This is a genomic window from Dokdonia genika, assembly GCF_042652845.1.
Lineage (GTDB): Bacteria > Bacteroidota > Bacteroidia > Flavobacteriales > Flavobacteriaceae > Dokdonia > Dokdonia donghaensis.
The window spans coordinates 172,212-229,882 of record NZ_JBHSHB010000014.1 but is presented as its reverse complement, the minus strand read 5'-3'; the positions used below and the strand labels follow the sequence as shown (position 1 = coordinate 229,882).

General features: G+C 38.6%; 45 protein-coding genes (2 of these 45 cut by a window edge). 7 read left to right on the top strand and 38 right to left on the bottom strand.

The features are described from left to right. From ACFO5T_RS09395 to ACFO5T_RS09385, 3 genes are all read left to right on the top strand, one after another. Positions 1–1,834: the 3' portion of a thioredoxin domain-containing protein gene (locus ACFO5T_RS09395; RefSeq protein ID WP_417323387.1), read on the top strand. The gene continues 206 nt to the left of window position 1, outside the view; the window shows 1,834 of its 2,040 coding nt (coding positions 207–2,040); its start codon lies beyond the left edge, outside the window; its stop codon occupies positions 1,832–1,834. 68 nt (positions 1,835–1,902) lie between these two features. Then, on the top strand, positions 1,903–2,748 hold the full coding sequence (locus ACFO5T_RS09390; protein ID WP_038599180.1) for a mechanosensitive ion channel family protein: 846 nt from the start codon (positions 1,903–1,905) through the stop codon (positions 2,746–2,748). Between the two features lie 138 nt (positions 2,749–2,886). Then, positions 2,887–3,705 carry a mechanosensitive ion channel family protein gene (locus tag ACFO5T_RS09385; protein ID WP_380033846.1) on the top strand — a complete coding sequence of 273 codons (819 nt, stop codon included), beginning with the start codon at positions 2,887–2,889 and terminating at the stop codon, positions 3,703–3,705. A gap of 71 nt (positions 3,706–3,776) precedes the next feature. On the opposite strand, the gene tsaB is transcribed toward ACFO5T_RS09385, so the two are convergent. The 7 genes from tsaB to ACFO5T_RS09350 all read right to left on the bottom strand — a co-directional run bounded on the left by tsaB (position 3,777) and on the right by ACFO5T_RS09350 (position 11,770). Next, positions 3,777–4,454 carry a tRNA (adenosine(37)-N6)-threonylcarbamoyltransferase complex dimerization subunit type 1 TsaB gene (gene tsaB / locus ACFO5T_RS09380; RefSeq protein WP_380033844.1) on the bottom strand — a complete coding sequence of 226 codons (678 nt, stop codon included), beginning with the start codon at positions 4,452–4,454 and terminating at the stop codon, positions 3,777–3,779. A 4-nt stretch (positions 4,455–4,458) separates the two neighbouring features. Then, positions 4,459–5,739 (bottom strand): efflux RND transporter periplasmic adaptor subunit, encoded by a 1,281-nt coding sequence (locus ACFO5T_RS09375; protein WP_380033842.1) that lies wholly within the window; start codon positions 5,737–5,739, stop codon positions 4,459–4,461. 5 nt (positions 5,740–5,744) lie between these two features. After that, the gene (locus tag ACFO5T_RS09370) at positions 5,745–7,202 is read right to left on the bottom strand and encodes a TolC family protein (RefSeq protein ID WP_380033840.1); all 1,458 of its coding nucleotides are present in this window, start codon (positions 7,200–7,202) and stop codon (positions 5,745–5,747) included. A 136-nt stretch (positions 7,203–7,338) separates the two neighbouring features. Further along, positions 7,339–8,505, bottom strand: a complete 1,167-nt coding sequence (locus ACFO5T_RS09365) for an efflux RND transporter periplasmic adaptor subunit (protein ID WP_380033838.1) — start codon at positions 8,503–8,505, stop codon at positions 7,339–7,341. 22 nt (positions 8,506–8,527) lie between these two features. Further along, positions 8,528–9,787 (bottom strand): ABC transporter permease, encoded by a 1,260-nt coding sequence (locus ACFO5T_RS09360; RefSeq protein WP_380033836.1) that lies wholly within the window; start codon positions 9,785–9,787, stop codon positions 8,528–8,530. Positions 9,788–9,831: 44 nt separating this feature from the next. Further along, on the bottom strand, positions 9,832–11,076 hold the full coding sequence (locus ACFO5T_RS09355; RefSeq protein ID WP_035327234.1) for an ABC transporter permease: 1,245 nt from the start codon (positions 11,074–11,076) through the stop codon (positions 9,832–9,834). Continuing rightward, positions 11,069–11,770, bottom strand: coding sequence for an ABC transporter ATP-binding protein (locus tag ACFO5T_RS09350; protein ID WP_380033834.1), 702 nt, complete (start codon positions 11,768–11,770; stop codon positions 11,069–11,071). Before ACFO5T_RS09350 ends, ACFO5T_RS09355 begins: the two co-directional genes overlap by 8 nt. A gap of 274 nt (positions 11,771–12,044) precedes the next feature. Between ACFO5T_RS09350 and ACFO5T_RS09345 the strand changes: the two genes are divergently transcribed. Together ACFO5T_RS09345 and ACFO5T_RS09340 are read left to right on the top strand one after the other, a co-directional pair. Continuing rightward, positions 12,045–12,407, top strand: coding sequence for a hypothetical protein (locus tag ACFO5T_RS09345; RefSeq protein ID WP_380033832.1), 363 nt, complete (start codon positions 12,045–12,047; stop codon positions 12,405–12,407). An 89-nt stretch (positions 12,408–12,496) separates the two neighbouring features. Then, positions 12,497–14,716, top strand: a complete 2,220-nt coding sequence (locus ACFO5T_RS09340; RefSeq protein ID WP_380033830.1) for a TonB-dependent receptor — start codon at positions 12,497–12,499, stop codon at positions 14,714–14,716. A 145-nt stretch (positions 14,717–14,861) separates the two neighbouring features. Here ACFO5T_RS09340 and ACFO5T_RS09335 read toward each other — a convergent pair whose 3' ends face one another. The 9 genes from ACFO5T_RS09335 to cyoE all read right to left on the bottom strand — a co-directional run bounded on the left by ACFO5T_RS09335 (position 14,862) and on the right by cyoE (position 22,832). Continuing rightward, entirely contained in the window at positions 14,862–17,327 is a 2,466-nt protein-coding gene (locus tag ACFO5T_RS09335) for a TonB-dependent receptor (protein WP_380033828.1), read from the bottom strand. Positions 17,328–17,455: 128 nt separating this feature from the next. Continuing rightward, positions 17,456–17,725, bottom strand: a complete 270-nt coding sequence (locus ACFO5T_RS09330; RefSeq protein WP_380033826.1) for a hypothetical protein — start codon at positions 17,723–17,725, stop codon at positions 17,456–17,458. After that, positions 17,726–18,271, bottom strand: coding sequence for a DUF420 domain-containing protein (locus tag ACFO5T_RS09325; protein WP_380033824.1), 546 nt, complete (start codon positions 18,269–18,271; stop codon positions 17,726–17,728). Between the two features lies 1 nt (position 18,272). Then, on the bottom strand, positions 18,273–19,007 hold the full coding sequence (locus ACFO5T_RS09320) for an SCO family protein (protein ID WP_299147583.1): 735 nt from the start codon (positions 19,005–19,007) through the stop codon (positions 18,273–18,275). Between the two features lie 26 nt (positions 19,008–19,033). Beyond that, positions 19,034–19,711 (bottom strand): hypothetical protein, encoded by a 678-nt coding sequence (locus ACFO5T_RS09315; protein WP_380033821.1) that lies wholly within the window; start codon positions 19,709–19,711, stop codon positions 19,034–19,036. Positions 19,712–19,849: 138 nt separating this feature from the next. Next, positions 19,850–20,233, bottom strand: coding sequence for a cytochrome C oxidase subunit IV family protein (locus ACFO5T_RS09310; protein ID WP_035327215.1), 384 nt, complete (start codon positions 20,231–20,233; stop codon positions 19,850–19,852). A 25-nt stretch (positions 20,234–20,258) separates the two neighbouring features. Further along, complete coding sequence (locus ACFO5T_RS09305) at positions 20,259–21,236, bottom strand: cytochrome c oxidase subunit 3 (protein ID WP_375253281.1); 978 nt, start codon at positions 21,234–21,236, stop codon at positions 20,259–20,261. A 120-nt stretch (positions 21,237–21,356) separates the two neighbouring features. Next, positions 21,357–21,938, bottom strand: coding sequence for a cytochrome c oxidase subunit 3 (locus tag ACFO5T_RS09300; protein ID WP_375253282.1), 582 nt, complete (start codon positions 21,936–21,938; stop codon positions 21,357–21,359). Continuing rightward, positions 21,939–22,832: a heme o synthase gene (cyoE, locus tag ACFO5T_RS09295; RefSeq protein ID WP_380033818.1), complete on the bottom strand. Its 894-nt coding sequence runs from the start codon at positions 22,830–22,832 to the stop codon at positions 21,939–21,941. It abuts the gene before it with no gap. Positions 22,833–22,997: 165 nt separating this feature from the next. Here cyoE and ACFO5T_RS09290 point away from each other — a divergent pair, with 165 nt between their 5' ends. Next, a complete protein-coding gene (locus tag ACFO5T_RS09290; protein WP_380033816.1) occupies positions 22,998–23,885 on the top strand; it encodes an MBL fold metallo-hydrolase in 888 nt (295 codons plus the stop codon). A gap of 6 nt (positions 23,886–23,891) precedes the next feature. Further along, positions 23,892–24,260 (top strand): VOC family protein, encoded by a 369-nt coding sequence (locus tag ACFO5T_RS09285; RefSeq protein ID WP_380033814.1) that lies wholly within the window; start codon positions 23,892–23,894, stop codon positions 24,258–24,260. A 2-nt stretch (positions 24,261–24,262) separates the two neighbouring features. On the opposite strand, the gene ACFO5T_RS09280 is transcribed toward ACFO5T_RS09285, so the two are convergent. From ACFO5T_RS09280 to ACFO5T_RS09175, 22 genes are all read right to left on the bottom strand, one after another. Further along, positions 24,263–24,682 carry a hypothetical protein gene (locus ACFO5T_RS09280; RefSeq protein ID WP_380033812.1) on the bottom strand — a complete coding sequence of 140 codons (420 nt, stop codon included), beginning with the start codon at positions 24,680–24,682 and terminating at the stop codon, positions 24,263–24,265. 82 nt (positions 24,683–24,764) lie between these two features. Beyond that, on the bottom strand, positions 24,765–26,888 hold the full coding sequence (locus ACFO5T_RS09275) for a gliding motility protein RemB (RefSeq protein WP_380033810.1): 2,124 nt from the start codon (positions 26,886–26,888) through the stop codon (positions 24,765–24,767). A 95-nt stretch (positions 26,889–26,983) separates the two neighbouring features. Beyond that, the gene (locus tag ACFO5T_RS09270; RefSeq protein ID WP_380033808.1) at positions 26,984–27,775 is read right to left on the bottom strand and encodes an energy transducer TonB; all 792 of its coding nucleotides are present in this window, start codon (positions 27,773–27,775) and stop codon (positions 26,984–26,986) included. 151 nt (positions 27,776–27,926) lie between these two features. Beyond that, a complete protein-coding gene (locus ACFO5T_RS09265; RefSeq protein WP_035327197.1) occupies positions 27,927–28,655 on the bottom strand; it encodes an energy transducer TonB in 729 nt (242 codons plus the stop codon). Positions 28,656–28,709: 54 nt separating this feature from the next. Further along, positions 28,710–29,120 (bottom strand): VanZ family protein, encoded by a 411-nt coding sequence (locus tag ACFO5T_RS09260; RefSeq protein ID WP_380033805.1) that lies wholly within the window; start codon positions 29,118–29,120, stop codon positions 28,710–28,712. Next, complete coding sequence (gcvH, locus tag ACFO5T_RS09255) at positions 29,098–29,478, bottom strand: glycine cleavage system protein GcvH (protein WP_038599116.1); 381 nt, start codon at positions 29,476–29,478, stop codon at positions 29,098–29,100. The genes ACFO5T_RS09260 and gcvH overlap by 23 nt, the downstream gene beginning before the upstream one ends. A 110-nt stretch (positions 29,479–29,588) precedes the next feature. Then, positions 29,589–37,058, bottom strand: a complete 7,470-nt coding sequence (sov, locus tag ACFO5T_RS09250; RefSeq protein ID WP_380033803.1) for a T9SS outer membrane translocon Sov/SprA — start codon at positions 37,056–37,058, stop codon at positions 29,589–29,591. A 7-nt stretch (positions 37,059–37,065) separates the two neighbouring features. After that, complete coding sequence (gene ruvA / locus ACFO5T_RS09245; RefSeq protein ID WP_375253327.1) at positions 37,066–37,647, bottom strand: Holliday junction branch migration protein RuvA; 582 nt, start codon at positions 37,645–37,647, stop codon at positions 37,066–37,068. 224 nt (positions 37,648–37,871) lie between these two features. Further along, complete coding sequence (locus ACFO5T_RS09240) at positions 37,872–40,166, bottom strand: NADP-dependent malic enzyme (protein ID WP_380033800.1); 2,295 nt, start codon at positions 40,164–40,166, stop codon at positions 37,872–37,874. 88 nt (positions 40,167–40,254) lie between these two features. Next, on the bottom strand, positions 40,255–41,208 hold the full coding sequence (locus ACFO5T_RS09235) for a carbohydrate kinase family protein (protein WP_380033798.1): 954 nt from the start codon (positions 41,206–41,208) through the stop codon (positions 40,255–40,257). Between the two features lie 299 nt (positions 41,209–41,507). Then, positions 41,508–42,860 carry an MFS transporter gene (locus ACFO5T_RS09230; protein ID WP_380033796.1) on the bottom strand — a complete coding sequence of 451 codons (1,353 nt, stop codon included), beginning with the start codon at positions 42,858–42,860 and terminating at the stop codon, positions 41,508–41,510. A 106-nt stretch (positions 42,861–42,966) separates the two neighbouring features. Beyond that, a complete protein-coding gene (queG, locus tag ACFO5T_RS09225) occupies positions 42,967–43,896 on the bottom strand; it encodes a tRNA epoxyqueuosine(34) reductase QueG (protein WP_380033936.1) in 930 nt (309 codons plus the stop codon). Between the two features lie 4 nt (positions 43,897–43,900). Further along, positions 43,901–45,226, bottom strand: a complete 1,326-nt coding sequence (locus ACFO5T_RS09220) for a cytochrome P450 (RefSeq protein ID WP_380033794.1) — start codon at positions 45,224–45,226, stop codon at positions 43,901–43,903. 36 nt (positions 45,227–45,262) lie between these two features. Beyond that, a complete protein-coding gene (gene ruvB / locus ACFO5T_RS09215) occupies positions 45,263–46,285 on the bottom strand; it encodes a Holliday junction branch migration DNA helicase RuvB (RefSeq protein WP_380033792.1) in 1,023 nt (340 codons plus the stop codon). A 180-nt stretch (positions 46,286–46,465) separates the two neighbouring features. After that, complete coding sequence (locus tag ACFO5T_RS09210; RefSeq protein ID WP_035327171.1) at positions 46,466–48,289, bottom strand: cytochrome c oxidase subunit I; 1,824 nt, start codon at positions 48,287–48,289, stop codon at positions 46,466–46,468. Positions 48,290–48,326: 37 nt separating this feature from the next. Then, positions 48,327–49,409 carry a cytochrome c oxidase subunit II gene (locus ACFO5T_RS09205; protein WP_380033789.1) on the bottom strand — a complete coding sequence of 361 codons (1,083 nt, stop codon included), beginning with the start codon at positions 49,407–49,409 and terminating at the stop codon, positions 48,327–48,329. Positions 49,410–49,436: 27 nt separating this feature from the next. Continuing rightward, positions 49,437–50,801, bottom strand: a complete 1,365-nt coding sequence (locus ACFO5T_RS09200) for a quinol:cytochrome C oxidoreductase (RefSeq protein WP_380033787.1) — start codon at positions 50,799–50,801, stop codon at positions 49,437–49,439. A gap of 29 nt (positions 50,802–50,830) precedes the next feature. After that, on the bottom strand, positions 50,831–51,529 hold the full coding sequence (locus ACFO5T_RS09195; RefSeq protein WP_380033785.1) for a c-type cytochrome: 699 nt from the start codon (positions 51,527–51,529) through the stop codon (positions 50,831–50,833). A gap of 9 nt (positions 51,530–51,538) precedes the next feature. Next, positions 51,539–52,069, bottom strand: coding sequence for a DUF3341 domain-containing protein (locus ACFO5T_RS09190; protein WP_035327164.1), 531 nt, complete (start codon positions 52,067–52,069; stop codon positions 51,539–51,541). 6 nt (positions 52,070–52,075) lie between these two features. After that, positions 52,076–53,839: an NrfD/PsrC family molybdoenzyme membrane anchor subunit gene (gene nrfD / locus ACFO5T_RS09185; RefSeq protein WP_081965007.1), complete on the bottom strand. Its 1,764-nt coding sequence runs from the start codon at positions 53,837–53,839 to the stop codon at positions 52,076–52,078. Positions 53,840–53,869: 30 nt separating this feature from the next. Further along, positions 53,870–56,941: a TAT-variant-translocated molybdopterin oxidoreductase gene (locus ACFO5T_RS09180; RefSeq protein WP_380033783.1), complete on the bottom strand. Its 3,072-nt coding sequence runs from the start codon at positions 56,939–56,941 to the stop codon at positions 53,870–53,872. An 81-nt stretch (positions 56,942–57,022) separates the two neighbouring features. Next, positions 57,023–57,671: the final stretch of a c-type cytochrome gene (locus ACFO5T_RS09175; protein WP_380033781.1), read on the bottom strand. Its footprint extends 650 nt past the window's final position; the window shows 649 of its 1,299 coding nt (coding positions 651–1,299); its start codon lies beyond the right edge, outside the window — the gene reads right to left on this strand; the stop codon is at positions 57,023–57,025.

The window sequence follows — 57,671 nt, the reverse complement described above, 5'->3', positions numbered from 1 at the left end:
GGTCGCTCAATTTATGAATGAAAATTTTATAAATATAAAAGTAGACCGCGAGGAGAGACCAGATGTAGATAATGTATATATGAATGCTGTACAGCTTATGACAGGTCGCGGTGGCTGGCCTCTTAATGCTGTAGCATTGCCAGATGGAAGACCAGTATGGGGTGGCACTTATTTTCCAAAAGAAGACTGGCTCAACGCGCTAGGTCAAGTTGCAGACATCTACACATCAGACCCTAACAAGCTGGTGGAGTATGCAGATAAGCTAGGTACGGGGCTTGCTCAAATGGACCTTGTAACACCTAACCCTAATAAACCCAGCTTTGTTATAGATACACTCCAAACATCTATTGAGAAGTGGTCACGACAATGGGACACTCGTCAAGGTGGTCTCAACAGAGCGCCAAAGTTTATGATGCCTAATAATTATGAATTCTTACTGCGCTACGCACATCAAAATAATGATGACGAGATACTGGAATATGTAAATACCACATTAGAGCAAATCGCCTTTGGCGGGGTAAATGACCAAGTAGGCGGTGGCTTTGCGAGGTATAGTGTTGATACAAAATGGCATATCCCCCATTTTGAAAAAATGCTATATGATAACGCTCAGCTCGTGAGCCTTTATTCAAACGCTTACTTAAAGACTAAAAATCCGCTCTATAAAGAAACTGTATATGAGACACTCGAGTTTATAAAACGAGAAATGACCACTGCTCAGGGAGGTTTTTACAGCGCGCTAGATGCAGATAGCCTTACCCCAGACGGTGAACTAGAAGAAGGTGCTTATTATGTATGGACAGAAGAGGAGCTTAAGAACCTTGTAGGAGATGATTTTGAACTCTTTAGCGCTTATTACAACATCAATGATTACGGTAAGTGGGAGAATGATCTCTATGTGCTTATAAGACAAGATCTAGATACAAATTTTATAAAGGAGCACGAGATTTCGCTAGAAGAGCTTACCACTAAAAAGAGTAAGTGGCGTGAGGATTTATTACGCTTTCGCGAAAGCAAAAAAGAAAAACCGCGGCTAGATGACAAAATTCTCACCTCTTGGAATGGCTTAATGACCAAAGGATATGTAGACGCCTACCGCGTATTTGACGAAAAGGAATTTCTCGACGCAGCTCTCAAGAATGCAAATTTTGTGGTAGGCAATCTGCTTCGTAAAGATGGAGGTCTTAATAGAACCTATAAAGATGGCAAGAGCACTATAAATGCATACCTTGAAGATTATGCTGCAACTATAGATGCTTTTATTGCCCTTTTTGAGGTCACTATGGATGAGCAATGGCTAGAGAAGGCAAAAAGTCTAACAGACTATACGTTTACTCACTTTCAAAACGCAGAAAATAAACTCTTCTTTTTCACCTCAAACGAAGACCCTACGCTGTCTTCTAGAAACACTGAGTTTTATGATAACGTGATCCCGTCATCAAACTCGATAATGGCAAAAAACATTTTTACCCTATCGCACTATTATCTAGATAAAACATATACAGATACCGCAGCTGCTATGCTCAATAATATGCAGCCTAACTTCACACAAAGCCCTACTAGTTTTTCTAACTGGATGGACCTTATGCTCAACTACACAAAGCCTTATTATGAGCTTGTAGTGGTAGGGCCAGATGCTCAAAACATTCTCGCAGAATTAGAACAAGAATATTTGCCAAATAAATTAATTGCTGCCACTACTACCGCTAGTAAACAAGAAATTTTTGAAGGCAGATACCTAGAAGGTGAAACATTAATTTATGTATGCGTTAACAATGCGTGTAAACTACCAGTAAAAACAGTTAAGGAAGCCTTAAAACTCATAGAACTTTAACAGAAGTTTATCCCGACATTTTATAGAACCTTAGGGGTTATTTTCAACTTTGTAAAAAATACATTGTTATGAACGACCCCTTAAGTACACTAAGCCAGTACGAAGAATATATAAAACGCGCTGCAAACTGGATATGGGCTTTTATCCCAGGATTTATAAGTGCACTTATATTGTTATTTGTAGGTCTCTGGATTATACGCCTCATAAAACGTTTTACTCGCAAGTTTTTTGAGCATAGAGACTATGATCCTACTTTAGAAAAATTTGCTCAAGACCTTATAAACTGGACACTTAAAATTATACTTTTTGTTACAGTTATTACCCAACTGGGAGTAAAAACCACATCACTTGTGGCTATAATAGGTGCTGCAGGTCTTGCCATAGGTCTTGCGCTACAAGGGTCACTTGCAAACTTTGCTGGTGGTGTGCTCATACTATTACTTAGACCATTTAAAGTAGGAGATTTTATAAAAGCCCAAGGACAAGAGGGAACCGTAAAGGAAATTTCTATTTTCCAGACCAAGCTCAATACTTTTGGAAACCAACTTGCTATCATCCCTAATGGACAATTATCTAATGAAACCATTGTAAACTTTACAGAAGAGGGAATACGTAGAGAAGCCCTTACTTTTGGAATAGGTTATGACGACGATGTGAAGCTTGCAAAAAACATTCTACTAGATTTAGTAAATGAGCAAGAAACTGTGTTACAAATAGAAGGAAAAGAACCTATGATAGTGCTCGCAGAACTAGGCGATAGCAGCGTTAATCTCTCATTAAGGTATTGGGCACATATAGATGATTTTTGGAACTTACGATGGACCGTGCTTGAAGAAGGAAAAGAAAGACTAGAGGCTCAAGGCATCACAATACCTTACCCGCAGCGTGATGTGCATCTGTACAAACAAGAATAGTTATAGATGAAAGACACATAAGTATAGACCTATGCTTATTATTAAATAATTACAAGAATATAACGCGCTCATAATTTTTATTATGGGCGTTTTTTTTAGTTTTAAAGTATCAAAACAACTTAAACTAAAAACATTGTAATGGAAGACTATCAAAAATGGATTGATCTAGCTATCGAAAAAGGTTCAGAATACGGGCTTAAAATACTTATGGCCGTTGTCATATGGACTGTAGGTAAATGGGTTATTGGAAAACTTATGAAAGTTTTCAAAAAAATGCTCGAGAAGAATAAAAATATGGACAAGACCCTAGAAAAGTTCTTGTCTAACCTAGTAAGAACCATATTGCTAGTACTTCTTATCATTGCTATTTTAGGTCAATTAGGTATAGACACCGCTTCTTTTGCAGCGATACTTGCTGCTGCTGGTCTTGCGGTAGGCCTTGCTCTACAAGGATCATTATCTAACTTTGCTGGAGGTGTACTTTTAATACTTTTCAAACCTTTTAAAGTAGGAGATCTTATAGAAGCTCAAGGCGAAATAGGTGTTGTGACAGAGATTCAAATCTTTACTACAAAAATATCTACACCAGGTAATAAGCTAGTAATCTTACCTAACGGTGCACTATCTAATGGTAATATAAAGAACTATACAGAGCTAGGAGAACTACGTGTAGACCTTACAATAGGTGTATCATACGACGCAGATATTAAAGCTACCAAAGAAGCCCTAATGCGTGCTATGGAGTCTCAAGAAAATGTACTTAAAGTACCTGCTCCATCTGTAAATATGGGTGAACTTGCAGAGAGCTCTGTAAACTATGAGGTACGCCCGTGGGCAACACCAGAAAACTACTGGGATGTGTACTTCCAAACTATTGAAAACTGTAAAATCGAGCTTGACAAAGCTGGAATTGAAATACCTTACCCTCACGCTGTCGAGATACAGAAAGAGGCATAATATCAAGTCCCTCATAATGACAACGCCCTTAATATTTACATTAAGGGCGTTTGTCATTTATAAAGCTGTGCTTATTTTTTCTTAGGCTTGCCAGCAATAAAATCTTTGAGATAATAAGGTTCAAAATAAGCTACATCTTCAAACAATCCTTCTGTAAACTTTTGGTCTGAAATAGCTGCCATTTGCGCAGCGCTAGGCAATTCATTAGTTACAAATCTAGCATTAGGGTGTGTACACACTTCTTTAAATTTTTCAACTCCATTACCTATAAAGTGCACAATGTTCTTATCTAAATATTTGGTAAAAGAGGTTTCATCTAGTATTTGTGCTTCTGTACCTCTTATAACATTCCCCTCACTATCATAAATAGCGCTATACACTTCCATACGGCGGGCGTCTAGCATAGGTACTACAAGCTCATTATGAGTTAGGTTTTGCTTTCGCGAAAGCGATCTAAGCGTCTCTACAGCTATTAAAGGTATATCTAGTGCAGCACAGAGACCTTTTGCCGCCGAAACTCCTATACGCAGCCCCGTATAACTCCCTGGGCCTTTACTTACCGCTATGGCATCTAGTTTTTCTTGAGCAACACCTGCTTTATCTAAAACTTCTTTAATAAAAGTGTGCAGCCGCTCTGCGTGAGAATACTTCTTTGCATTATCCTCCTGCATCATCACGACTTCTCCATTAATAGACAAAGCCACCGAACAATTTGTGGTGGCTGTCTCTAGACATAATATGTGTGTCATTCTTTTATTCTTCTGTATTCTTTTCTTCTTGATTTTCTAGCTCTACCTTATCGCCTGTTTTGAGTGATTTTGCTACTAAGCTATAAGGCCCTGTAATGATCTCATCTCCTTCTTCAAGGCCCGAGAGAATTTCAATTTTTGAATCATCTTGTATACCTGTAGTTACAACTTTGAGCTTTGCGGTGTCGCCATCTTTTATAAATACACACTCAAACTTCTCATCTGAGGTAACATCACTTGCTTTTGCACTAGATCTCTTAGTCGCACTAGTATCACTTTTTACAACTATAGCGCTTATAGGAGCAGCTAGAATATCATTACGTTTTTTTGTTATAATATCTACCGTTGCCGTCATCCCTGGTCTAAACGGTGAGTAAGTATCTTTTTTACCCTCTAGAAGATCTTTATACGACTCCTCAAGGATACGTACTTTTACTTTAAAATTTGTAACCTGGTCTGCTGTGAGGGTTGCTTGAGCAGAGTTTGCAATCTCTGTAACTACTCCTGCAAATTTCTTTTTAAGATATGCATCTACCTCTACAATGGTAGAGTCACCTACTTGTATTTTTACGATATCATTTTCGTTTACATCTACCTCTACCTCCATATTTTGAAGGTTTGCAACGCGCACAATTTCTGTACCTGCCATTTGTGCTGTACCCACTACTCGCTCACCTAGCTCAACATTAAGCATTGAGATGGTACCATCACGTGGTGCAAAGATAGAGGTACGTCCTAAGTTATCTGTAGCTTGCTTTACTTGTGCAGCTACACTCTGTACATTATAAAAGGCACTCTGGCGATTAGCCTGTGCTATCTGGTAGTCAGACTCTGCACGCTCAAAATCTGCCTTTGAAATAACCCCTTTATCAAAAAGTGGTTTGTTACGTTCAAAAGTAAGTTTTGCCTGGTTGAGCGTGGCCTCTGCTTGTGATAAACCAGCACGACTATTTTGTAAAGCTGCTTGAGACTGGCTCACTTGTGCTTGTACTAAGTCTGGGTTGATTTTAACCAGCAGGTCACCCTTCTTAACATCTTGCCCCTCTTTAATAGGTAAATCTATTATCTCTCCAGATACTTCAGAAGAGAGCTTTACTTCTATTTCTGGTTGTATTTTACCTGTGGCTGCAACTGTTTCAATAATCGTTGCTCTCTCAATTTTTTGAGTCTCGACAGCCTTAAAGTTTCCGGTTTTACCGAACGCCCCAGATTTCTTGCCGGCTATTAATGCTACAATTACAATGGCAACAATACCTAGTAAGATGAAAAGTGTTTTTTTACTCATTTTGGTTAGAATTTTAGTTCGGTAACTGGCACTCCAAAATAGAGCTCCAATACCTTTATGCGGAAAATATAATCATATTTAGAACGTGCAAGTTCTATCTGTGCGTTATCATAACGTAATTTACTCTGGCTAAAATCAAAAGCGTTAGTAAGCCCTACATCATACCTGTCTTTTGCATATTGATAAGCTAGCTCTTGTGACTCTACAGCAAGTTTTGCTGCTTCATAACTTTCTTTTGCAGCTTTTGCATCTGTATACGCTTGGTAAACTGCTGTTCTTAAGTTTTGCTCGGCAAGCTCTTTCTGATACTCTGCACGCATCACATTTACCTTGCTACGCTTTATTTGATTTTTTGTACTCCATCCATTAAAAACAGGCACTCGCAAAGATAAACCATAAGAAATACCATCATTAAGATATAACTGCTCTATAAATGGTAGAGGACCTATCTCATTGCCTCCTATAATATTAGGCGTTAAGCTGGTTACCACATCTCCTGTAGCACCTACTACTCCTATAGGGTTACCAGAATCTATAACTGGATTATCTGGATCAAGAATCGTATTAAAACCACTTGCTCTGTTAGACTCTCTAGTATTATAATTAAAAAATGCATCTAGTGTGGGGTATAGCCCAGTCTTGCTTATCTCAAGATCTTTTTGTGCAATCGCCTCATTTTGTTCGGCGATTTTTACGTCGTATCTATTGTCTTTTGCAGAACTTATAAGTACTTCTGGTTGTGTCTCAAGTATACTCTCGCCTTGAACAGTATAATTACCATCTGCGATATCAAAATTTTCAAAATCTGAAATATTAAGTAGCTGTGCAAGATTTACAAGTCCTATCGCTATTGAATTTTCGGCAGCAACGATACGTTGTCTTTCGCTTGCATTTGTAGCTCTTATCTCAAGTAAGTCTCCTCTAGGTAATACACCTCCGTCTACCAGCTCTTGAGTGCGATCTATTTGCTCTTGTGTAACCGCGTTTTGTGTAATTATCACCTTTGCACTTTCCTTTGCAAGTAATACTTGTAGGTAAGCTACGGCAACATTAAGTGCTACATCATCTTTGAGCTTTGCAACATTATAGTCTGCCGCTATTTTACTAAGCTCTGCTCTATCTAGTACTTTATGGTTTCTAAAACCATTAATTAATCGTACTCCTGAGCTTACTCCAAAAGACGAGTTACGTGTTTGTTGTGATTCTAGTACCCCGGTAAGAACGTTTTGCGTTAGACCTGTCTGCCAGCTGTTACTAGCAGTACCATTAAGTGTAGGTAAAAATGCTCCTACGGCATCAGATTTATCTATAGCTGCTGATTCAAGGTCTAGCGTAGTTTGCTGTATGTTGATATTATTCTCTATCGCATACTGTACACATTCTTGAAGAGTCCACTTTCTCTCCTGCCCGAAGGTGGTAAGAGCTAGTAAGGCTGTGATACAAAATAAAATGGCTTTTTTCATAATCTAGATTGATGTCCAATATGACTATTGAAACGGTTATATGTTACAAAAACTGTTAATTATTTTTTTTCGGTATAGGTGTACGCTTTCGCGAAAGCGTAAAAAAGAAACTCCTACCCGCTCTTAATCAAGGGGTTTATCCCCTTCCACCAAATCCTGCTGGTGCTTTAAGTTGATTCCAAACTTTGATATTATCATCTGCTGTGATACCGCTCTTTACCTCTACAAAGATGCCATCGCTTACTCCTACTTCTATATCACGTCTCTCAAACTCTTGATCTCCCGTAGCCACCTCAACATAAGGTGTTTTTGTTTTTGGGTCGTATTGTACAAGCGCTTCTTTTATAGAGAGTACATCTTCTGCCTTTTCTAAAATAATACTTGCATTTGCACTAAGGCCTGCACGTATGAAGGTATCGTCATCCTTCTTTGCTAGGGTTCCTTTTATTTCAAATTGTATGGCGCCATTTTCGGCAACGCCCTTTGGAGCGATGTAATCTAGGGTAGCATCAAAAACTTTATTTTCTATAGCTCCTACCGTAATCTCAAGTGGTAAATCTTCTTTTATTTTACCCACTTCGCTCTCGTCTACCTTACCTTCAAAGATCATCTTTTCAACATCTGCTAGCGTAGCAACGGTGGTACCATCATTAAAGTTATTTGCCTCTATTACCTGGTTACCGGCTTTTACTGGCACGTCCAGAATCATACCTGTAATAGTAGATCGTATTTGAGTAGTTGCTGCGTTACCTAAGCCACTGGTGGTTCCCGTTTTTATAATGTCATAATTTTGAGAAGCGCTACGCAGGTTTACCTGCTCTTGCTTGAGTCTTTGCTCTGCAGCGTTATAGGTATTTCTAATATTATCAAAATCATTTGCAGAGATTACACCTTTATCAAAAAGCGCTTTCTGCCTATCATAAATGCTCTTTTGGTTTGCAAGTGCTAGTCTCGCTGTCTCTACAGTAGTTTTTGCTCCTGCAATATTATTTTTTGCATTAGTAAGTGATGATACATTAGGCACTACATCTATCTGGGCAATAAGGTCACCAGCTTTAATATTATCACCCGCTTCTACATACACCTCTTTGATAATACCAGAAATGTTAGGTTTTATGAGCACTTCTTCTTTTGGGACAATACTTCCCGTCGCAACTGTTTTCTTTACAATTGTACGATTAGTCGCTTGCTCTGTGGTGTATACCACTGGGTCTTGCTTATCTTTTGTATAGATATACCAGATACCTATGGTGAAAAATACAGCGATTAGTACGAGCGTGATTATGGTTCCTGTGCGTTTCATTCTATTATATGATTGGATTGTATTATTCTATTCTTAATGCGTCTATTGGTTTCATTTGTATAGCTCTTGTCGCAGGTATAAAACCAGCGAGCAAACCAGAGATAATGAGTATAGCTAGGGCGATAAAAATTACTGTAATATTTACAGAAGGATTTGCAAAGTTATCTACCTTACCTACTTGATCTAGTATACTATTCATTACCCATATAAATCCAGCAGCAACTGCAATACCAGCCATACCAGAAATTATAGTGAGTACTAGTGATTCTTGTAATATTTGAGATTTAATCTCCCAAGGTGTTGCACCTAGAGCGCGACGTACTCCTATCTCTTTGGTACGTTCTTTTACTACTATGAGCATAATGTTACTTATCCCGATCACTCCAGAAAGTAGTACAAGAGACCCCACGAAGTATCCTACAAAAGTGAGTATTGAGAATAGCCCCATCACTCTCCCAAACTCTTCGGCAAGGTCAAAATGTCCTATGGCTCTTTTATCATCTGGATGAATAGAGCGCTGCTCTCTCATTGTCGTAAAAACTTGTTCTTTTATACTGGTGATACTTGTACCATCGTGAGCCGTTATAGCCATCCACCCTACATTATCTGCACGATTAAAAGCCTGCGAAAATGTAGTAAAAGGAACAAAAATTGTATTTGCAGACTCCTCTGCATCTCCACTACTCTTAGGGTCTCTAAAAGTTCCAACCACCAGAAAGTTGACGCCGTTTATTTTAATATAGGTGTTAAGCGGTTCTTCACCTTTGTCATACAGCCCCTTAACCACATCTTCACCTATGACGCATATTTTTCTTTTCTCTTCTATATCAGAATAAGAGATGTAGCGACCAGAAGTAATATCTTGTGGTTGCTGTTTTATAAATTCTGGGTAATCACCATACACACTAAAAGCGCCTGTCTTCTCTTTATAGGTGACATTATTTGCTCCATTATAACCTCCTAACTGATTTCTAGGTGATATATATTTTAACTGTGGGTACTTCTCCCGTAAAACCTCTACATCTTCTAATTTGAAATTGAAATAACGTCCCTTAGGCAAACCCTTATATGACATCGAGGTTCCTTGTGACCACATAAACATCGAGTTTGTGGCAAAGTCACCAAAATCTGCCGAAACGCCATTCTTCAACCCGTTAGTAAGTGCAAGTAGTAAAACCAAAATGAGTATTCCCCAAAACACACCAAATGCCGTAAGCAGGGTTCTAAACCTGTTTGCGTTAAGTGCTTCTAGTATTTCGTTCCAACGATCTTTACTAAACATTATATTCTTTTTTTGCTTTCGCGAAAGCGGTATAGCTCTCCATACTACTCATCTCTTAATGCTTCTATAGGTCTAATATTTGCCGCTCTTCTTGCTGGTATGTAACCTGCAAGGGCCCCCGCTACAATAAGAATAATTACTGTTGACATCGCAGTCACAAAATCTACCTGAGGAAACTTGATGAAATCACTATCAATCTGTGGGCCTATTAACTCTAATAACCCAACACCTAAAAACAGCCCTAAAAAGCCAGCTATTGCAGTTATAAAAATAGACTCTTGCAATATCATCCCGATTATAGAGCTTGGTAATGCTCCTAGTGCTTTGCGCACACCTATCTCCTTAGTACGTTCTTTTACAATGATGAGCATTATGTTACTTACACCTACCACGCCTGCTATAATTGTACCTATGCCTACAAACCAGAACACCATACGTATGGTATCTATGAGGCTATAAATTTTTTGTGCTTCTTCCAGATTATAACGCACGCGTACGGCGCTACGATCATCTGGTGAGATTTGATATCTAGACTTAATCTCATCTTCTATACCTTGACTCACTGCTGCCGAAAGTGCTACGGCTTCGTCAAAATTATCAGACATTTTTACTGTAAATGCCATAGACCTTAACTTGTCTCCTGCATTAAAAACGCGTTGTGCCGTGCTGAGTGGTATAAAAATACGAGACTCCTCACGCTCTCCTCCAGGGTCTGTAAATACTCCCGCTACTAGAAAGTTTATACCCATAATTTTAATAGTTGCTCCTACTGCTTGCTCTGTTTTAAAAAGGTCGTTTTTTACCTTCTGGCCTATGATGGCAACTTTAACACCTTCTTCTTCATCCTTCTGAGTCAAGAATCTACCTGCAGATAGCCCAGCATTCTCAATAAACTGCTGTCCGTAGTTTGCGCCTTCTATTCTATAATTACCTGTTTCGTTGCCGTAGTTAACAAGTCCTCCCCAGATATTGTATAAACCAGTTTGATGTTCTATTGCTTCACCAAATTTTTGATCTACATTTTCTAAATCACTATTGTGCATCTGGATACGACGTCCAGGATTGAGACCTGCGTACTCTTTTGTAGTAACACCTGTCCATACATTTACTCGGCTCTCTGCATCTTGAGCAAATTGTGTTTTTACCCCTTTCTGAATACCCGTACTAAAACCTAGAAGAATGACTAATATGAAAATACCCGAAGCTACAGATAGCCCAGTGAGAAAGGTGCGAAGCTTGTTCTTACCTATAGTTTCAAATATTTCTTGCCAGCGCTCTACATCAAACATGTAAACTTGCTTTTACTTGATTTACAACAGAGTCATCTATGATGCGACCGTCCTTTAGATTTACAATGCGCTTAGTCATCTCTGCAATATCTGGTTCGTGTGTTACCACAAGTATGGTCTTACCCTCATCATTTATACCTTGTATGAGATCCATTACTTCGTAAGAAGTTTTTGTATCGAGTGCTCCTGTAGGCTCATCTGCCAGTAGTACTTTTGGGTCACTTGCTAGTGCTCTCGCGATGGCAACTCTTTGTTTTTGACCTCCAGACATTTCACTAGGCAGGTGTGTTGCCCATTGTGCAAGGCCTACCTTTTCTAAGTAATGCATAGCTCTATCTGTTCGCTCTGCGCGCTTCATACCTTGGTAATAAAGCGGCATAGAGACATTATCTAACGCATTTTTATAATTGATAAGATTAAATGACTGAAAAATGAAACCTAGAAATTTGTTTCTATACTGTGCGGCAACCTTTTCATTAAGATTTTTTATAGGAACATTATCTAGATTATACGTTCCCTTATCTGCCTCATCTAGCATACCTAGAATATTAAGCAAAGTTGATTTACCAGATCCTGAAGACCCCATTATAGAAACCAGCTCTCCCTCTTTTACAGAAAAATTTATTCCCTTTAGAACGTGAAGCGAGTTGCTCCCCATTTGATATGATTTATGTAAATCTTTTATTTCAATCATAGTCAGCACTTTATAACAATATAGACAGATAATCTGTTACATATTGCAAAATTCTTGTTAAGACTACTTCGGGTTGTTTTTGGTTAGTCGTCGGTAGTGTATAGTATTATAGACTATTAAGGTGATTATGTGTTACAGTTGAAATTGTTAGGGTTTTGTTAAAATGAAACCCTACCTAAGAAATAAACGTAGATTCTATAATTAACAACCAAACATTCTGAAACAAAAGCAACACATATCAAATTCATTAAGCTCAATAACCTTGTGCATTGCAGTGATATGTTTTGTCTCTTCAACAAAGGAGGCTATTATAGAACTGGCCCACACTATTGAGCACGCTATAGCACAAAGCGCACATCACGGTGCTCACCATCATAACGAGCACTCTAATCTGACAGTAAATAATCCTCAACACAGCCACCAAAGCATAGACTTACTCGTCAAGCTATTTAACACAGATTTAGATAAGGAAGTTCCTCAAAAAAAAGAAAATTATAATACAGATAAGAGATTATCTATCTCTAGATACACAACGCCTTCAAATCTACAAGCTCATACCAAAAAGGACAATTACTACTATCTTTTAAAACTATATACCTCTATAAGATGGTTGCCTTTTGAGCCCCCACAAGCATAAATTACCTTTTATCAAGCTTATCTCTAAACCCACTCGGGACTAGGGAAGCTATATGCCATTCTCAAAATTCAATTATCAAATTATATTATATGAAATTCCTTATTGGAGTATTTGCTATGCTCTTTATTATCCCGTTATATGGGCAATCTATAACAGGTGTCGTATTAGACACTAACTCGTCTCCACTAGAAGACGTAAACATTTTTAATAAAACCTCTGGACAACATAGTCATACTAACACTACAGGTTATTTTGCCATACCTAATACAAAAAAAGGCGACTCGTTATACTTCTCACGCATAGGTCACGAGACCCTGCTTGAAGTAATTACAGATCAACAAACGTCGTTGCAAGTAATACTAACACCATCATCAGTCTCTCTAGATCAAATTGTGATAGTTTCTGAAGTAGATCAACTAAGTCGCATTGTTGATATAGATGTAAAAAACAACCCTGTTAAGTCCTCACAAGAGATTTTAAGGAAAGTGCCTGGCCTCATTATAGGTCAACACGCCGGTGGTGGTAAGGCAGAACAGATATTTTTACGAGGTTTTGATATAGATCACGGTACAGATCTCGCGCTTAGCGTAGATGGACTGCCCGTAAATATGGTATCTCACGCTCACGGCCAAGGGTACTCAGATCTACACTTTGTCATACCAGAAACTATAAATAATATAGAATTTGGCAAAGGACCTTTTACTGCAAGTCAAGGTAATTTTGCAACAGCTGGATATATTGATTTAAAGCTAAAAGATGTTTTAGAAAAAAACCAAGTCACGCTAGAAGTTGGCCAGTTTAACACGCAACGCTTTACAGGCTTATTTCCTGTTATCAATAGTGATTATAATTCGCTATACCTAGCTTCTGAAGTTTATCTTACAGATGGACCTGTAAACTCACCTCAAAATTTCAACCGTATTAACCTTATGAGTAAGTACGTTTATGACCGCCCTGGTGAAGAAAAGCTTGACCTCACTGTATCGCACTTCCAAAGTAAATGGGACGCTTCTGGACAAATACCACAGCGCGCTGTAGACGCAGGGTTAATAGATCGTTTTGGGGCTATAGATGACACAGAGGGCGGCAACACAAGCCGTAGTAATGTGTCTCTAAGCTACACCAAGAACTTAAATGAAAACGACTCGTTTACCACAAATGCTTTTCTATCTAAATACAACTTTGAGTTGTTCTCAAATTTCACCTTCTTTTTAGAAGATCCTATAAACGGAGATCAGATAAAGCAATATGAAGATCGTTTACTAATGGGAGTGAATAGCACCTTTGAGAGAAAAGGGAAAGAACTTGCTAGCTTTGATCTAGATTATCAAGCTGGTGCTGGCTTTAGATATAATGACGTAAATGACGTTGAATTGTCGCGCACAAAAAATCGTCGTGAGACGCTTGAAAGACTTTCTTATGGTGATGTAGATGAGCTTAATGCGTTTGCATTTTTTAATGCCGAGTTTAAAAAAGGTAACTGGAATATTAATCCTTCGCTACGTCTTGATTATTTTAAATTTGATTACAACAACAAGCTTAGCGCGGTTTATGACAACCCTAGCGAGAACAAAGTTGCTGTAAGTCCTAAGCTTAATGTAATTTATACACCCTCTACTACCTTTCAATATTTCTTAAAAACAGGTGTAGGTTTCCACTCTAATGACACGCGTGTCGTTGTGGCAAATGAAGGGGAAGATATTTTACCCGCTGCCTATGGTATTGACATAGGTACAATTATAAAACCTGCAAGCAGGCTAGTGGTAAATGCAGCGCTATGGAGTCTTTTTCTAGATCAAGAATTTGTGTATGTAGGTGATGCAGGTATTGTAGAACCTAGCGGTCGCTCCCGTAGAGTGGGTGTTGAGCTTGGGGCTCGCTACCAGTTTAACGACTGGCTATATGCTTACTCAGATGTAAATTACACCTATGCTAGGAGTACAGATGAGCCAGACGGAGCAGATTTAATTCCTCTCGCACCAGATTTTACAGCTGTAGGGGGTATTAATGTAGATAACCTAGGAGCCTTTTCGGGTTCTCTTGCGTATAGATATATAGATGACAGAGCTGCAAATGAAGACAATTCTATTATTGCAGAGGGTTACTTTATTACAGATATGAACCTTAATTATAAAGTAAACAACTGGACTTATGGAATCATTATAGAAAACCTATTTGACACGGAGTGGAATGAAACACAATTTGCAACAGAAAGCAGACTTTTTAACGAGCCGGCTCCTGTAGAAGAGATTCATTTTACACCGGGTACTCCTTTCTTTATAAGAGGAAAAATAGCTGTGACTTTTTAGAATCACTAACTCACATTTTTTAAGGGCGATTTATATAATCGCCCTTTTTTTGTGGGTTTTATATACGCTTTCGCGAAAGCGTAACAAAAAAAATCTCCCGATAAACACGGGAGATTTTTCTAACATCTTAATCTATTAATAACAATTATCCTTCAAAATCACCGTCATCATCACCGCCACCGCGGTTACCTCTTGATCGTTGTTTTTTCTGATTAAAACGGTATGTAAATGCTAGGTTAAACGAACGCACTCGAAACTGAAACTCACTATCACTCACAAAAGAGTCTGTTTGAGTAAGTGACTGCCTTTTACTTGAGTTAAAGACGTCACTTACGTTAAAAGCTATCGTAGCATTATCATTAAGAATGTCTTTACTAAAAGCGAGGTTGGTAAACAAGAATCCTTTTGTTTCCGTTTGAGCATTGTTACGTGGCCCTCTATAAAACACATTAGTTTGCCAGTCTATTTTGTACGGCAATGTCACTTTTGCACTACCCCTTGTAAAGAAACTAAAGTTACTTGCCCCATAATCTACACCATTAAACTCACCCTCCGTTTCAAATAAAAATGCATTTGCACTAAAGTTAAGACGTAACCATTTTTTTGGGTTATAAAGAACGCCCATCTCTGCTCCATATCGCTGGTTTGTGCTCAAGTTAATAGGCAGGGTTCTAATAATAGGAATTCCGTTTGCCGTGGCTAGTCCTGTATCTTCTTGTATACGCTCAAAAGAGTCTGTCTCATACTGATAATAGATAGATGAAGTAAGTGTCACTTTATCCCATCTTTTTAAATACCCTATGTCATATGCACTTGCAAATGATGGTACGAGATCTGGATTACCTTGAAAAATGTTTGCCTCACTAGAACGTGACGGGAAAGGGTTTATAAAACGCCCTCTAGGTCTGTTTATCCTTCTATTATAACCTAGTGTAAGGTTCTCACGATCGTTAAACTCATAGGTTAAGTTAAGTGTAGGAAATAAACCATCTGTTTTATTATCAAAATCAAGATTAGTACCCAGATCGCTATCTTCTACAACAGCATCTACAGCTCCTTGCTGTCTTGTGTTCTCATAACGCAGACCAGCTAAAAATGAAAAGTCTCCAAATTTATTACCATACTGTGTGTATATAGCGTGTACATCTTCTTTATAGGTAAAGATATTAGAAAGACCATCATCACGTATAAAAGCGCCGCCGGCTTCTTCTTGTTCTAGTAGTGTATAATCTGTAACTGTTTCTTCAAAATTACCTCTGTAACCAAACTCAAACTGAGCATTCTCACCTATAGGTCTTACATAGTCTACTTGTGCAAGGTACTCTGTTTGATCTTCTATTTGAGTAATATCTTCTGCAGGAAGGGTTACATCCATTGGGAAGGTATTAAACTCCGTAATGGTAGAAAGTTCTGTTTCTTCATTTACTGCATATTGAAATGCAGAGGTAAGCTCGTGACCGCTCTCATCAAACTTTGTAATAGAGTTTAAAGATAACTGGTAGGTTTTATCATCTTCTACCTCGCGCTCTAGACGTGTTCTAGAGATAGCAAGGTCACCGTTTGTATCAAACTCATCTGTAAAGTTATCTGTTCCAGAAGAGTTATCGCTTAGTCTTAAAAATCCGCTAGCGGTAACAGAAGTCTTTTCTGTCAAGAAGTATTCTATCCCTAGGTTAGTGTTGAAACCACCACGGTTTCTATCAAATTCTCTTGTTTCTTCTATAAGAGGATTTGTCACATCATCAGAAAGGAATCTGTTTTCAAAAAATGCATTACCCGGCGATGTACGTTTACTATAGCCCGTTGTATTAAAGATATTAAACTTGTCTGTACGTAAGTTTATATTACCCGTGATACCATAACGTTCTGGATCACCCACGTTAGTTTGTATAGATCCATTAAGACCTAGTGTTTTCTCTTTTCTTAGTATAATATTAAGAATACCTGCCGTACCCTCTGCATCATAACGTGCAGATGGTGATGTGATTACTTCTACACGCTCAATAGCATCTGCCGGGAGCTGGCTCAAGGCATCTACAGAGCCAAAACCTGCAATAGCAGATGGGCGACCATTTATAAGGATACGCACGTTTTCATTACCACGTAACGCGATTGCCCCATCTACATCTACCGTCACAGAAGGTACATTACTCAAAGCGTCACTTACCGTGGCACCACTTGTAGTAAGATCCTTACCTATGTTATATATTTTTTTATCTAGTCTTACCTGCACCTCTGTAGTTTCGGCACGTACAATTACTTCATCTAGTGATTGTGAGTCTATTGCCAGTGCTTGTGTAGGTAGCGTTGTGCTTTTAAAGAGCTTTTGACCAGGTAGAACTTTGGTCTCAAAAGAGATAAACTCAAATTTTACATCATATACTCCAGCAGCTACTTCTATACTATAGTTTCCGTTTGGGTCTGTGATTCCTCCAGTAACGACTTTACCTTCACTATTTGTAAATGATACCGTTGCATACTCTAGTGGCACGTTAGTCTCTGCCTCTAGTACTTTACCAGTGATAGTTACATCTGGTCTTCCTCCCTCTGGTCTCTGTGCAAACACTAGCGTAGTAAATGCAAGTAAGGTGAGGGTAAATAAATATTTCATCTCTTTGATAATTTGGTTCTGTTATGAGACACGCAAATTACGGCTGGGTTTAGTCCAGTTATACTAAGGTTTTGTTAAAGAATAAAACCTTATCACAAAAGATGAAAATATAAGGAGAGAACTAGTGATTATTCATCTGCCCCATTCTCGGCAGTGACCTTCTTTTTTGACTTATAAATAAAGTAAAATACGCCTCCTACTAAGATGTATGGTATCACCATTAGATACTTAATACCATTGTTTATACCCTTTGCAGTACTATTATCTTCTTCAGACTCGAGAACGGCGCGACACATTGCACACTGTGTAGTTGCGACAGTGGTGGTTGCTTGTAAGTCCGCTTTCGCGAAAGCGCAACAAAAAACAATTACAATAGTGATGTACTTAATATATTTCATCTAGTGCACGTAGTATGGAGATATCATAAGGTAAACGATCACCCCGGTTATGGCAACATATAACCATATAGGGTATGTGATGCGAGCAAGTTTTTTATGCTTATCAAATCGCTCTGCAAGCGCACGAACATACGTAAATAGCACAAGCGGAATGATAATGATAGATAGTGCGATGTGTGTGATAAGTATAAAGAAATATACATATCGTATAAAACCTTCACCGCCGAATGATGTAGAGTCTGACGTCATATGGTATGCCACATACATTAAAAGAAAAAGTACAGACAGACCTATGGCAGTCTTCATTAATCGCTCGTGTGTTGCTCTATTACCATTTTTTATAGCTCTTACTGCAAGAATAAGTACAAGTGCCGTAAGCCCGTTAATACCAGCGTAGATAGGTGGCAAGAAGGTAAGTGGTTCTACATCTAATCCGAAATCTTTGAGCTTGATGGTAAAAAGCACAGCGACAGCTACGGGTATCACTACAGAGAGTATAATAATCCAGTTTCTGTATTTCTTTTCGGTGGGGTTTTGGGTACTCATACTATTTTAATAATTTATTTATGTCTTCTATTAAGATATCTACTTCTGATGTTTCGCCTCCTTCTGGAACGACTTTATCCATAGGCACAAAACCACGATAATATGGCTTTGGGTTTCCATAAGGGTCAAGTCTAGATCTTATAAAACCGTTTTGATCTACAAGTGCAAAAAGTCCCGAGTGATATAAATCTGTCTCATCTCCTTCTTCATTTGTTGCGAGGTAAAAACCTTCATTAGACAACTTGCGTATCACAGATCTATCACCTGTCATAAAATGCCAGTTAGGGTTAGTTACCCCGTAATCTTGTTGATATTGTTTAAGCACCTCTGGCTGGTCGTGCTCTGGATCTATAGAGAATGAGGCAATACCGAAATCATCACGACCTTCAAACTTCTTTGCTATAGCTTGCAGGTTATGACTCATAGGGATACAGATATCTGTACACCTTGTAAAGAAAAACTCCACTAGATATACCTTACCCTTATAATCTGCATTGCTTATGGTATCGTTATCTTGATTTACAAACTTAAAAGGAGGCACTTTACGATCTACACCATTTTGAGTAATATACACTAGACCATCTGGTGCTTCTTCTATAGGTACACCACCTTCTTGGTGCATTCTTCCGCCGCGAGATACATCATCATTTGCGAGTCGCTTGTATATTTTTGGGATTACAATAATTCCAAAAATTAATACGATGGCCGCGATGCCTATGTAGGTGTTCTTTCTCATTTGTTTAAAAAATCTATAAACGACTGTTAATCTCTGCGTTGTTCTATCTTAGGACTCGCATTGTTATTTTTCTTAAGCGCTAGTCTATACTCGGCTAATAATATTTTAATATCATCCTTAAGGTATCCCATCTCTACAGCTTGCGTAAAATCATAGCCGTAAGCATTTGCTTTTTTGTCTTCGTGACCAGAGCGTAGTGATAATGCTTTATCAATCAAGAACACATTAGGGTGACCTCCATCACTCATCATAGATAAACCTGTGTCAAGTGATTTAAAATGTGCTGCCGTTTGCTCCTTTGTTGCAACTACAAAACGCATTTTTGAGGTGTCAAAAATACGGGCAAGCTCTGTTTTAAGAGCCTCTACCACCTCTTCACTGCCTTTATTTACAAAGAGTACCATTTGAAAATCATCATACCTCTCAAAGTATTTAAAGATCATCAAATTAAGGTTTGCGGTATATCCTTCATTTTGCATTAAACCATCACCTAGGTAACCTACCAGTGTGATATGATTATTTAATGTGAGTGGTACCTCTGCCGTTTGCACAACTTTGTATTCTTGACTTGCATAACGGCTTACATCTTCAACCTTTTCTGTAACAAGTGGCAAGTTTGCAAAATTATACACACCAGATGCAAAGAAGAGGTAAGCAACTATAGGTAAGACAAAAAGCGATACCAGAACGAGTTTCTTTTTCATAATTACAAAGATAAATCCCAGACGGGAATAGAGCGAGGTATTCTTTTCAATTTTTGTGAAATAACGCTTTCGCGAAAGCGGAAATAAAACGCATAAAAAAAGCGACCCGAAAGTCGCTTTATAAATACTGTTTGATTCTTAAAAATCCCAACTCTGGAAACCGTTGTTGTAAACCTCAAAGATGTAATCTCCTTCTGTAAGTAGTATAAATACTAAGTAGCAAATAAGGAATATACCTGTCCAAACTACAGCTCTTCTTAATCCCTTAACCTCATCACGCATATGCATAAAGTCCCAAGTGATATAGTAAGCCTTAACTATAGTAAGTATAATGAAGATCCAGTTAAGAAGCTTCATTCTTATAAATGTAGTTTCTATTAAGAATTCTGGCTTATAGATACCTAGTACAACTTCTACAGCTGTTACTAAGGTTAAAAATATAAGTACACCCCAGATTTTCTGAATGTTATTTTTGAACTTTAAAGTTCCTCTAAATATTGCAAGTTTATGTTCGTGTGCCATAATATATAACTGTCTGCGTGGTAAATTAAACTAGGTAGAAGAATGTAAATACAAATACCCATACAAGGTCTACAAAGTGCCAGTATAACCCAACCTTTTCAACCATCTCATAGTGTCCTCTTCTCTCGTATGTACCTAACACCACATTAAAGAAAATAATGATATTAATTAGTACCCCAGAAAATACGTGGAAACCGTGAAAACCTGTAATAAAGAAAAAGAAATCTGCAAATAGTGGTGCTCCATACTCATTGTGTATAAGGTTTGCTCCTTCTACTACTTGCTTACCATCTTTGTTAAGCTTAGCAAGTGACGCTTCTCTAGAGAGTACCGTTTTCTCACCATCTTCTGTAAGTGTTTGTATACGTATAAGTGCATTAGGCGTAGCAGCAAATCCTGCTTTTACCTCCTCTATAGAGTACGTTGTAGGCGTAGCCTCTTGATCATACCAGATACCGTTTTTACCTAAGTGCTGCTCACGCTCGCTAGCCTGCTCAATAGCAAAGTCTGCAAGGGCAAGACGGTTACCCTCTGTATCTACAAACTGAAGGATTTTACCACCCTTAGTTTCTACTGCTCCAAAGTCTCCCTTGATAAAAGTTGCCCACTCCCATCCTTGTGATCCCACGAAGATAATACCTCCTATAATCGTTAAGAACATATAGAATGCTACACTCTTATGCTTTAAGTGATGACCTGCATCTACGGCAAGCACCATAGTCACAGAAGACATAATTAATACAAATGTCATAAATGCCACATAGATCATAGGGAAGTTACCGTGTACAAAAGGTACGTGGGTAAAAACCTCATCTGCAATAGGCCAGGCATCTATAAATTTAAATCTTGAAAAACCGTAAGCCGCAAGAAACCCAGAAAAGGTTAATGCATCAGATACGATAAAAAACCACATCATTAGTTTTCCGTAGCTTGCTCTTAGTGGTTGATTTCCACCACTCCAAGTTCCTTCCTCAGAGTTATTATGTGTCACAGTCGTGTCCATTCGTAAGAATTGGTTAATTTAATGGTTGCAAAAATAAGTATTTTCTATTCGGAATTCAACACTCAGACTCCGATTTATAATGGTTTTAGATACGCTTTCGCGAAAGCGTTCTCACAATCTCTATTTTGTCACAAAGAGTAATACAAATAAAAAGACCCATAAAATGTCTAAAAAGTGCCAAAACGTGACTCCCAGCGACAATCCTAAATGGCTCTCTGCCGAATACTTACCTCTTAAATGATTAATAATCACTACCAACAGAGCAATAAATCCAGCTACTACGTGTGCAATGTGAACCGCTATAATTAAAAATAAAAATGTCGTGGTAATATTACTAGAAGCTCCTGTAAAATAAAAGCCTTGCTCTTGAAATGATGCAAAACCAGCAAATTGTGAAGCCACAAAACCTAAGCCTAGTAAAAAAGTGATTAATAATAGCGCCGTACCCAGACTCTTCTTATTATTAATTATCGCATTTTTTGCTAAATGTATGGTCACACTACTTATCACAATAAGCACTGTAGATATGATAAGTGCTTGCGGAAAATCATAGGTTTCTAACCAATCCCGACGCTCCATACTCACTATGTACGCACTTGTAAGCCCAGCAAAAGTCATACATAAGCTTATAATACCAAACCAGAGCATTTGCTTTTTTGCACGCTCTTCTTTTAATCGTTCTCCTCCTTGGGTATAATCCATCTATCTTAAAAATTTATCTACAACAAAAACAATTTGAAGTAGTGTAATATACGTTACACTTGAAAGCATTAGTCGTTTGGCTGTTTTTGCATCTCTGTTCTGGTACAATTTTATTGCCCAGTACAGCATAAATAATCCCAGAGCACCCACTACAATAGCAGATATAGGTGATAAAAATAAATCTCCAGTCACTCCAAAGGCAGGAACAAGTGAGATAAGCACCGTCCAGACTGTGTACAGTACAATCTGTAAGGCCGTACCCTTATCACGTTTTCCCGTAGGTAACATAGCAAAGCCTCCTTTTTTATAGTCATCAAAAAGAAACCACCCTATTGCCCAAAAGTGAGGAAATTGCCAGAAAAACTGTATCATAAACAGTGTGCCTGGCTCTATACCAAAATCATTTGTCGCAGCTACCCAACCCAGCATATATGGTATCGCACCTGGAAAGGCTCCTACAAAAACAGATAATGGTGTTTTAGTCTTAAGTGGCGTGTATAATAGTACATACATAAAAATAGAAATCCCACCAAACATTGCTGTCTGTGGGTTTATGTACCATAACGTACCAAGACCTAATATCGTAAATACAATGGCTATAGCAAGCGCCGTACTCACAGACATACGCCCAGAGGCTACGGGTCTGTTTTTTGTACGATCCATAAGTGCATCAAGATCTCGCTCCAGCACTTGGTTATAAGCATTAGACGCGCCTACCATAAAATAACCACCTACAGATAAGAGTGCCACCACAAGCCAGTCTATAGTATCTGCCGCAAGAAAGTAACCAGCAACACTAGAAAAGACCACACTTATAGATAAGCGCATCTTTGTGATTTCCTTAAAATCGTACCAAGCCGAATAGGTATTTGTATGTACTGCAACGTCGCTCAAAGGCCGTAGTTTTTGCTTTATTTTTTGTCGTGCAAAGATACCTCACAAAAGCAATCTGTACAACTCATAAAAAATGAAAGCTTTACACAAGGGATTGTTAAAATTGCGCTTTCGCGAAAGCGTAATTAATAACTTGCGACTACAAACAAAAATAGACTCCTAATTATGAAATATATTACGCTCTCGCTTGCCCTTTTACTCACAACGATAAGTGTCGCTCAAGGGCGCTTTGATAATGTAGAAATCACAGTAAAAGAAGTGTCAGACCACATCTATATGCTACAAGGTGCTGGCGGAAACATAGGCATATCTACCGGAGTAGATGGTGTATTTATGATAGATGATCAGTTTGCGCCACTTAGTGATAAAATTACCGCAGCTATAAAAACCATCTCACCACAACCTGTAAAGTTTCTTGTAAATACACACTTTCACGGTGATCACAGTGGTGGTAATGCAAATTTTGAGGCAGCCGGCGCAATGATTGTAGCTCACGATAATGTGCGTAAAAGACTATCAGAAAATGAAAACACTGCAAATGCAGGACTACCCGTAATCACCTTTAGTGAGGATGCAACCTTTTATCAAAATGGAGATGATGTGTTTTTAACACACGTGCACAATGCACATACAGATGGTGATGCTTTAGTCTATTTTGCACAAAGTAACGTACTTCACACTGGCGATACGTTCTTTAACGGGCGATTCCCCTTTATAGATATAAACAGAGGCGGAAGTATAGAAGGTGATATTGCCGCTGCAAAAAAAGGATTGATGCTCGTCAATAATGACACAAAAATCATCCCTGGTCACGGGGCACTCGCAACAAAGGCAGACTACCAGAAATATCACGATATGCTCGTTACTGTATATACTGAGGTTAAAAAAGCTGCTCAAAACAATGTATCTTTAAAAGAGGTTACTACAATGGAGTCTATAACAAGCTCATTTTTTACAGATGCAGAAACAGCAAAAGATTTTATCTCTGGACCAAAATTTAGAAATACAGTCTACAAAAGCATTTTGCAAGAGCTAGAAACGAATGAAAACTAAACGCATATGAGCTCAGAAATACACATCAAATCCATAAGGCCTTTTATAGGCTCAAAAGACTTTAAAACCTCGAGTGCCTTTTACAAAGCCATTGGATTTGAAGAACGTATGATCTCTCCAGATATGACACTGTTTACACGAGAAGGCTTTGGCTTTTATTTACAAGATGCCTATGTAAAAGACTGGGTAGATAACACAATGCTCTTTTTAGAAATAGCACAACTTGATGAGTATCTCTCACACCTACAATCTTTACAACTTAGTGAGCAATTTAAAAATGTAAAGCTCTCTAATATTGTAAATAATGACTGGGGACGTGAGTTCTTTTTACACGACCCCTCAGGTATACTATGGCACATAGGTAATTTTAAGTAAGATCAATCTACTAGATATTCCATAGAGTCATAAACGAGACTCGATAAGGCATAAGCAGTTTCTTTTCTTTTATACTTTAGACCTATAAGCTGCGCGCCTTGATAACCTTTACTAGCGTCTATGGCTATGTGAGAAGCATCCTCTTCTGAGATGACCAGGCAGAGCTTACCACAAAAAGCATCTCCATATGCACTCACGACAAGATACACTTGACCAAAAATCTCTTCCCTCATCTCATAGTAGTAATCTACATCTGGGCTTTCTTTTATAAGTCTATACAGCTCTGCTTGATACGCTTTGCTAGAGTAAATATTTGAGGCAAGTATTGGGTTGCGTTGTGTATTATGACACTCCTTTTTTTGAGCACAAGAGACAAGAAGCACAGCGACAACCACCCAGAGAAGGTTGATTTTGGATAACATAGCAAATTGGATTGATAAAGTAGTTTCTCGCCTTTACAAATAACGAGCACTCTTATTCAAATAGTATGTGCTACCTATTTATCTAGTAATCGTAATACCAGTTAAAGAGATCTGTTCTAAAACCTACATTAAACCATAGTGTTTTAGTATCAATTCCAAGTGGCGCTTCTTGAACATCTGCTGTTTGAGAGCGATATATTGGGTTTACATATACTTTTAAATTGGTGGCGGGGTTTATGAGATACCCTAACTCCAGATCGCCATACACACTAGTTACCTTATTACCTTGAAAAAATGCAATCCCGTTATCTGAAGGTCTATTCTCATCATTACCATAAATACTACCTCCATAATACACCTCGTTTATATTACCTATCTCGACTCCTCGAGCACCTACAATAAGCTTTGCCGTACCATACCAGCGATCACGCTCGTATCTAGCAATACCTATGAGCTCCTTAAAGTTTGCGCCCCATTGGTGTGCTAGTGACTGGTTAGTGTGACCATAGTTGAGCTGTATCTCATTATTAGAGTACACATACGGTCTCACTTGATTATACTCGCCTTGTAGTGTAAGGTTTTTAATTCCAAAGGCATCATAATACTTTGCTCCTAGCTGAAAACCTTGCTTATTTTTATAACTCTGGCTACCATTAAAAACATCACCCGCCGAAAATTCGTCAATTACAATCTGTCCGTATACGTTTACTCGGTCATTTACCTTGTATTTACCTGTGAGACCTATAAGTGCATTTCCTCCTCTTGACCCTGTAGAAAACTCAATGGCTCTGTAAAAAATTACTGGGTTTAAGAAATTAAAATCAAAACCTCTACCATTTTCATTTTCCCATATTACAGACTCAAAGAGACCTACGTTTAATCGTTTTGAGACATTCCAACTTAGATAGTGATTACTCATATACTTTGTGCGGAAAGCACCATCTGCAGTTACCTCTGGTCGCACATCACGCAGCGAGGTCCAAGTATTTGTATACTTAAACTTCCAGAATGTAGTATTGAGTTTTAAGTAAGGAAAATAACTGGCATTATCACTAAGTAACAATGATCTATACCCATCTCCTATAAATTGCTTACCGTGCCCTAGCTGTATATTAAAATACTTAGACGGTGTGTATGACACATACCCCTCTGCAACCGGATAATCAAGATCGCCATTTGTCCCCTCCTTTGCAATACCTCTTCCCGGTATAACTGCTGGGTTTCCTCCATCTGGTCTTAATGACCTAGCTATGGCGTCAAAATATCTTGGGAACCGCCCTTGACTCTCATACACGGCTGCAAAGAAATTTATCTTCTTACCAAGCCCTCCTTGTACGTAAACAGCTCTGGTGTTGTTATAAGTAAAGTCATTAATTTTTGCATCATCGGTTTCATAACCTAGTTGCAAATCTGCTGCAGGGTCTAGAGTGATCCAGTAATCTTCACCTTGTATTTGCACCATATGCTCGTTAGACCACTTTCTCCCAAACCACGTAGACTTCTCCTTGAGCAGTGCATCTTTCTTCTCTTTAAAATTATAATATGGGTTTACCGTGTTATATAAGAAAGGCTTGCTTGCCGTATGTGCATTTGTCCCCACAAGATTAAGCTCCTGGTCAAACCTACTATATACTTGATGTGAGAAAGGGATATTTAGCCCACTCGTATATTCATTTTGATCATCAAACTTGAGGTTTCTAATGCGGTCATACTCTTGCTGCATAGGATTTACGGTTTCTTTTTCCGCTTTCGCGAAAGCGGAATTACCACCATCCTCCACGATCATCGTATCCACAACATTTCTATCTAGTGGTAATAAAACAGGCATTGTAAACTGCAGGTACGTAGGCTCTCCATTATAGGTAGCCGGAGCAACTTGAGGCAGCGTCTCAAAAACATCCTGAGCAGCGGTCTTAAGCTCTGGATACATCGCATCTGTATAGAGTAGCTTAAAATCACCTGTTTTAGTAACCTCAAAAAGGATTACCATTTTACCTTGAAAGTTATCTTGACTCACCACAGCTGGCACCTCAAAATTGTCAAGTATATGCGCAATAAACTTCTCATTAAAACAATCTTGCAGTTGTGCGATATCTATAGTCTCACAGCCTGGGAAAACAGGATATTTTTCAAAATCACTAGTCGTAACCTGAGCTGTTATAGTAGTTGCTAAAAAAGAGACAAAAAGAAGGAGGTATTTATGCATAATAAGCCGTGATGTTTGCAGCCGAAAGATAGGGTTTATTGCACAAAAAATCCCGTCACCTCAGGTAACGGGATTCTTAACGTAAATTAATTCATTTAGTCTCTGATTTCAAAGATTATAGGTAATGAGAATAAGACAGCTACATCTTTTCCTCCCTGCTTACCAGGAGTCATATCTGGTAATAATCTTGCTACTCGCAATGCCTCCTTCTCTAGTTTAGGGTGAGGGGCCTTTGCCATTACATCTACCACTTTACCAAACTTATCTATCTTAAAGTTTACGTAAATACGGTTTACACCCTCTAGACCCAAGCCCTCTCCTCTTTCGGCTCTAAACTTTTTAGTGACAAATTTTGAGATGTTTGCACTCATACAATCACGGCGCTCGTCATTATCACTAAGACCTTCACAACCTGGAAAAAGCGGAACGGTCTCAATAGCAACAAAGGGAACCGTCTCCGGCTCTACAGGCTCCTCTACCTCTGTAACACTACCCGGTTCTACCATTTTAGTATCGTCTGGCTCTGAGTCTGATGTAAGATCTTCTACTAAGTCTTTTACATCATCTTCTTGCTTTTTGATATTGTCAAGCACTTTAGGTTCTTGCTGCTTTTTAGGCTGCACCTTTTTCTTGACTTTTACCTCCTTCTTCTCTACCCGGACTTCACCTATCGTATAGACTTCGTCATAACTTTCGGTAGGCTCAACTACTGCAAAATTCTTTTCTACAGTGCGCATTTCTATAAAGAATATGGATGCGAGAAGTGCTAAGATTAACCCAATTTGAAAATGAAGCGTGGGATTTCTTCGTAAATTTGCCTCGTGTTTGCGGCTTGATGTGTACGTGCTGTTTTGGCGAACAGTCGTACCTTCTTTGGAATTTTCCATAAGATATGGTTTTAAAAATGTTGAACAATTCTTAAAACGAATCAAGAAGTAAGCCAAACTAAGAGATCACCTAGCGGTGGTCTCTTTTTTTTGACACAAAAAAAACTGCCTCATCGCTGAGGCAGTTTTTATATAAATTAAGTCGTATAGACTAGTCTTCTACTTTAAATGTAATAGGTAGAGAGTATAATACTCCTACTGGCTTACCACGTTGCTTACCTGGTGTCATTTTAGGTAACAATCTAATTACACGCTCTGCTTCTGTTTGAAGTCTAGGGTGCGGTGCACGTGAACGTATGTTTGTAATGTTTCCTTTTTTATCAATCTTGAAACTCACAAAGATTCTGTTTATTCCAGAAAGACCAAGGTCACTTCCTAACTCAGTATTAAACTTCTTATTTACAAGTTTACTTACCTTTTCAGACATACACTTTTTACGCTGGTCGTTGTTCTTCATAGACTCGCAACCAGGGAAGATAGGCACGTTTTCAATAACTGCAAATGGTACATCTGCAATTTCTTCTTCTTCTTCTACTACTTCTACTTCTTCTACTTCAACGATTTCCTCTTCGGCATCTGTCTCTGTAGACTCAATTACGGTTTCCTCTATTTCTTCTTCATCTTCTACAACCTCGATAATTTCCGGCGCTGGTGGCGGCGGTGGTGGAGGTGGTGGTGGAGGCGTATTTAACTCCGTGATTGGAATTTCTTCGTCATCAAGATCATCAAGATCTAACTGCCCTATATCTACAGCAGCGTTGTCATACGTTTTCCACTCTATAGTGATATACGTAAGTGCTAGAACTGCGATGAGTCCTAACTGAAAAAAGAGCACACTCCTTTTACGAAGATCTGCTTTTGGATTTTTCTTGGGTTCCATAATTAATGTATTAAGTAGATAGCTAAAATAGCAAAATTATTATCACTATAGAAATTAATATCGCGTATTTAACGCTTTAAATTTCTTAAAAAACAAAGCAAAGCACAAACATCCAGAAAGGACACCTATGGTATTTGCAATTACATCCCAGCCATCTGGTTGTCTATAAATGGTTAAGCTCCCTTGCATTACCTCAATCACTATGCCGTAACCTATTAAAATTAAAGCGATAATGAGATAGGTCTTAAGCTGTGTACTCTTTTTTACTGTTATTTTCTTATACATAAAGTAAAACAACAACCAGAGTAAGGCAAGACCAAAATAAGCTCCTGCGTGCAGGAGCTTATCAAAATTAGTTACTTTAGGAACTACGTGAACAGGCTTAATAAGTGAGCCTATAGTTAGTAGTATTGTATAAAGAGTAGCAACAACTCCTATAATTTTACCCACCGATGAGCTCTCCATAAGCTTCTGCACTTAAAAGCTCTTCTATTTCAGAAGCATCAGAAAACTTAATTTTTATCATCCAGCCAGCTCCATATGCATCACTGTTTACTGTCTCTGGTTCATCTTCAAGACCTTCATTAAAAGCAACTATCTCTCCAGAAAGTGGCAAGAAAAGATCAGAAACTGTCTTTACAGCTTCTACTGTTCCAAAAACTTCATCTTTATCTAAGGTCTCGTCAAGAGTTTCTACCTCAACGTATACGATGTCACCTAGCTCTCCTTGAGCAAAATCTGTGATTCCTACTACGGCTACATCTCCTTCTATACGTACCCACTCGTGGTCCTTTGTATATTTCAACTCTGCTGGTATATTCATTTCTTGGTGGTATTAATTATGTGTTTAAAGTATGCTTACGCGAAAATAATTATAATCTTTTATTAAATATAAATTATATAGCATCTAGCTTTCGCGAAAGCGTAATTATTTTAGTTTCCAAAGTTATATCTCAAGGTAAATCCTGAACGAATCGTTGTTTGCGGAAATGCCGTTGATATGGCAAATGTCGAAAATGTATGATCGTAATAGAAAAGTGCTGTTAAGTTTTTAGTGAGTGCATAGTCTGCTGAAAAACGCAAGCCGTATATGTCTTGGCCCTGCGTGGTCTGACTATTATCTATATCAAGGTATCTTATAATAGTCTCGTTTTGCCTAAGAGATAAATCTGCCTTAAAATTTAAGTCACTTTTAAGTACTCTACGCGAACCTCCAAAGTTTGTCACAAAACGAAGGTCTTTAATACGATACCCCAGCCCTAGTATGTACTCATTACCTTTAATCTCTGTGAGCAGGTTGTTATCAAAGCTTAAGCCGAGTGCTCTATCACGCTTAACCTCTGCAAGTATTTTGACTGAGTTTTTCATTTCAAAGTCTATACGTACTAGTGGTGTAAATTGCTCTGTGAGTGTAACGTTGCCTAGTAATGTTTGGTTTAAGAAGTTACCCGCTTGATCTCTCTGTGCGGTTTCTGGATCTCCATCTGTACTTCTATCATAAGCTAGGTTAGTCTGAAAATTATTTACAGAATACCCCGCTGTATAACCGTGTTGTATTGAGAACCTTTTAAACTTGCTTCTAAACCAGTCTAAGTTCATTAGTCCCGTGTACTTAATATTCCAGTTAGGAAGTGGGACATTTCTTAAGAAACCAGAATCTGTCTTGTTTATATCTTTACCGGTATAAGCAGATAAAAATGCTGGTAATAATACACGCTGGTTTGTTCTTCCAAAACCTTCTGGGAAACCGTTTTCATCTCTTTCAAAACCTGCTCCTCCATAAAAATCTGTGGCGAGCCTGTCTGCAACTGCTAATCTGTTTTCTCTAAACGTATTAAATGTTTCAGAAAAATCTGATGTGCTCTCATTAAAGGCTGTTGCAATGAGTAACGTTGAAATATTAAATCTACCAAAGCTATTACCCGTAAGAGACTCATACTGTAATGTCTCTGGATCTACACGGTAATTTTCTTGATAATTTTCTTGATACACTCTATTCATATTAAGATCAATATCAAGATCTTTTAAGAGTCCTATTCTTGCCTGGACACCTAAGTTTCTACTCTCGACCTCACGATACTGCTCATTAAAATCTTGAAATAATGTAAGCCATCCATTCTTAGCTGCTAGTTCTCGCACCTCTGCCTGGCTACCAAAAATAAATCCTGGTGTAGGCTTTAAACTTCCTGTAAATCCTACAGATGGTAAATACCCTGGCAAGTAAATTCCATTATTTTCTTCGTAGTTGAATTGCACTCGCTTTATTGCTGTAAGTAAACTTACACCTGTGTTAAGCGCTTTATCTGAACCGCTCAAACCGCTACTATTCGAACCTTGGTCCTCGGCGATTTTACGTTCTCTATCTGATGTTTTACGGGTATCTTCTGGAGATGGTAGCCCTCTAGGCCTAGAGGCTGTTGCTCGCTTCTTTTTCTTCTTATTAAGTCCTACATATTTATAGAGCTTTTCCATATCTAATGTACCATTTATGGCGTGGGTATTTGTGTTTTCTACACTATTCCCAATCTCTGGTATATTATCTAAAACTTGAAATTGCTGTGATCCACGTTGCCATCTATAGTTTGCTGTATATGCATATGTAGCAGTTATCCACTCTGTAAACGGAAACTTCTCAAATGGTAAATCATAGTTAAGCTGTAAAACTCCAAAGTGTGTGTCTGGCGTACCTACATCTAAGAATCCATCATATATACCAAAACCAGCTACCTCTTGACCTTCATCATCTAGAAATGATGGAGAACCATCACTATCGAGATAGTTTCTCACCACACGATTATGATTCATATTGTAGTTGAATCTTAGACTTTTTGTAATAGGAAAGTCAATGGCATACCCCCAGTCAAATAAATAATTACGTTGAAATAAACGTGGTAAAGCTATATCACCATCATTTGCAAATACATCTCTAAATTTTTGCTCGTTACGCTGGCGCACAATGTTAGATTGCACTGCCACACTAGAAGGTAGGTAGTTGAAATTAAAATCCTTTAAGAATTTATAGTACTTCCCTGTAAAAAGGCTATCGTTCTTTGCAAATGGTTCGATAGGCTTTGAGTTAAAATTAAAATTGTACGTCCCTCCCAATCTCACATTTTGATCTAAAGATTCTTCAATCTCAAAATCCTTATGATCTGTCTGGCTATATGAATATGAGAAAGTAAGGTTTTCTATATCATATGGCATAGGTTTACGGTCTGTGTTTGTGCGCTCCTTACGCACACCTATTGCATTAAAGCTTTGACGCTTTGTATAGTCTATAGCATAGTCTTCTATCTGATCTCTCTGCTCTTGATCTGCCGCATTATCAAGTGAGGTATCTAGCTCAACATCTTCATAAAGGGGGTCAAACTTAGGTGTGATACTCTGCTCTCCTATAGAATAGTTAAGTGGTAATTGCACACCCCATTTTTTAGGTAATAGTTGTCCAGCGTTTAGGTTTGTAACTACATCATACTGCATTACATCTTCAAGACTACGCTCTCCAGCATTTTGCTCAACACTTCCAAAACCAACTGTGCTTACTCTACCGGTAGCAGATACATTTGCAAAGTCTGCAATGTTACCATCAAGACTTACAATACCTGCATATCCTCCATCATTAGTAAGATCAGACAAACGAAGTTCATTAAACCAAACCTCGGCGCCAATTTCTCCAGGCGAACATCCCATTGCCTGATTACTGGTAGGGTTACCATTTTTAACCCCTAGCATTAATGTTCTTACATCTCCAAAACTAGGAAGACCCTGTATACCTATACGAAGTTGCCCTTCCTCATAACAAGTTTCTTCTGGATTAAGAATACGATCTCCATTTTGATCAAAATAAGTTATATCATCTGGATCTGACTCTACATCTCCTGCAATTACTTTAGATTTTATGGTTTGCAGCAATTCTAATGACAGATCTAATTCATTTGCCGCTGGCCAAATCGCCTCTCTATCTTGATTTGAAACATTAAATGGTGTAGGTGCGAGTGGCAGCTCTATTTGATAAAAATTAGAATTAAGGTCGGTTCCCATTCTAATAAACCCTACAACATTTTGATTATCTAGCCCATTTTCAATAATAGGCTCTGCGTGCATAAACATCTTAAGATTTTTATACTGTCGCATATCAAGCGAATAATACTTATATACTCCTCGCGCATCTTGCTCTTCAAGATTTTCAACTCTTAAAGAAAGAGACTGCTCGTTTTGTCTTATGTTATTATTGTTGTTGTTAAGGCGCTCTCTTATTACACCTGGAGGTAATGCATAAGGAACAGGCTCTCTAGTTTCGTTTGCCTCAATGTTTACTGCGGCAACTTCAAAAAGTGTATCATCACCATCATTCATCTCTGTATTTTCATTAGGATCTAATGAAAGTAAGTATCTTCTAAAATCTCCACGCACAAGATCTAGTGTTCCAAAACGAAGTACAACATCTTCTTGCCACCCACTCATATACATACGCATAAAACGGATTGCTCTAAAATCATTAATACCTCCTACCACATTTGTAGCTTGATTTATAGGCACTCTAAACTGAACCCACCTCGTAGGTAATTGCGATCCATTTTGAGTAGTAACTGTAAGCTCCCTTACATCTGTGACAAATGGATTATTTTCTACACTAAGTGAGGAAGGATTAATAGGTAATTCATACTCAAAATATGCATCTACCGTGTTCATTGTATTATCACGGTTTACATCTTCTACATCTGGAAAAGTAGTCGAGCCACGATTAGTTTGCGTAACCTCAACAGGTGAGTTCCCTTGATTATTATTATAATCTCTATAACGTTCTACAACTCCCCCCTCTGTATTAAGAAAGTAATTATAGTTATCACCAGCTGGGTCAGGTAAGTTTGCAAAGTTTGGAAACTCTATCATTTCTTCTGCATCACTAAGACCATCATAACCTATATCTTGATTTGCACGTTCTTGACCTTCTGTATCAAAAGCATATACTAATGACTGGTTAGTGGGTACTTTTCCCCATACAGTTTCTGAGGTTCCTACCTCACCACCATCGTTAGGTAATCCATTTTCATACTGTTTACGACCATCCTTAAGGATATCTTCAGAAATACTACCTAGGTTTATGGTTAGATTTCCTCCTGGGCTTGTTGTATCGCCATCTGCATAAAATGGATCTAGTAACCAGAACTCAACAAACTCAACATTTGCTTGCTCAAAATCTGTAGAGGTTAACTGTCTTGTTATACCTCCAAAATTCTCTTGAGGATTAGATAATGTTCCGTCTACAGCATCTGGACTGAAGTTATAAGGCCCCCTTTGATCTGGAAAATAAGCTAAATCAAGTGTGAAAAGAGCTTGCGTTTGACCAGATATGATATCTTGTTGTGGGAAAATTTCATCTCTGAACACACGACGTGTTTCTGGTAACGACAAGTCATCATCAGAAATTCCATCAGGTCTCTGGTTATTATAGAAAATAGGGTCAATAGTATACCAAGCAAATTTTGCACGACGATATCCTGTTGCAAGGTCACCATTTGCAAATTCACCACCAAAACCTACTGGAGGTGATGACAAACTCCACTGCAATGGGCCTCCTACGTCTATTGATGTCTGCGCTCCTTCAAAGTCATCTATGTAAGAAGTAGCCTCACCATTAAAATCTGTTCCTTTAGGTTGACCTGGGAGCAAGTAAGCAACTTCTCCTCGCACAGATAAGTTAGAAGGTACATCTGTATCAATGTTAGGCAACTTATTCACCCATCTCGTTAAGAAAGGGAGCTCAGTTGAGTAGCTTGCATTAAGACCTACAATAGTATTATTTATAGGCTCAAAGTTATATGTGGCTTTTTGCGTAAGCGGTCTTTCATTTAAATTTAAAAAAGTACCTCCTACTATGAAGTTTTCACTAAACTGGTGTTCTACATTAATTCCTGTAAAGCGCTTATTTTGCTGTCCAAAAATGGTGTTATTCTCAACAGATGCAGAAATAGGAATTCCAGATGCCTCAAGTGATTTGTCTAAAATAATAACACGCCCTAATTGATAATTTACAGTATAATCAAGACCTTCTACAAGTACACGGCCACCAGCCGTTACCCTAACAGAACCCTGAGGAATATTAAAAGCCCCTAATGGAATACCTTGCTCTTGTGCAGATTTATAGCGCCCCTTTAGTAAGAACTTATTTTTTTCTGCATTATCACGTGCTATTGTTTTTGTAGACTGATAGAGTGAGCTATAAACATACTTATCTTGGTGTGCATTATAGGTGTCTTCATTTTCATAATTTTCCGCACCATCATTAACACTAAGTAACTCAAATAGATTTTCTCCAAAAGGCTCAACCGTGGTAAATACTATACTTCCATTTTGAACGTGTACAGTAACACCCGGTACAAAATCAAAAAAACCATCTCCTCCTACTTGTGGATCACCAAAAGTGGTAAGTCTATCAAGATTAAAAAGTCGCAATAACGTATTACTCTCAAGCGCGCCACGATCTTGACCTTCATCCATCGTATTGTCATTATTTACACCATCAAAGAGTGTAGGTAATGGCTCACCAGCGACTGGTGAGATAAAATTAATAGGCGAAGGATCTGCATAAACTATATTAAGTCTAAACCCATCTTGCTCTAATTGAAAAGCACCTAGTGGGTAAATATTCTTCATCATCAAGTCCCAAATAGGCTCCTCAACATTTGTGAGGTTACTCTTAAGCATTTTTACGACAAGATTTACAGGGCTTCCTGCTTGACCTGCGGGTATAACAGTATCTAGTATACCGTCACCATCTGCATCTTGACCGTTTAGAATACCATCCCCATTACTATCTGCATCTGCATCATTTGCAATACCATCATTATCATCATCTGGTCGTGTAACCGGGCTATCTGCATCTGCGATATCTGGTATTCCGTCCATATCTGCATCTGGTCTATTACCCTCGGTAGCATTTACACCATCATTTGCAAATTCTCCTACTTGATACACTTGTCCTCCTACGGTATACTGGAAAGCGACTCCCAGCACCTCATCATTATTAAGGCGCTGGTTTAATGAGATATAACCAAGACCTGGATACAAAGTAAATTGTGAGTTATCTAGTTTACGAGCATTTTCTAAAAGCACATAATCTGTCCCATCTTGTACAGTTATATTCCCAAAACCTTGCCCTACTGTTGCAACATCTCGTATAGCTGGAGATAACTGCGACTGCACAGAAGCATCATTAATACCTCTCGGGTTGAAATCATTATTTGCATTATCTGGAAAAGCATTAAAACTACTGTTTATAAAACCAGGGTTTGCTCCAGCGTTAATACCTATATTATCTGGGTTAGACTCACCTATATCTTGTATTGCAACAATGTTACGTGCATTTGTAGTTTGATTTTGTCTATTTGTAATCCATACTTCTACTCGAGTTACTTGCACCCCACTGTTATCTATAAAGGGATAATTTTTAAGCGCGTCGTTATAACTGTCTCTAAAATAATGTGCTAAGAAGAAGTGACGATTCTCATCATAGTTAAGCGCCGGAACTTCAAACTCTTGCACCGTCGCACCACCCTCTGCAGTAACAGTTTTGGGTTGTGACTGATTTTCTGAGAATACTGCGGTCACCCTAGTTTTACCAAACTGCAACTCAGTCTTAACACCAAAAAGGCTTTGCGAACCCTGTATCAATGCACTATTAAGAGGCATAGACACGTTACCCACTTCTATCTTCTGGATGATGTCATCCTCAGTAGGCGTGTATTCTAGTTTTATTTGATTCTGAAAATTAAAGGTAGACTCCGTATCATAGTTTGCCGTGATCTGGAGGCGTTCACCTACTTGTCCTAATAAACTAAGACTTATACGCTGGTCAAAGTCAAATGTAAAATTTCTTCTATTACGAGGAGAAAAGGCTGGATTATCTTGCTTTGTAAATAACAGTCCGAGATCCATCTCTACAGAACCTTGTGGTGTAAACGTAATCTCATCTCCTCCGAAAATAGATTCAAAAAGATCATTTTTTACATACAGAGATTTTACAAGACTATTTCTAGAGTCATCCTCATCTGCACGACCATCTATTGCTGTGATTTTTTCTCTAAAATATTGACGCATTTGTTCATCACGCACGCGTTTTTCATACTCTTCTGGAGTAAGTATAAGTGGGTAGGTTACATTAAAAGCACCTAGTTCTTCGGTATAAATGTATCTATCTAGTACAGGGTCATAGGTGTACTTTGCTACAATGCTATTTGGGTTAGGTAACACAAGGCTTCCTAAAGAAAAAGTCGCAGGTGCGGTGCTCTCTTCACTTTCACTAGGGTCCTCTTCTTGTGCTATAGCACTTAGGTTACCTATAAAAATAACCGCAATAAACAATATCGCTACACGTAAATTCAAGTAATAATTTCGCTTCAAAATAGACCTACAGTTTTTTTAATGCCTCTTTAATAATAGTCTCTACGCTCGCGTCTGGCTTTTCTTTTGTGATAGCTAGACATACTTTCTCTGCCTGCTTACGCGCAAATCCTAAAGTCTCTAAAGCAGATAACGCCTCTTCTTTATTAGTATTGTTTTGCACAGCACTTTCGGTACTGATATCGTATACTTTAAGTATTTTATCCTTAAGATCTAAAATCACACGCTGCGCTGTTTTTGCCCCTATTCCCTTTATGCTTTGTATGGTCGCCACATCATTTGAAGCGATAGCCTGCTTTATTTGATTAGGCTCAAGTGAAGATAACATTGTTCTTGCGGTACTCGCTCCTATTCCAGAAACAGAGAGTAATAGTCTAAATATCTCACGCTCCATCACCTCCATAAAACCATATAGTGTATGGCTATCTTCCTTAACCTGGAGATGGGTATACAGCTTGAGCGCCTCACCATCACCTAGTTGCCCAAAAGTATGCAAGGAGATGTTTATAAAATATCCCACTCCATTGCAGTCTAATACAACGTGTGTAGGATTCTTCTCAATAAGTCTACCGCTTAGGTGCGTAATCATTTAACAGTATTTTAAGGTGCGTAAATGTAAGAAATATATGTCTAGGAGAAATGTTATTTATATCCTTACGCTTTCGCGAAAGCGCACAACCCCACCACACCGAAAAATTAGGCACTTACACCGTCATTTTTATTCTATTTTCAAAACAAAAAAAAGGTTCAGAAATAAATCTGAACCTTTAAATTATGAGGTATTATTACGCTTTCGCGAAAGCGTAAAACCGCTTACTCCTGCTGCTTGTTAAAAAAGTTTTCCTTCTTTTGAGCATCAATCACCGTGATAGCAGTCATATGCACCATCTCGTCTACACTCGCACCTAGTTGCAATATATGCACAGGCTTGCGCATACCAAGCATTATAGGACCTATGTTATCTGCATTTTCTAGCTCTTTTATCATCTTATAGGTGATGTTTGCACTGTCTATGTTTGAAAACACGAGCGTGTTTACTTTTTTACCGGCAAGTTTTGAGAACGGAAACTTACTTTGCAACATATCTCTATTAAGTGCAAAATCTGCCTGCACCTCTCCATCTACAATGAGTTCTGGGAAGTTGCGGTGTAAATAAGATACAGCGTCGCTTACCGTTTTTGCCTTCTCGTGTGTAGATGACCCAAAGTTTGAGTAAGACATCATCGCCACCACTGGCTCTAGTCCAAACATCCTTACAGCCGTCGAAGTCATCTGGGCAATTTTTGCCAGTTCCTTTGCATTAGGATCTATGTTTATAGAGGTATCTGCAAGAAAGAGTGGTCCTTTTGAGGTAACCATCAGGTTGCAAGCGGCTACTTTTTGCACACCTGGCGCAGTACCTATTACTTCTAGAACCGGTTTTATCACAGATGGATAACTACGGCTAAAACCAGAGAGCATCCCATCTGCATCACCTTGACTCACCATCATAGAGGCGAAGTAATCTCGCTGTCTAAGTAGTTTTTGTGCGGCATAGAGCGTGATACCCTTGCGCTTTCTTGACTCCCAGTATATCTCACCATACTTTGCTACGTGAGCTTTCTCTTCGTCAGATTTTGGATCTATAATCTCTACATCTGCATCAAAACCTATCTCTTCCTTAAGTTCTAATATCACATCACGGTTTCCTAATAAAACGGGTATTGCGATACCCTCTTCGTGAGCGATTTGCGCAGCTTTAAGCACATCTAGTTGATCTGACTCTGCAAAGACTATACGTTTTGGGTTGCGGCGTGCTCGATCCATTAGTAATCTTACAATCTTGTTATCTTCACCCAGTCGCTCTAGCAACTCATCGTGATAAACTGCCCAATCTTTTATAGGTTCTTTTGCTACTCCAGACTCCATCGCTGCTTTTGCAACCGCCGGCGGTATTGTAGTTATTAATCTTGGGTCAAATGGTTTTGGGATAATATAATCGCGACCAAAGGTAAATCTAGTCTCTCCATATGCGATATTTACCTGTTCTGGAACAGGCTCCTTTGCTAGTTGAGCCAGCGCTTTTACCGCCGCCATCTTCATCGCTTCATTTATTGCAGTTGCACGCACATCTAGCGCACCTCTAAAAATAAATGGAAAACCTAGCACATTATTAACTTGGTTAGGATGGTCAGACCTTCCCGTTGCCATTATTAAGTCTGGTCTTGATGCTATCGCAACATCATAATCTATCTCTGGAGTTGGGTTTGCCATTGCAAATACAATAGGATCATTTGCCATAGACTGTATCATTGTAGGTGTTACAATGTTACCCACAGAAAGACCTAAAAACACATCTGCATTAACCATTGCCTCTGCTAGTGTGTTAAAACTCTCTTTACTTTTAAACTTAAACTGCTCTGGAGATAAGTCTGTACGATCCTCTTTAAGAAGACCATTTATATCAAACATTGCAATGTTTTCTAGCTTAGCACCAAGTAAATGATATAAGTTCATACACGAGATAGCCGCACTACCTGCGCCAGACACTACGATACGCACATCTTCTATGCGCTTACCTGCTATTTCTAATGCATTGAGCATCGCTGCGGCAGATATGATTGCCGTACCGTGCTGGTCATCGTGCATTACTGGTATATCTAGCTCTTCTTTGAGCCTGCGCTCAATTTCAAAAGCCTCTGGTGCCTTAATATCTTCAAGGTTAATCCCCCCAAAGGTAGGAGCGATATTTTTTACAGTTTCTATAAAAGCATCTACATCTTTTGTCCCTACTTCTATATCAAAAACATCTATCCCAGCAAATATTTTAAAGAGTAAACCTTTACCCTCCATAACAGGTTTTGACGCTTCTGGACCTATATCTCCCAGACCTAGCACCGCAGTACCATTTGAGATTACAGCTACAAGGTTACCCTTTGCTGTATATTTATAAACGTTATTTATATCTTTTTCTATCTCTAGACAAGGCTCTGCCACCCCTGGAGAATAAGCGAGCGCAAGATCACGCTGGCTTGAGTACTTTTTTGTAGGAACTACCGCAATTTTACCTGGTTTTGGCTTTGCGTGATATACGAGGGCTTCCCTCCGTCTTTTGTTCTGCTGACTCATAAAGTTGGTTATCTATTGACTTGCAAAAGTACTGAATTCCCTCTCGGTTATAAACTCAGTCTTGTTAACATCTACCTAATGGAGGTTATTATTTAAAATCTAGCAACTGGGTGAGTATGTCAACATTTTGAGGTAATCTACCCACGTGCTGTAATTTTATAGCAGCCAGTGACAGCGCGACTTTGAGACATTTTTTGATGTCATACTCTCTTATGTAAGCAAATAAGAATCCACTCCAAAAAGCATCTCCTGCACCCGTAGCATCAAGTATTTGCTCTACTCTTGCCGCTGGCTCAACAATCATTTCTGGAGGGTGATTTTTACGCTTTCGCGAAAGCTTAACACCTTCTGATCCTAAGGTGAGACAAACAAGCTCTACTCCAAAATCATTATGAAAGAAATCAAAAATATCCTCGTGGCTTCTTTTCTCACCAAAAAGGCGCTCCATATCATCCTCACTTATCTTCACGAGCGGGTTATAAGAACAATACTCTCTAAAGGTTTTTATCGCCTTCTCCCTATTAGGATAAATACGAGGCGAGTAATTAAGATCTATACTAAGTGTACAACCAGCTTCATAAGCTTTTTTTGCTTTGGCTAAAATTGTAGTTCTTGCAGGCTTCTTACTTAGGGCAAATGCTGTGGTATGAAAAATAGTAGTTTGCGCTAGCAAAGCATCAGACACTTGGGTTTCTGAGATCTTAGTGTCTGCATACCGATAAGGTATAAAATCTGGTGTGCCCGTAGTTTTTGACACAAAAATCACACTTGTAGGGTTTTCAGGATCTGTCGCAATGAGATCTGTCTGCACGCCATTTTCGGTAAGTTTATCTTTAATGTAAACGCCTAGCCCATCATCTCCTATGGTAGCAGCAAGTTTTACTTTCATACCTAGTCGCGCGAGATTCATCGCCACATTAGTAGGACTACCACCTAAATACCTGTGGTAATCACGTGTTTTATCTATACGCACTTCTTTTTGATGCCCTATAAAGTCTATGAGCACCTCACCTACACATAAAATATCTAATTCTCTTTTCACTTAAGTAGTCTTTAAATTCTAAAAAAAATGATCTGTATTTTTTATTTACATTGTAAAGTATGAAAGCACCAGCGTGAGCCAGTGCTTTCAGTTGGGTATTAACCACTTATCAGCCTCAAACGTCATATGATTATTGGATTTAATCTTATGAACAAGATGCTGTAAATCTTAGCAATAATGAGACAGTTATATAACTGTCATACAGTTCTTTTATAGTGGCTTAAGAAAAAGAACTTCTATTGTTCTACTAATATACTAATAAGTTATTAGTACTAGACGGTTTAATGAAAACAAAGTGCTTATTCAACAACACCCTCATTTTCTACATCATAAACTTCTTGTGCTTGTTTTGGTGTTAATCGTAAAGCCAAAAATGCTGAGATTAAAAAGAATACACCTGCAAAAAGAATGGCATTAATGGCGTTATCACCTAACAAATATTTATAGATAGGACCAAATGTTACCGTCTCTATTGCCATAGGTATTACAATCATCATATTAAGAATACCCATATAGATACCACGTTTACGCTGCGGTACTATTTTTGAAACCATTGTATATGGGATTCCCATCATAGCTGCCCACCCTATTCCAAATAAAATCATAGGTGCCAGTACTAGATTTGCATCTGCTATATACGGTATTAAAAACATAGCCAGCGCAGTCCCAAAGAGACTAGCTGCATAAATCTTTCTACCTCCATATTTCAACGTTAGTGGTACTAATACAAGTGCAACTAGTATGGTTGCAGAGTTATATGTCAAACTCATCTTAGCAGATTGTGAAGCAGCCTCGCCTATACTAAAGTTAAGAGTATCTCTAAACATAGGCACATTAAACTGCCAGTAAACAAATAACGCATACCATTGAAAAAGGTATACTCCAGCAACCTTCCACATAAACTTAGGCATAGTTTTTACCGTACTAGCAATCTCTATAAATGGCTCTTTAAATTTTTCTGCAAAAGTGAGCTTTCTAAAGCCCTCTATTTCTTCCATTTCTTCTGGCGAAGGCGGTATCTCTCTAGTCTTATACACAGACCATAATATAGTAGTGATAGAAAGCACAGCCCCTATAAAGAAAGAGTAATACAACCATAGTGGAATACTTCCCGCAACTTCTTCTGCTAGACCTAATATGTCTTGAAAATAAATAATTGAGATCATTGCTATTACTGTCCCTGCACCTACAAAAAGACTTTGCATCTGGTACCCAAGACTTAATTGAGTCTTTGGAAGTTTGTCTCCTACTAGTGCTCTATATGGCTCCATTGCCATATTATTCCCTATATCAAGTATCCACAATAAAGAAACCGCAACCCACAGGGCTGGACTAAAAGGAAATGAAAACAAGCAAAGACTACCCAGTAGAGCTCCTATAAGAAAGAATGGTTTTCTTCTACCAAATTTAGGAGACCACGTTTTATCACTTATAGCCCCAATTATAGGCTGTACAATAAGACCTGTAATAGGTCCTGCTATATTTAAAATAGGTAGCAAATCTTCGGCTGCGCCTAGGTATAAAAAGATAGGGTTGATGGCTGTTTGTTGTAGCCCAAAAGAAAATTGTATTCCTAAAAAGCCAACATTCATATTAAATATTTGCCAGAAGGACAGGTTGGGCTTTTTGATACTACTGAGTATTTTGTTCATAAAATATGTTGGGTTTTAATTATGATTCAAGACAGTAATATCCGTAAAAATATTAAGATAACGTTAAGTGTCTGTAATTTTAAGGATTTCGCAATTGAGGCGTCAATTACGGTTGTTTTTTTAACGCATCGATATTTCGCTTCAAGCCAGAAAATTTGGTTCGCTTTACAGCAGATTTTCTAAATATTTCTGAGAACACCTCTTGGGTTATTTCTTCCCATTGTTTTTTATCATAAGTGAGCAGCTTAGGGTTTGGGTTAAATAACGGCTCACTATGTGCTTTTGAAAATCGATTCCAAGGGCATACATCTTGACATACATCACAACCAAACATCCAGTCATCTAGTTGACTCTTTGCATACTCAGGTATTTCATTTTTAAGCTCTATCGTAAAGTAGCTTATACATTTACTACCGTCTACCTTATACGGCTCTACAATAGCCTGTGTGGGACAAGCGTCTATACAAGCAGTGCAGCTCCCACAGTGATCTGTAACAGGTGTATCATACTCAAGGTCTAGGTCTACTACAAGCTCTGCAATAAAATAAAATGACCCTGCCTTTTTTGAAAGTAAATTACTGTGCTTACCTATCCACCCCAGACCACTCTTTGCTGCCCAAGCTTTATCAAGTATAGGAGCGCTATCCACAAAAGCACGGCCGTTCACCTCTCCTATCTGTTCTTGTATAACGTGCATAAACTCTTTGAGTTTATCTTTTATCACAAAATGATAGTCTCGCCCATAGGCATACTTAGAGATTTTATAAGACTCCTCATTCTGCAACTCGTGAGGGTAATAATTAAGTAGGAGTGATATTACACTCTTAGAACCTTCTACAAGTTTTGTAGGGTCAAGGCGCTTGTCAAAGTAGTTTTCCATATACTGCATCTCGCCGTGCATATTTTTATTGAGCCAAGACTCAAGACGAGGCGCTTCTTCTTCAAGAAAACCTGCTTTACTTATACCGCAAGACATAAAACCTAAGCGCTGTGCTTCTGCTTTAATAAATGCTGTATGTTTTGATTTATTCTCTATCACCCTATCTTGTAGCAAACTCTAAGATTGCATTTTTTGGCTTAAGGGTAATGAGCGGTAATATTTCTATAGGTGTGTTTATAGGGGTGATTTTAAAACGTGATACCATTTCGGTAACCGCAAGAATCATCTCATACATTGCAAAGTTATTACCTATACACATTCTAGGTCCTGCGCCAAATGGGAAATAGGCATCGTGGTACATCCCCGCATTGTCATCAAATCGAGTAGGGTTAAATTGTAATGGATCTTCCCAAAAATCGTCGTGCTTGTGAATCTCAATACACGAAAACAATAAATTAGAACCTGCTGGTATTTTCATCCCATTATATTCGTCTTCTTCGATATTTACTCTGTCTATAAAGTAAGCCGGTGGATAAAGTCGCATTGTTTCCTCTAGCACTTGCTTAGTGACTGTACATTGTCTCAAAAACTCGTTTAATGATGTTGAGTTCGCTTTCGCGAAAGCGTATTCCTTATAAATTTTATCTTGCCACTCTGGATGTCTTGCAAGTAATGAGGCGGCAAATGTAAGCGCATTTGAGGTTGTCTCGTGACCCGCTGTAAAGAGTATGAGAATCTCATCTATGAGCTGCTCATCATCCATACCTGTGCCATCCTCATAAGTAGACTCCAGAAGCATATCTAGTAAGTCTCCTACCTTTTGTTGTGATGCTCGACGTTCTTCTACGAGTTCCATAAGTATATCACGCGCCTCTTGAGTAAGAGCTAGATGCTTATCTATAGGTCCAGCATACTTAAAATACCAAGATTTATAAGGTTGTCTCAACTCTTTTACGAGCATCTTTTGAGCTTGCTCTGTAATGTATTGTAAGCGGTTTATCTTTTTACGATCTACCTCGGTCTGAAAGAGTGACTTTGCAACTGTATTAAAAGCAAGGTCATTAAATATCTCAAATACATCAAACGCCTCTCCTGTCTTTATGCTTTGTAACTCCTCCTTTATTACTGTATGCATAGCTTCTATAAGCTGTGCAAGCTGTTTTTTATGAAAGGCTGGCTGTATGAGTTTGCGTTGTTTTTTCCATAGAGAACCTTCTGAGGTTAAAAGTCCCTCGCCTACATACTTTGCAAGATCTTTAGTCTGAATGGGTGACTTTGTATAGTTGCGCTGGTTTTTTTGCAAAGCATACTTTGCAAAGCCCGGATCTCTAGAGAAGACGACTTCATTACCAAATCCCAACTGCAGCTTGAAGGTATCACCCTTAATCTCAAAATTATCGTGATGAAAAGGAAGCGGATTCTTTAAAATACTCCCAGCATTTGCCAGAAACTTTAAAACCGAAACTGCTGGAATATCATTAGACATAGGGTGCTTTTATATAAAATTTTAAATAGAATGTTTCTAAAACAGACCTCCCTGCACAGGGCCTTTTACTCTACCTAGATGCTTGTATGCATCCTCTGTAACTTCACGTCCTCTTGGAGTACGCATAATAAAACCTTGCTGTATTAAAAAAGGTTCGTAAACCTCCTCAATAGTTTCGGCGCTTTCAGAAACGGCAGTGGCAAGTGTAGTAAGTCCCACAGGCCCGCCTTTAAACTTATCTATAATCGTAGCTAGTATTTTATTGTCCATCTCATCCAGCCCGTGAGCGTCTACGTGAAGTGCTTCAAGGCTATACTTAGCAATCTTAATATCGATACTACCATTCCCTTTTATTTGTGCAAAGTCACGCACTCTACGCAATAATGCATTTGCTATACGAGGTGTACCACGACTTCTACCGGCTATCTCTATAGCAGCTTCCATAGAGATAGGTACACCAAGTATACTAGAGCTACGCTGTACGATGGTTGTAAGAAGTTCTGTTGTATAATATTGTAATCTACTAGATATACCAAAACGTGCGCGCATAGGCGCCGTAAGAAGTCCAGAACGGGTAGTTGCTCCTACGAGTGTAAAAGGTGCTAGATCTATCTGAACGGTACGTGCATTTGGCCCCGTCTCAATCATTATATCTATACGATAATCCTCCATAGCCGAGTATAAATACTCTTCTACTATAGGACTAAGTCTATGTATCTCATCTATAAATAGCACATCACGCTCATCTAGATTAGTAAGTAATCCAGCGAGATCACCAGGCTTGTCTAGAACAGGGCCAGAGGTTATCTTAATATTTACCCCAAGTTCGTTTGCAAGAATATTTGCAAGGGTAGTTTTACCAAGACCCGGAGGACCGTGAAAGAGGGTGTGATCTAATGCCTCTCCTCTAAGGTTTGCTGCTTGTACAAAAACCTTGAGATTTTCAAGCACTTGATCTTGTCCTGCAAAGTCTTCAAACGATAAAGGTCTTAACGCTTTCTCAATATCTACTTCTTCTCTTGAGTAACCTTCGTTTGTAGGATCCAAGTGCTCATTCATACGTCTAGGTGATTTCTATCAAAGATAAGAAATAGTCTTGTTTGAAACTTTACAGCACCCTTCCATTTAAGACTAATAAAGGATAATGTTACGCTTTCGCGAAAGCGCAAAACTAAAAAACCCACTCGTTAAGAATGGGTTTTAAGTAATCATATAAGTATGATTTATGTTATGACATCTCTAGTGATGCATTTCTTCTTCATTGTCTTGAAGTGGAACTGTTTGTGGTACATAATCTTGACCAGCAATCACATAATCTGACTCATCCTTATTCAACTTAGAATAATCATATGGCCAGCGGTGTACTTCAGGAATTGCACCTGCCCAGTTACCGTGTATATGCTTGTGATCTGTTGTCCACTCTAATGTGTTAGATTTCCAAGGGTTTTTAGAACCTACTTTTCCATAAAACATTGAGTGTATGAAGTTGTATAAGAATACTAACTGTGCAGCCGCTGTAATGAAAGCAAAAATAGATATCGCTTTGTTTACATCTACAAGATCATCAAAATACGGGAACGCTGAGTTTGTGTAGTAACGTCTAGGTAATCCTGCCATACCAATAAAGTGCATTGGGAAGAAAATACCATAAGCTCCAATAACTGTAATCCAGAAGTGAACGTAACCTAGGTTCTTGTTCATCATTTTACCTTCAAACATTTTTGGGAACCAATGATAAACACCTGCAAAAAGTCCATATAATGCAGAGATACCCATTACTAGGTGGAAGTGAGCTACTACAAAATAAGTATCGTGTACATTTATATCTAATGTAGAATCTCCAAGTATGATACCCGTAAGTCCACCAGAAATAAAAGTAGAAACTAATCCTACTGAGAAAAGCATACCAGGGTTGAACTGAAGGTTACCCTTCCACAAGGTTGTGATATAGTTAAAAGCTTTTACAGCAGATGGTATTGCAATTAATAGGGTTGTAAATGTAAATACAGATCCCAAGAATGGGTTCATACCTGAAATAAACATATGGTGACCCCATACGATAGTTGATAAGAAGGCAATTGCTAAAATAGAAGCAATCATCGCTCGGTAACCAAATATAGGTTTACGTGCGTTTGTAGATATTATCTCTGATGAGATACCTAGTGCTGGTAATAATACAATGTATACCTCAGGGTGACCTAAGAACCAGAAAAGGTGCTCAAATAATACTGGTGAACCACCAGAGTTATGTAATACTTCTCCTCCAATATAAATATCAGATAAGAAGAATGACGTACCAAAACTTCTATCCATTATAAGCATTAAAGCTGCAGATAAAAGTACTGGGAAAGAAACCACACCAATAATAGCAGTCACAAAGAAAGCCCAGATTGTAAGTGGTAACCTTGTCATAGTCATCCCCTTTGTACGAAGGTTAAGTACTGTAACAACATAGTTAAGTGAACCCAATAGTGATGATGCGATAAATATTGCCATCGCTACTAACCACAATGTCATACCCATTCCTGAAGCAGGTATGCTGTTAGGTAGGGCAGATAATGGTGGATAGATAGTCCAACCTGCTGCAGCTGGTCCTGACTCTACAAATAATGATAATACCATTATTACAGAAGAAAGGAAGAACAGCCAGTAAGATACCATATTAAGGAATCCAGAAGCCATATCTCTCGCTCCAATCTGAAGTGGAATCAATAAGTTACTAAAAGTACCACTCAGGCCTGCTGTAAGCACAAAGAATACCATTATAGTACCGTGTATGGTAATAAGTGCAAGATAAATGTTTGGATCCATTACACCATCTTTACCCCAGTCTCCTAAGAGCACTTCATAAATAGTAAATTGGTGATCTGGCCAAGCCAGTTGTAAACGGAATATCAATGACATTCCAATACCGATAATACCCATTATCAAACCAGTAATTAAATACTGCTTTGAGATCATCTTGTGATCAGTACTAAAGATATATTTCGTTATAAACGTTTGCTCGTGGTGGTGCTCGTGATCATCGTGACCGTGATCTGCTGTTGCTGCGTGTGCTGCCATACCTAGATTCTTTAGTTAATTTTTCTTTTTCTTTTTTTTATTCTTGAGCTGCTGCTATAGAGCTACCAAATGTTTTTTGAGTTGCAATCCAAGCGTCATATTCCTCTTGAGTTTCAACAACAATCTTCATCTGCATATTATAGTGCGATGCTCCACAAATCTTATTACATAGCAAGTAATAGTCAAATTCATCATAAGCGTCTATTGGACCATCTCCTGCCGCTATAGAAGCTTTATTTTTTTCTTTTCTAATCTCTTTGATAGTAGCCATCTTATCTTTCATATAATCCGTATCACGAATCTCTGCGGTAGTTTTAGATGGAGTAAAAGAGAATTGAGTTATCATACCTGGCACAACATTCATTTGCGCTCTAAAGTGAGGCATATAAGCAGAGTGCAATACATCTTGAGAACGTAACTTAAAGATTACCTGGCGCCCTACTGGAAGGTGAAGCTCTGTTGTAATTTTATCATCCATTGCATCAGCATCACTTTCATCAACACCTACTGTGTTTGCTCCTTCAATGAAACGAACATTGGCATTACCTAAGATATTATCCTCTCCAGCATAACGTGCTTGCCAACCAAAACGCTTTGCATATAACTCTACAACTATAGCATCCTCGTCCTCTTCAAAGTTCATTATATCTGACCAAGTAAAGAGACCATAGATAATAAGACCTGCAAGAACGATTACTGGAATGATAGTCCAGATAAACTCTAGTTTATCATTATCTGCATAGAATAATGCTTTTTGACCTTTCTTACCTGAGTACTTATATGCAAAGTAATGAAGTAATGCTTGTGTGATTACTTGTACGAACATTATAAGTGCAAGAGAGATAAATAACAAGGTGTCATAATCTGCTCCGTGCTCAGAAGATGGTTCTGGCAAATAAAACTTACTGTAATTCCAAAAACAGTAAATAGTTATGGCATATAAAAATATGATAAACATCAACATCAATTTACCATTGATTCTGTTGTCTTTATCGTCTGCTACTTGAGCATTTTCACTATTGGTCTTCTTATTAAACTGAGATAGTTTAAAAATCTTTGACATTTGCCAAAGTGTGACTACAAATAGAATTACTACGATGAGTGCTAATAAACCTGTCATTGCTTTCTAACTTCTTTAATCTATATTCTAATAGTGAAAGTGTTTACTTTCTTCAATAAGCGGATTACGCTTAGGCTCTAATGGACGTTTTGTAAGTGAACTGAAAACAATCAGTACAAACAATCCAAAGAAGAACATAAGTGATCCTATTTCTACAAATCCAAACGACCAAGCCTGTCCTACTGTACCTGGCATAACCATATTGAAGATGTCTACATAGTGACCTAATAAGATTACTATACCAGCCATTACTACAAACCAGTTAACTCGTTTGAAATCGCTATTCATTAATATTAATAATGGGAAAAGGAAATTCATTACTAACATACCAAAGAATGGTAAGTTATAATCTTCTATACGTTGTATGTAATACGTTACCTCTTCTGGTATGTTTGAGTACCATATAAGCATAAACTGTGAGAACCATAAGTACGTCCAGAAAATACTGAAACCAAACATAAATTTAGCAAGATCGTGTATGTGGCTATCATTTACACTCTGTAAGTAACCTGCACCCTTAAGTATCATAGTTATAAGAGCGATGGTAGTTATACCACAAACCATCATACCTGCAAGTACGTACCATCCAAAGAGAGTACTAAACCAGTGAGGATCGATAGACATAATCCAATCCCAAGACATCATTGACTCAGTGTATAAGAAGAACACTAAGAATGCTGCAGCAAGTTTAAATGACTTTTTGTGTGATTTGTTATCAGATGCTTCATCCTGCTCTTTTGAGAACTTTACAGCAAAGAATCTATAGATGTTCCATCCAGCAATAAAAATTGCAGCTCTAATCAGTAACCAAGGCACATTTAACCATCCTGATTTACCAGCAATAAGCTTATCATAGTTATCACTTACTGGATCAGTAATTCCATCTGCCATCCAGTGGAACATATGGTTAAAATGGAATCCAGATAATGCTAGCAAAACAAACATTATAATACTTCCAGGTAAAAGATATCCTGTTATACCCTCCATTACTCTAAGTAATAAAGGCGACCATCCAGCCTGAGCAGCATATTGTACTGCGTAGAATGCAAGACACCCTAGAGAAATCATAAAGAAGAAAAAAGCAGCGATATAAACAGCAGACCAAGGTTTATTTTGGTAACCTGCTAGTAAGTGCTCATTATGCTCTTCTTCGGTCATTACGTGACCGTCTTCTGCGTGTGCATCATCGGTTGCTACGTGGTGTGTGTCTGCTTCGTGGGCATCTGCAACTGTTGCATCTCCGTGACCACCTCCGTGGGCATCACCTGCGTGCAAAGCTTCAATATCTGCTATTGTCTTTGGTAAGAAAACGTAATCTACAGCAAATAGGACAAATCCTACTACCATAAAGATAATCGCTGATAATTTTAAGTTTTTAGATAATGTGTACATATCTTAAATATCGGTTGTTCCGTTAGTTATTAGTGTTCGTTACCCGCTGCATTCATTGGCTCAGACTCAGGTCCTGGTATAGCATCTACTGCACCTTCGTTAAGATCTGTATCAATCTTACCCTCTGTCATTTCCTCAATAATTTCTGCTGCTGTAAACGCTCTCTCAGGTTTTCCACCTAATGCATCTTTAAGACCCATTACGTAATGATCAACCATCCAAAGTTCGTCTTCTGTCATCTGCGACGCATAAGATCCCATAGAGTTAATACCGTAATACATCACGTGGTATACACTACCTTCTGTGATGGCTCTACCAGCATCATTATATGCAGGGACACCTAGTATTTTCTCTCTTTTTGCTAATGTTCCTTTTCCGTCACCTTTTACACCGTGACATATAGAACAGTAAATGTTATATAACTCATTACCCTTAACATAATTCTCCTCTGTATAAGGTAATGGGTTTTTCAGGTTCGCTTTCGCGGAAGCTTTTCCTTCAATAGTATTTTCATAATCATATGGTAACCACCCTCTCATCACCGAACCTTCTGCCGGTTTTAAAGCTTCATACCCTTCAGGAAATACCTCATACTTACCGTAAGTTTCATAACCTACAGATTCGTACATATTAGGCATATACTGATAGTTAGGTTTATTATCATCTTGACAAGAAATCATACTGCCAAAAGCGATAAACAAAACAGCTATTTTAAATATATTCTTCATTGCGTTGACTTATGCTTCGTTTGCAATTAAATTAATCTCTACAGCTCCAGTTGTTACTAAAAAGTCTGCAAGTTCCTTTCCATCTTTTCCAGTTGCATCAATCTCCATAAGGAAGTGATCATCTGTCGTGCGTACATCTGGATTTTCAGCTTTCTTAAAAGGCCATAATTTACTTCTCATATAGAAAGTAATAACCATTAAGTGAGCTGCAAAAAATACCGTAAGCTCAAACATAATAGGCACAAAAGCTGGCATATTCTCAATATAGCTGAAAGATGGCTTACCACCAATGTTTTGTGGCCAGTCTTCGATCATAATGAAATTCATCATTAATGTTGCTACTGTAATTCCCACACATCCATATAAAAAGGCAGTAATAGCAAGACGAGTAGGTGCAAGCCCCATAGCCTTATCAAGCCCGTGTACAGGGAATGGTGTATACACCTCATTAATATGAAGATGTTTTTTTCTAACCTCCTTAACAGCGTTCATTAGAACGTCGTCATCAGAGTATATTGCGTGTATAACTGTAGATGCCATACTTAATTATTTAAGATTGTTAGCTTGACCCGCCCAATCATCACGCTCTGCGCGACCAGGAAATGATCCAGTTAGATTATCTAATAAATTGTATTCAACAGAAGTCATTTTACCTACTTGCTCGTACGTATAAATTCCTAGTTCGTTAAGCTTCTCTTCCATTTTTGGTCCTATACCATTAATTACCTTAAGATCATCTGCCTTTTGAGTAGCAGCATCAAAGATTCCTAAACGGCTCACTAATGAATCACTACCGTGTGTATCTTCTGGAATAACTGTTTCACCTTCGGCAACCTCTTGAGGTTTTGCAATGTATGCACCATCAAGATTAATCTTTACTGGCCCACCAGATGTACGAGGATCTGCTCCTGTACCTACTAGTGATTGTCCAGACTCACGTAATTTTTTATAACGCTCTCCAGATGACTTCATAATAGTCTTTACCTCTGCTTGTGCAATCACTGGGAATGTACGTGCATATAATAAGAACAATACAAAGAAGAAACCTATAGTACCTATGAAGATACCTATATCTACAAATGTAGGCGAGAACATCGTCCAAGAAGATGGAAGGTAATCACGGTGAAGTGAAGTCACGATAATTACAAAACGCTCAAACCACATCCCAATGTTCACAACAATTGATATGATAAAAGAGAACATTATAGATCTTCTTAATTTTGGGAACCACATAAACTGCGGAGAGAAAACGTTACACGTCATCATTGCCCAATAAGACCAAGCATAAGGTCCTGTTGCTCTGTTTAAGAATGCATACTGCTCATATTCCACTCCAGAATACCAAGCCATAAATAACTCCGTAATATAAGCAACACCTACTATTGAACCTGTAATCATAATTACAATATTCATAAGTTCAATGTGCTGTATTGTAATGTAAGCCTCAAGACTGACAACTTTACGCATTATGATAAGAAGTGTATTTACCATTGCAAACCCTGAGAATACCGCTCCCGCAACAAAGTAAGGAGGGAAAATCGTGGTGTGCCATCCTGGTATAACAGACGTAGCAAAGTCAAAAGATACAATCGTGTGTACAGAAAGTACAAGTGGCGTTGCTAGTCCTGCAAGAACCAGTGACACCTCTTCAAAACGCTGCCAATCTTTTGCTCTACCAGACCAACCAAATGAAAGTAAACTATAAATTTTCTTCTGGAATGGCTTAACAGCTCTATCACGTATCATTGCAAAGTCAGGTAATAATCCAGTCCACCAGAAAACTAATGATACAGAAAGGTACGTTGATATTGCAAATACATCCCAAAGTAGTGGAGAGTTAAAGTTTACCCATAAAGAACCAAACTGGTTAGGTATAGGTAATACCCAGTAAGCTAACCAAGGACGACCCATATGTATAATAGGGAACAATCCTGCTTGAACTACAGAGAAAATAGTCATCGCCTCTGCAGAACGGTTAATTGCCATACGCCACTTCTGACGGAATAATAATAGTACTGCAGAAATTAGTGTTCCTGCGTGTCCAATACCTACCCACCATACAAAGTTGGTAATATCCCAAGCCCAACCTACGGTTTTATTTAGACCCCAACTACCGATACCGTTTGTTACAGTATAGATAATACAGCCTATTCCCCATAAGAAAGCTACTAGTGCGATAGAGAATACGAGCCACCAAGATTTATTTGCACGTCCCTCAACTGGAGCAACGATATCTAATGTTACATCGTGATAGGTCTTATCTCCGGTAACTAGTGGTCTTCGTATAGGTGCTTCGTAATGCGCCATAATCCTATATAATTAGTCTTTAGATTAGTTGTTTTATACTTCTTCTGTATTACGTACCATTGTCTGGTAGAATACATTTGGTTTCGTTCCTACGTGCTCAAGTAAGTGATACATACGATCATCTTCTTTAAGCTCTGCAATCTTGCTATCCTTGTCGTTTATATCTCCGAAGGCAAGCGCTCCAGTTGTACAAGCGTTAGAACAAGCCGTTGCAAACTCTCCGTCTTTAACCTTACGTCCATCGCGCTTAGCATCAAGAATAGTCTTTTGTGTCATTTGGATACACATAGAACACTTCTCCATAACCCCACGAGAACGAACGGTTACATCTGGGTTGATAACCATACGCCCAAGATCATTGTTCATATGATAATCAAACTCGTCATTACCATTATAAAGGAACCAGTTGAAACGACGCACTTTATAAGGACAGTTGTTTGCACAGTAACGAGTACCTACACAACGGTTGTAAGCCATATGGTTTTGACCTTGACGACCGTGTGATGTTGCTGCTACTGGACACACAGTCTCACAAGGAGCGTGATTACAGTGCTGGCACATTATAGGCTGGAAAGCAACTTGTGGATTTGCAGCTGGATCTTCTAGCTCACCAAATCCTCCAAGAGAACCTTTATCACCACCTAATCCATCAAACTCCTCCTTCTTAATATCATCTTGAGCAAATGTATCCTCAGATGAATAATATCTATCTATACGTAACCAGTGCATATCACGGCTACGACGTATTTCAGACTTTCCTACTACAGGAACATTATTCTCTGCGTGACAAGCTATCACACAAGCACCACATCCCGTACAAGCATTAAGATCAATAGCAAGGTTAAAATGATGCCCTATTGAACGATCAAACTCTTCCCAAAGATCAACTTCTGGTGAAGTCACTTCATACTCTATGTGCGCTTTACTCACCTCAGGAACCGCGTTCCAAAAGTGCTTATCTTTTGTGTTAAATATCTCAAGAGTTGTCTCCTTTACGATATCACCACGACCCATAAGCGTGTTGTGCTGCTGTACAGAAGCAAACTCGTGTACACCACCTACCTTCTCGATAGTTACGCTTTGCGTAGTCTGGAAGTTTTGCATTAAAGGGAATGCGTTAACACCCGTTTGCATCTCTTCTTGAATACTTTCTTTACGACCGTACCCTAGCGCAAGACCTACAGATCCTTTAGCTTGACCTGGCTGTATCATTACTGGCACTTTCTCGATAGTTACATCGTTTACAGTAACATTTGCATAGTGACCATTAAGACCTCCATTTGCATCGTGACGTGCTTCTGTAAAGAATGAACTTCTATCAAACCACAAACCAAGTTCTTTGGCATCTGCCTCAGACATTGTCAAGTAGTTATCCCAAGTACAACGTGTTAATGGATCTGGCATCTCTTGTAACCAAGGATTGTTTGCCTGAGTACCATCACCCATTGATGTTTTTGTATACAACGTAAGCTCAAAGCCTCCATTACCCTCTTGCAATGTACTCGCAAGACCAGCGTCAGATGCTATAGAAGTGTTTGATGCGGTTACCGCTTTCGCGAAAGCGCTAGTCTCAACAACTCCTGCTTGAACAGACTTGTTAAATGCGATACCTGCCGAAGACATAGTCTCTTTAAGGTAGCTGTAATATGTTTTATCTACACCCATCCAGTTAAGTAAACTTTGCTGGAACTGACGTGTATTAAATATCTCTTTTATTGTAGGCTGCTGTAAACTTACTTCACCCATTTTAATCTGCACATCTCCCCAAGACTCAAGGTAGTGTGGTACCGGTGCAATATGAGTAGAAAGTGCCGCTGTCTCATCTGCTCTTAATGAACAAGCTACAGAAACATCAACCTTTGCAAGACCAGTAACAAACTCATCTGCATTAGGAAGACTATAAGCAGGATTTACTCCAGCCATAATAAGTGTTCCTACTTGACCAGCGTTCATCTCTTTTACAAGTTGCATCACTTTACGAGCATCTCCAGATCTTGTAAGCTTAGGCTTAGCAGTATCCATTACCACTTTACCTTCGTTAAAGTCAAGCGCGATTCTCTGCGTAGAAACATCTTGCACACCTGTTACAAGTAATCCTTTACTACCAGCAGCAAGAAGTGCTTTACGCGCTTGAGCAACTTTAGCCTTCACCCCTTCTGGAAGACCAGAAGCAGATCCACCTGCTAGTGCTTGCACTATTAATTTTTGTTGAGATGGTGTAGCTGGAACACGTACATCTGCATTTGCACCAGAAAGTGACATATTTGCCTCAAACTGGAAGTGCTTAGACATCTTTCCATTTTTAGGTACACGAGACTTACCATAAGCAGAGTCGTATCCACCACCATTCCAATCTCCTAAAAAGTCTGCCCCTACAGAGACAATCACTTCTGCATCACCAAAATTATAATCTGGTAATGCACGGAAACCGTATTTTATTTCAAAAGCATCTAAAGCAAATTGCTCTCCAGCAGCGTCATAAGCTACGTGAGAAACATTTGGATATTTTGCTATAAATTCTCCTATAAGTTTATCTGTAGATGGACTTGCAAATGTCTGAGTAAGCAATACTGCTTTCTTACCACTCTCAAGCGCAGCAACAACACCCTTATCTATATCTGTCCAAGAAACTTCTTCTCCTCCTGCCGTTGGAAATTGCGCACGCTTTGTATCGTACATTCCAAGAACAGATGCGTGTACACGAGCGTTTGCCCCAAAACCTGCTTTTGCAAGGTCATTGTTTTCTATTTTAATAGGGCGACCCTCACGAGTCTTTACAAGTACACTTGCAAAGTCAAAACCATCTGCAATAGTAGTCGCATAATAATCTGCAACTCCCGGTATTATTTGCTCTGGCTGCACCACATAAGGCACAGACTTTACAACAGGACCTTCACAAGCTGCTAGCGATGCTGCCGCTGTAGAGAAACCTACGTACTTCAAGAAGTCACGACGTGTAGTTTCTGTATTTTCAAGTGTTTCTTTATCACCTAAAAATTCATCTGTCGGAATTTCTTGTACAAACTCATTCTGTCTTAGTGCCTCGATAGATGCATCTCCGTGGAGCTCATCGACACTTTTCCAGTATTTCTTGTTTGATGACATATAATTGATTTATTAATTTGTGCCTCGACTACGCTCAGCAACCTTTATTAAGAGTTTCTTTCGAAACTTAAATTCTCTTTATTAGTAGTGACACTTACCACATTCCAGACCACCCATTTGAGCAGCTGTCACTTTTTCAACACCATACTTCTTTGCAAGTTGCTCGTGAATCTCTTCGTAATATGCATTACCTTCAATCTTCACATTAGTCTCACGGTGACAGTTTATACACCATCCCATAGTAAGAGGAGCGTGTTGATACATAATCTCCATCTCCTCTACAGGACCGTGACATTTCTGACACTCTATACCAGCTACACTTACGTGTTGTGAGTGATTAAAGTATGCAAAGTCCGGAAGATTATGAATACGCACCCACTCTACAGCCTGAGTTTCCCCAGTATATGATTGTGTTGCCTCATCCCAACCTACAGCTTTGTAAAGCTTTTGGATTTCTTTATCATAAAACTCTTTAGAGTAATCTTCAGTAACAGAGCTAAACTCAGACTCAGGTCCAGCAACTTCTGCGATAGACTTGTGACAGTTCATACACACATTAAGAGAAGGAATACCAGAATGCTTAGACACTCTTGCAGAAGAGTGACAGTACTTACACTCTATTGCATTCTCTCCTGCGTGAATTCTGTGCGAGTAGTGAATAGGCTGCACAGGCATATACCCTTGATCAACCCCTACTTGTGACATCCACCCGTAAGCGAAATATGCACTT

What these genes read in the sequence shown, in the direction of transcription:
- ACFO5T_RS09260 (WP_380033805.1), bottom strand. Translation starts at nt 29,120, where the DNA reads ATGGAGAGCTCATCGGTGGGTAAAATTATAGGAGTTGTTGCTACTCTT.
- ACFO5T_RS09210 (WP_035327171.1), bottom strand. Translation starts at nt 48,289, where the DNA reads ATGGCAGCACACGCAGCAACAGCAGATCACGGTCACGATGATCACGAG.
- ACFO5T_RS09310 (WP_035327215.1), bottom strand. Translation starts at nt 20,233, where the DNA reads ATGGCACACGAACATAAACTTGCAATATTTAGAGGAACTTTAAAGTTC.
- ACFO5T_RS09365 (WP_380033838.1), bottom strand. Translation starts at nt 8,505, where the DNA reads ATGAAACGCACAGGAACCATAATCACGCTCGTACTAATCGCTGTATTT.
- ACFO5T_RS09330 (WP_380033826.1), bottom strand. Translation starts at nt 17,725, where the DNA reads ATGAAATATATTAAGTACATCACTATTGTAATTGTTTTTTGTTGCGCT.
- ACFO5T_RS09340 (WP_380033830.1), top strand. Translation starts at nt 12,497, where the DNA reads ATGAAATTCCTTATTGGAGTATTTGCTATGCTCTTTATTATCCCGTTA.
- ACFO5T_RS09180 (WP_380033783.1), bottom strand. Translation starts at nt 56,941, where the DNA reads ATGTCATCAAACAAGAAATACTGGAAAAGTGTCGATGAGCTCCACGGA.
- ACFO5T_RS09205 (WP_380033789.1), bottom strand. Translation starts at nt 49,409, where the DNA reads ATGACAGGTTTATTAGCACTCATCGTAGTAATTCTATTTGTAGTCACA.
- ACFO5T_RS09390 (WP_038599180.1), top strand. Translation starts at nt 1,903, where the DNA reads ATGAACGACCCCTTAAGTACACTAAGCCAGTACGAAGAATATATAAAA.
- ruvB (WP_380033792.1), bottom strand. Translation starts at nt 46,285, where the DNA reads ATGAATGAGCACTTGGATCCTACAAACGAAGGTTACTCAAGAGAAGAA.
- ACFO5T_RS09290 (WP_380033816.1), top strand. Translation starts at nt 22,998, where the DNA reads ATGAAATATATTACGCTCTCGCTTGCCCTTTTACTCACAACGATAAGT.
- ACFO5T_RS09335 (WP_380033828.1), bottom strand. Translation starts at nt 17,327, where the DNA reads ATGAAATATTTATTTACCCTCACCTTACTTGCATTTACTACGCTAGTG.
- ACFO5T_RS09360 (WP_380033836.1), bottom strand. Translation starts at nt 9,787, where the DNA reads ATGTTTAGTAAAGATCGTTGGAACGAAATACTAGAAGCACTTAACGCA.
- ACFO5T_RS09265 (WP_035327197.1), bottom strand. Translation starts at nt 28,655, where the DNA reads ATGGAACCCAAGAAAAATCCAAAAGCAGATCTTCGTAAAAGGAGTGTG.
- ACFO5T_RS09280 (WP_380033812.1), bottom strand. Translation starts at nt 24,682, where the DNA reads ATGTTATCCAAAATCAACCTTCTCTGGGTGGTTGTCGCTGTGCTTCTT.
- ACFO5T_RS09200 (WP_380033787.1), bottom strand. Translation starts at nt 50,801, where the DNA reads ATGTACACATTATCTAAAAACTTAAAATTATCAGCGATTATCTTTATG.
- ACFO5T_RS09240 (WP_380033800.1), bottom strand. Translation starts at nt 40,166, where the DNA reads ATGAGTCAGCAGAACAAAAGACGGAGGGAAGCCCTCGTATATCACGCA.
- ACFO5T_RS09350 (WP_380033834.1), bottom strand. Translation starts at nt 11,770, where the DNA reads ATGATTGAAATAAAAGATTTACATAAATCATATCAAATGGGGAGCAAC.
- ACFO5T_RS09275 (WP_380033810.1), bottom strand. Translation starts at nt 26,888, where the DNA reads ATGCATAAATACCTCCTTCTTTTTGTCTCTTTTTTAGCAACTACTATA.
- ACFO5T_RS09370 (WP_380033840.1), bottom strand. Translation starts at nt 7,202, where the DNA reads ATGAAAAAAGCCATTTTATTTTGTATCACAGCCTTACTAGCTCTTACC.
- ACFO5T_RS09320 (WP_299147583.1), bottom strand. Translation starts at nt 19,007, where the DNA reads ATGAGAAAGAACACCTACATAGGCATCGCGGCCATCGTATTAATTTTT.
- ACFO5T_RS09230 (WP_380033796.1), bottom strand. Translation starts at nt 42,860, where the DNA reads ATGAACAAAATACTCAGTAGTATCAAAAAGCCCAACCTGTCCTTCTGG.
- ACFO5T_RS09385 (WP_380033846.1), top strand. Translation starts at nt 2,887, where the DNA reads ATGGAAGACTATCAAAAATGGATTGATCTAGCTATCGAAAAAGGTTCA.
- ACFO5T_RS09270 (WP_380033808.1), bottom strand. Translation starts at nt 27,775, where the DNA reads ATGGAAAATTCCAAAGAAGGTACGACTGTTCGCCAAAACAGCACGTAC.
- ruvA (WP_375253327.1), bottom strand. Translation starts at nt 37,647, where the DNA reads ATGATTACGCACCTAAGCGGTAGACTTATTGAGAAGAATCCTACACAC.
- tsaB (WP_380033844.1), bottom strand. Translation starts at nt 4,454, where the DNA reads ATGACACACATATTATGTCTAGAGACAGCCACCACAAATTGTTCGGTG.
- ACFO5T_RS09300 (WP_375253282.1), bottom strand. Translation starts at nt 21,938, where the DNA reads ATGGATTATACCCAAGGAGGAGAACGATTAAAAGAAGAGCGTGCAAAA.
- ACFO5T_RS09305 (WP_375253281.1), bottom strand. Translation starts at nt 21,236, where the DNA reads ATGGACACGACTGTGACACATAATAACTCTGAGGAAGGAACTTGGAGT.
- ACFO5T_RS09325 (WP_380033824.1), bottom strand. Translation starts at nt 18,271, where the DNA reads ATGAGTACCCAAAACCCCACCGAAAAGAAATACAGAAACTGGATTATT.
- ACFO5T_RS09220 (WP_380033794.1), bottom strand. Translation starts at nt 45,226, where the DNA reads ATGTCTAATGATATTCCAGCAGTTTCGGTTTTAAAGTTTCTGGCAAAT.
- ACFO5T_RS09355 (WP_035327234.1), bottom strand. Translation starts at nt 11,076, where the DNA reads ATGTTTGATGTAGAGCGCTGGCAAGAAATATTTGAAACTATAGGTAAG.
- ACFO5T_RS09285 (WP_380033814.1), top strand. Translation starts at nt 23,892, where the DNA reads ATGAGCTCAGAAATACACATCAAATCCATAAGGCCTTTTATAGGCTCA.
- ACFO5T_RS09190 (WP_035327164.1), bottom strand. Translation starts at nt 52,069, where the DNA reads ATGGCATCTACAGTTATACACGCAATATACTCTGATGACGACGTTCTA.
- ACFO5T_RS09315 (WP_380033821.1), bottom strand. Translation starts at nt 19,711, where the DNA reads ATGAAAAAGAAACTCGTTCTGGTATCGCTTTTTGTCTTACCTATAGTT.
- gcvH (WP_038599116.1), bottom strand. Translation starts at nt 29,478, where the DNA reads ATGAATATACCAGCAGAGTTGAAATATACAAAGGACCACGAGTGGGTA.
- ACFO5T_RS09375 (WP_380033842.1), bottom strand. Translation starts at nt 5,739, where the DNA reads ATGAGTAAAAAAACACTTTTCATCTTACTAGGTATTGTTGCCATTGTA.
- ACFO5T_RS09195 (WP_380033785.1), bottom strand. Translation starts at nt 51,529, where the DNA reads ATGAAGAATATATTTAAAATAGCTGTTTTGTTTATCGCTTTTGGCAGT.